The sequence below is a fragment of the Mesorhizobium sp. WSM2240 genome (assembly GCF_040438645.1).
Classification (GTDB): domain Bacteria; phylum Pseudomonadota; class Alphaproteobacteria; order Rhizobiales; family Rhizobiaceae; genus Allomesorhizobium.
On the sequence record NZ_CP159253.1, the window covers coordinates 170932 to 227976 of the forward strand.

Consider the following 57045-nt stretch of genomic DNA (forward strand, 5'->3'; position numbering starts at 1 on the left):
TATGCATGTTGAGGCAGTTGGCGCAGCCGTTGATCTGCGAGGCGCGGATCTCCACGAGCCCGACGAGGCTCGATTCCAGGCTCGAATGGATGGCGAGCGACGTCCCCATCCAGCTCTTCATCAGCGCAGGGGCGGCGGCGAAGGGATCGAGTTTGGCGGTCATGATTGGCTCCTTTTCTGTTGGTTCCGACATCATGACGAGGCAGGACCTGCCGGTGTGACATACTCGCCGATTTTTTGTTCGTTCGCGCCACAAGGCTACAGCGGTCGGCTTCGCTGTGCCCCTGGACGGGATGTTGAGCCGAGGGCTGGATCGGTGTCCGCGACAGACCATGCTGGCCCCTACAACAGCCCCCGGGCTGACCCGAACCGATGCAAGGCCAGGTTCGTCTCACTCGACATGTTCAAAGCGCGCGCGTAACGCCTGTAACAATCTGGATCGCCGGGCGCCTCAAGCCAGAACCGCCTTGAATGCTTAGCCCTGGGGTTGCAGGACCGGTGCGTAGAGACCCACATACTCGTCCCGCAACACTTTCTTTTGGACCTTGCCCATAGTGTTGCGTGGCAGCTCATCGACGAAGATCACCCGCTTGGGCTGCTTGTATCGGGCCAGCCGGCCGTCAAGCGCGGCGACAATCGCCTTCTCATCTATTGCCGCCTCGCTTTCCCTGACGACGATCGCGGTCACGCTTTCCCCGAAATCGGGGTGCGGTACGCCGATGACGGCGCTTTCCACCACTCCGGGAAGCTGATCGATCTCGACCTCCACTTCCTTCGGATAGATGTTGTAGCCGCCGGAAATCACGAGATCCTTGCCGCGGCCGACGATCGAGACATAGCCGCGATCGTCGATCTGACCGAGGTCGCCGGTGATGAAGAAGCCGTCGTCGCGGAACTCGGCCTGGGTTTTTTCGGGCATACGCCAATAGCCCTTGAATACGTTCGGTCCCTTCACCTCGATCATGCCGGTGGCGCCTCGTGGCAAGGCGCTGCCTGTATCGGGATCGACCACCCGAAGCTGCACGCCCGGTAGCGGCAAACCGACCGTGCCGGCGATCCGGTCGCCGTCATAGGGGTTCGACGTGTTCATATTGGTCTCGGTCATGCCGTAGCGTTCGAGGATGGCGTGGTCGGTGCGCTCACGAAAAGCGCGATGCGTATCGGCCAGAAGCGGGGCGGAACCAGAGATGAAAAGCCGCACGCCGGCCGCCGCCTCGCGAGTGAGACCGGGATGCTGCAGCAGGCGGACATAGAAGGTCGGCACGCCCATCATCGTCGTCGCCCGGCCCATCAGGGCCAATATCTGGTCTGGATCGAATTTTGGCAGGAACAGCATCGACGCGCCGGCAGCCAGGATCGTGTTGGTCGCAACGAACAGCCCGTGCGTATGGAAGATCGGCAAGGCGTGGATCAGCCGGTCGTCAGCGGTGAATCGCCAGTAGTTCCTTAGCGTCAAGGCGTTCGACAGGAGATTGTCGTGCGTCAGCATCGCGCCTTTTGAGCGCCCGGTGGTGCCGGAAGTGTAAAGGATCGCGGCGAGATCATCCGCACCACGCGCGACATCCGCGAATTCCGCATCTGTGACGGCGGCCTTTTCCATCACCGAGCCGCCGCCGAACTCGTCCAGCGTTTCGACTTTTCCGCCATGCGCTTTGGCGATCCCACTTATGCCGGCTTCGGCGCCTGGCGCGCAAATGACGAGGCGTGGTTCCGCGTCTCCGATGAAATAGTCGAGCTCAGCCAGCGTGTAGGCGATATTGAGCGGCAGATAGACCGCCCCGGCGCGCAGGCAGGCGAGATAGACCATCAGCGCTTCGACGCTCTTTTCAACCTGGACCGCGACGCGATCGCCCGGCTCCACGCCCAATCCGGCCAGGACGCCGGCAATGCGGCCTGAAACATCGAGCATATCGCCATAGGTCCAGACTCGCCCCTCCGGCGTTTCGATGAAGGGCGCCTTCGTTGATGCGATCGCCGTGCGGATCGCATCGAACATATGGTTGCTCACGATGTCAGCTCCCTGTTTTCGCGGCTACTTCGATTTGCTTCTCCGTCTCCGCCTCCGGCGCAGGCAATGACCGCCGCGGTGCACGTTCATTGCGCAATAGCCGTTTGACGGCGGGGGCTGCAACAACTTCGCCGCGTTCGACGAAGGCCTCGTGGTTGGCCTCGATGTCGTCGAGCTTGTAGAGGTAGTTGACCATCACCCCGTGCGACTGGCGCATGGCGCGCGGCGACTGATCGGCGAGGAAGTTAATGCGTTCGAGCCGCGCGCCATTGCCGAGATGGAAGCGGGCGACCGGGTCGATCGGCAGGCCGCGAGGGTTGCGAGTGCGCAAGAGATAATGCGCCGCCGCTGGCAGGATCGACGCTTCGACCGCGGCCCGTGTTTTCGGATCGCTGGACCATTCCGGATGCTCGAGCAACTGCAGTGATTTCCGGTCGGCGTCGCTCAATTCGCCCGAAGCCGTATCCATCTCCGATGCCAGCCAGCGGGAAAAGCCTGGCAGCGGCGACAGCGTCGCGAACGTTTCCAGCTTTGGCAGGTCGCGGCGCAATTCCTCCACCACCTGCTTGATCAGGAAATTGCCGAAGGAAATGCCGCGCAGGCCATCTTGGCAATTGGAGATCGAATAGAATACGGCCGTCGTGGCGTCCTCCGCCCGGATAGGCGCCCGCGCTTCGTTGAGCAATTCCGAAATCGAGCCGGAAATCGACTTTGTAAGTGCGACTTCGACGAAAATCAGAGGCTCGTCGACGAGTTGCGGATGAAAGAAGGCGAAGCAGCGACGGTCTTCAGGGCCGAGCCGGCGGCGCAACTCATTCCAGTCGCCTATCTCGTGCACGGCCTCATACCGTATGATCTTTTCCAGGACGTTGGCCGGCGCGGACCAGCCAATGGGCGTCAGCACCAAAAAGCCGCGGTTGAACCACGATCCGAACAGATGGCTGAAATCGGCGTCCACGGCTTCCAGATCGCGGTTGCTGGCCATCTGGTCCAGCAATGCCTCGCGCATCTGCACCAGGGTTGCAATGCCGTTGGGTGCAAGGTTCAGCCGGCGGATCAACTCCTGCCGCCGGGGCTCGGCGGCGGCATGCAATTCGCGCAGCGTCTGAGGCGAGCGCTCCTCCCGATAGGCTTCGATCGCCCTCTCAAGACGTTCGGGGTCGGGGCCGAATTTTTCGAGCAACATTGCCATGAACGCGCGGCGATCGTCCTGGTTGGAACGCCGCCAGCGCTCCAGTATGTCGTCTGCCAGCGCCATGCCGGAAGCTTCGCCTCGCCGTGAAAGCAGGTTCTGGCAGGCTCGTTCAAGGTCGCCGGCACCCTCCGCCGGCAGGGGTTGCCAGCCGAGGGACAAAAGCCTGCGCCCTCTTTCGGCTATCGTCTGCAGCATGTCGCCGAATATGGATGAGGTGTTCATATCCCGGCTCCGAGCATCTGGTTGGGCAGCCAGGTAGCAATACCGGGAAAGATGCACAGAATGGCGATGGCGAGTATCATCACAAGCACGTAAGGCAGCGCCCCCCATAAAATCTCCCGGGTCGGTATACCGGGCGCGATAGCGTTGATGACGAACAGGTTGAGCCCGATCGGCGGCGAGATCAGCCCGATCTCCATGTTGATGGTGAGCACGATTGCGAACCAGTAGGGATCAAATCCCGCCTGCACAATGATCGGGAACAGCAGCGGCGCCGACATGACAATGACCGCCACCGGCGGCAGGAACATGCCGGCCACCAGCAGGAACACGTTGATGGTCGCCATCAGCACCCACCGGTTGACCTCCATCTCGGTAATCGCGCCGGCTATCGTCTGCGTGATGAACAGCGACGACAGCGCGAAGGCGAACAGCTCGGCCGCCGCCAGGATCATCATGATCATCACGCTTTCGCGCATGGCGGTGGTGAAAATATTGGAGACGGGCCGGAACCTGAACAGCCTGTAGGCGATGACAACAACAACAACAGTGAGGAACGCGCCCGCGCCTGCCGCCTCGGACGGTGTGGCAATGCCGCCGTAGAGCACGTAAAGCACGCCTGCAATGATCAGAAGGAAAGGCAGCACGCGGGGCAGGTTCGACAATTTTTCCGCCAGCGTGTAGCGCACCGCGCGGCTGGCGAAGTCGTAGCCTTTGCGTTTGCAGTCGATCAGCGCCCAGGTCATGAACATGGCCGTCAGCATAAGGCCAGGAATTACCCCCGCCATGAAAAGTCGGCCGATCGAGGTTTCAGTCGAGATGCCATAGACGATGAGTGTGACCGAGGGCGGGATCAGAATGCCGAGCGTGCCGCCGGCTGCGATCGAGCCCGCGGCGACCGAGGACGGATAGCCGCGTTGCGTCATCTCGGGAATGCCTATCTTGCCGATCGCTGCTGCGGTCGCCGGCGAAGAGCCTGTCAGGCCGGCGAAGATGGCGCAGGCGCCGATATTGGAAAGCACCAGTCCTCCTGGAATGCGATTCAGCCAGCGGTCGAGCGCCAGATAGAGATCGCTGCCGGCCGGCGACGAGGCCACCGCAGCCCCCATCAGCACGAACATGGGGATCGCGACGAAGGCGAGATTGGCGATGCCCGAATACATCGTCTCGGACATCACGTAGAACATGCCGACGCCGCCATCGAGGAGCAGAGCGGTAACGGCCGCCAGGCCGAGCGCGAAGGCGATCGGCATGCCGGTGCCAAGCAGAACGAAAAGACCGGCGATCAATACCAGCCCGGCAGTGGTTGGGCTCATGATGGTCTTCCTTCGCTCGGCTCGAGATCGGCAAATGCCGAAATCTCCGCATCGGGTTCGAGCGCGGCTGCACCCTCGTCGGTGTGAAGTCTTAGGATTTCGGCGAAATATTGCAGGCACAGCATCGCGAAACCTATTGGCACCGCCGAGTACGGAATCCAGAGCGGAGGAGCCCACACGGTCGGCGACGTCCACTCGTTCACCCACGCTTCGTGAAAGTTTATCCAGCCGGCGACCAGCATGACCGAGCAGAAAATCAGGCCGAGCCAGCATCCCGCCAGCCTCAGCATGAGGCGTGTCGCATCGCCGACCAGATGCTCGATGACGTCGACGCCCACATGCCCTTTCTTCAGGAGCACGTAAGGCGCGCCGACGAAGATCGCGGCGGTTGCCGAATAGACGACGAAGTCGGTTTGCCAGATCGTGGCCTCGCGCAATATGTAGCGCACGAAGATCATTTGGCAGACGCCCAGCATCGCCAGCGCCAGGAGAAATGTTGCAAGTGCCCCCAACGCCCGCGAGACGTTGCTCACGGTACGGATGTAGCTTTTGATCATCGTCGTACCCGCTTTCGGGATTGACGGCGGCGCGTCAGCGGACTGGCGGCCGCCGGAAGGGTTCATTTCACCGCGAGCGCCTTCTGGATCAGTTCCTCGCCGCCTTCGACCTTCTCGGCGAAGTTCTTGTAGGACGACTCCTTGGCGATCGCGAGCCAGGCGTCGTAATCCTCTTTGGACATCTCGACGACCTCGACGCCGGCCTTCTTGAAGGTGTCGACCATGATCTGGTCGCCCTTCTTGATCTCCTCGTTGAAATAGGCTTCCGCCTTTTCCGCCGCCGCCAGTATCGCCTGCTGTTGCTCCTGCGTCAGGCCATCATAGACCTGCTTCGACATGAGGATGGGCTCGTACATGAACCAAAGCGCGTTTTCGCCCGGGGCGGTCAGACACTTGACCTGCTCATGGAGCCTGTAGGAGACGAAGCTTGCCGAGGATGTGTTGGTCGCGTCGAGCACGCCGGTCTGCATCGCCGTGTAGATTTCCGACGAGGGCATCGAGGTGATCGACGCGCCTGCAGCGGCGAGCATCTCCTCGAAGGCGGGGCCTGCCGCGCGGATGACCTGTCCCTTGACCGTATCCGGTGAGGTGATGCACCCCTTGGTCGACGCAAAGGCGCCTGACAGCCAGGCGTCGGCGATGACGACCACTCCGGCTTCCTCGATCTCCTTCTTGATCACGGCCATGAACTCGGAATCGTTCAGTCGCTCCGCGCGATCCAGGCTGCCGACCAAGCCCGGCATGAGCGTCGCCGAGAACACAGCGTGACGGCCGGAGGCGTAGTCGAGCGGGAATGATGACATGGCGAGCAGGCCGCGCGTCATCGCGTTCCACTGTTCGTTGGGCTTGTAGAGCGACGCGCCGGGATAGACCTGGATTTCGAGCCCGACATTGGCCGCCGCGACCTCCTTGGCGATGATCTGCACCATCTCGTCGCGAGGGTCGCCCTTGCCGCCGGGAAATTGATGCGAGGCCTTGAGCACGGTCTGGGCCTGTGCGGCCCCCGCGATCACGCAGCCGGCGGCGAGAGCCGTCGCCAGCCTGAGAAGGTTCGCAAAGATTTTCATTATTTCCTCCCTATTGTTCCGGCCCTCCAGCCGATTGGGATGATTGACGCCAATCTTGCGCGCAAAGTCAATACAGATGTATACAAAAACACTATTCCTGCATAATAGCGAGACATCCATTGGCCGCCAGCACCTTCCACAAATTGCGCGACGAGATCGAAAACGGCATCGTCACTGGAACTCTCGCGCCTGGATCGCGGCTTGACGAGGTGCAACTCGCCAGCCGATTTGGGGTTTCGCGCACGCCTATCCGGGAAGCGTTGATGCAATTGGGCGCGATCGGTCTGGTCGAGATAAGGCCGCGTCGCGGTGCGGTGGTGGTCAATCCTGGCCCGAACCGCATATACGAGATGTTCGAGGTGATGGCCGAACTGGAAGGAATGGCCGGCTCGCTCGCAGCCCGACGTTATACGGAAGAGGATCGGGCGAAGTTGCTTGCAGCTCATGCAGAATGCGAGCGGTCGGTAAGAAGCGGGGATACCGACGCCTACTATTATGACAATGAGATATTCCACCACGCCATTTATGGAGCCAGCCACAGCGGCTTTCTTTCCGACCAATGCGCGGCATTGCACCGCCGTCTGCGGCCGTATCGCCGTCTGCAACTGCGTGTCCTGAACCGGATGAAAGTGTCCTTCGGCGAGCATACCCGCATTGTCGAAGCAATCCTGGCCGGAGAAGCGGAAACCGCCCGTGACCTGCTGCGGGGCCACATCGCCGTCCAGGGAGATCGGTTTGGCGATCTCATCGCTTCGTTGACCAGCAGCGGTCAAAAGCTACTCTGAGGCGTTGCACCGGCGGAAGCTGCTGGCCAGCCGAGCGGTCGTAAAACCACCCGCCACAGCTTTCTGGCGGAGGTAAATGCCCATGGGAATGCGATAGGAATAGCGCCGGTTATCACCACGCTCGCGCTCTCGCCAATCCCGGTGCCAGTCGCCGCGGAGACGGAAGTTCAGCCGGGCTTAAAGACAGCTGCCAACGGAACGTCGGTTTCTCAACAGTGCCTTCTTGCATTTGCGAACGCCCCGTTGAGCATGCGAACGCCCCGTTGAGCACCAATCAAAAGACGTAGCGGTCCCAGCTTCCATAGCGTTCATTGCTCCGCGTTCCGCGCGGCAGGCTTAGCGCGATCACGAGAAGTCCGCAGATCACGTCATTCCAGGCCGCCCCGGCAGTCGCGCCGGAAAGCATCCACGGCGTCGCGATCAGCCACAGCCCGAGCAGGACGTTCAGGAACCGCAGCGGCCGGGCGACCTCTGCCATGGCGATCACCGCGACAGTTATGATCATTGCGCCGACGAGGTGATCGCTGTCGGCGACGGCGCCTTCCGCGCCGAATACAAGGCGGGAGAACATGAGCCATGCGCCGAGGACGGAACTCGCGATCAATGTCCAGGGAAGGGTGACGCCCCAGACGGCCGCTTCGGCCTGCTTGCGCAGCGGTTCGTCGAGGCTGGCGCGATCGTCGGGCTTGCCTCCGGCATCAGGTCCGCCCTGCAGGAAGGTGCGGATCAGCGGCCGTCCGGCGCGATGGCTGCGGAGCATGTATTGGCCCATGGCCACCACCTCGTCCACGGTCAGGGGGATCATCACCAGCATGGCGAAGGCGGCGATCAGGCAAAGCGTGCAGTAGGTGCCGATCATGATCGGCTGGATGATGATGAAGAAGATCGAAACTCCGCCGAGCGGCACCACGAGGATGAAGAAGAATGTCACCATCCATGGCATGGTGCGCCAGCGTTTCGAGGAGCCCATCGCCCCCATCAGCACCTCGATCATATAGCTCGTGGCTCCGAGCCCGGCGTCGGCGATCGGCCAGGCGCGCGACACGTCGGAGGTGATGATGAATTCCGTGCCGTTCTTCGTGCCGCCACCGGAGAAGAATGGCTCCCAGACGTGGCCGATATGGCCGAGCTGGTAGGCGGCGAGGTAGCGGGCGATGAAGAAACCGAAGAGGCCGAGCGCGATGATCGGCAGGCGCTGCAGCCAGGACGAAGGCGAGTAGGTCCAGCCCGGCGGAATCTCGCTTTCGTCCATCATGCCTTCATGACTCATGCCGGGCATCATGGGTACGAGCACCGAAAAGGCGATTGCAAGCGCACCGATGATGGTGTCGTTGGCATAGGCCGCCGCGCTCGGGGTCCAGAAGAAGAGCGGTGCGAAGAGCAGCCACAGGCCGACGACCGTCGTGCCCCACTGCGCCCAATTGAATTTCGGCTTGAGAGCGAGCGAGCCGAACAGGATCAGGAGAAGCCCGCACGCGATCTCGTTCCAGCCGGTGATGGCATTGCGCAGTTCCGGCGCCCACAGGCCGCGCTCCTGGGTAACATCGCGCGCTACATTGCCGGCGATCTCCGGATTGAACAGTGCGAGCTGGAATGGACTGGTTAGCAGCCAGACGCCGAGCGCGATGACAAGCAAATGCACCCACAACATGTGCAGGCGCATTTTTGCCATCCGTGCCATATGCTCCTGCATCGCCTTCTTCCCGTGGGCGTCATGCATCCCAGAGCCTCCGGTGGCCTCTTCTCGGCCTGCCACCGTGGACACGTTGAGCTTGTTCACCCGGTACCACCCGACCGGATCCGCTTTGAGCGCCTCGATCATTTTGGGCAGCGTCTCGCGCAGGGAGCGTTTCGGTTTCCAATCGAGTACCGTTCTGGCGCGGGTGATGTCGAGCGCATAGTGGTCGTCGGCTATGTCGACCATCCATGGTTTGATGAAGGAGTCCTCGTCGAGCACTTCCTCTTCGATCCAGGCGCCGGTCCTTGCGAGCGCTTTCGGAACGTACCAGGTCTCCCAAGGCTCGCCATGGATGATCTGGCCGATCTGGCGCTGCATCTCCCCGTACCCGAGTGCTTCAGGTTCTCCAAGCAGGAGCGGCAACTCGGGTGGAAGCTCCTTGCGCCGCTCGATCAGCCGCAGGATTGCATCCGCGAAGTCCTCGACATGCAGGAAGGACTGCCCCGTCTCGAGGTTGCCCGGATAGACTCGCCCTTTAGGGCTTCGCTCGTAAATCCGGGCGATCTGATTGGCCAGGAATGGGTTGCTGCTCCGATCGTCATAAACGCCGGCAGGACGAAGATACGACGGGCATGCTCCCGTGCCGTTTCGCGATCAGCCTTTCGGTTTGGACCTTGGATGCGCGGTAGGGCAGTTTCGGGTCGAGAGGCTGGTCCTCGTCGATCCTTTCGCCGGGCTTGGCGGCCCGATGCACCAGCATGGTGCTGGCGAATACGAACTGCTCGACCTCGAAGCTCCCGAGAGCCTGGAGGAGGTGTTCGGTACCGCGCAGCGTAATCTCCTCATATTTCGGGTTCGATTCTCCCGTGAGGTCGAAATAGGCGGCCAGATGAATGACGGATGCAATGCGGTCCCCGGCATGCTTGCGCACGCGTTCGAGCGCCGCCTTGACGCTTTCCTTCGAAGTGAGGTCGATCTCGACGAACAAGTTCGGCTCTGGACCGGCCTTTGCTGCCTTGAGATCGAGCGAGACGACGTCGAACCGGTCGCGAAGCTTCGCAACAAGTGCGCGGCCAAGAAATCCGCTGCCGCCCGTGATTAGTACGGTGTCTTTTTGCTTCGGCAATCGTTCCTCCTTCGGACGGAAAGCCGCGGCGCGGTGTGGGTCGGCTTTATTGTGCTCGATCAAGGCCACCAGTTCCTTTCCTGGGGCTCTCTCGTGGAGCAACTCGTATATGCCGCAGGTGTTCCGGCAGCTTGTTGGTTTGCGGATCGCGCCAAACCCACCACGGCCGCCTTACTTGTTCGTCAGCCGTTGACAGGTTGAGGGATCGGCCTCCGCAAGGGTCCAGAGCCGGATATGCGGGAGTTTGTGCATCCTTTCGTGAGTACGCGCCGATGCGATCATTCGTTCATGCCGCCGCACCATAGCACGGAGAACGCGGTAGAAAGCCGCGGTGGGCCGCTGTAGCGGCTTGAGAACAAATCTAAGGTGCGCCGGCCACCGCGCCGACACGGCTGTGGCGAGCGCCCGGTCGGGGCCGGCCCGCACCTTTCGATGGTGTTCGGCCCGGGAGTCAGACGCTTCGGTTACATATTGCTAAGAGCAGACCACGAGCTTGAGCGTCAGTTCCGATTACGCCCAGAACAAAAGGCCGATCACCAGCAACGCGATGACGATCAGAAGGCTCCAGATCTGCCATGACCTCATGCGGCGGAAGGTGAACGATTCGCGCGCGAACCTGTCAGGATCGCCTCGATTGTTTGCCATTGCATCACCTCATCGATACTTTTCTCCGGCCGTATGCAGGTAACGCCGGCGCAGCCCCGAAGGTTTCAAAGGCAAAGGTTGCCCGTTCGGTTTCCGGCATGGATGTCATGCGGCACAGGCACTGAGATTGGCTGCGGGTTGCTTGCCCCGTTAGCCTGCCTGTTCGCTTCCGGCCTTAGACCTATATCGTTCCAGATGGGTGTCCGACGACAGGGCGTGATTCTTGCCAGCGTTCAGCGCTGTGCACGGGCCTTTGCGCTGATGCTGATGGTGTTGGCCGGCCTTTTCGGCTTGGTTATTTCGCATTCTTCGGAAAACAGAGGCGTGGCTGTTGTGCTGAAGCTGGAGGGCGCCGTCAGTCCAGCGGCTGCCGATTACGTGACGCGCGGTCTCCAGCAGGCTGAGGAGAGGCGAGCGGAATTGGTCGTGCTCCAGATGGACACGCCCGGTGGTCTGGACACTTCGATGCGCCACATCATCCGCGCTATCCTTTCCTCTCCCGTTCCCGTCGCGAGCTTCGTCGCGCCGAGCGGCGCGCGGGCCGCCAGCGCCGGCGCCTATATCCTTTATGCGAGCCACATCGCCGCGATGGCTCCCGGCACGAACCTTGGCGCCGCGACTCCGATCGAGATCGGTGGCGGCGGATTGGCGTTCGGCGGCGATGAAGAGGCTGACCAGGAGCAGCCGGACGAAAGTCGCGACCGTGAGGAGGACCAACCGGCGGGGGAGCGGCAGTCCCCGCGCAACTCAGCCGAGGCAAAGGCAATCAATGACGCCGTGGCTTATATACGCAGCCTGGCGGAGTTGCGCGGGCGCAATGCCGATTGGGCGGAAAAGGCGGTGCGCAAGGCCGCCAGCCTTTCGTCGACAGCCGCGGCACGCGAGAACGTCATCGACTTTACCGCCGCCACAGTGGACGACCTTCTTGCCAAGGCGAACGGTCGCACTGTGCGGGTCGGCCAGACGACCGTCACGCTAGACACTGCCGACCTCGCCGTCGGGGAGATGGAGCCGGACTGGCGCACTCGGCTTCTCGCCGTCATCACGAACCCGAATGTGGCGCTGATCTTCCTTATGATCGGCCTCTACGGACTGATCTTCGAGTTTCTCAATCCCGGCGCAATGGTGCCCGGAACGATCGGTGGCATCAGCCTGCTGGTCGGTCTATACGCGCTCGCGGTGCTTCCGGTCAGCTTTGCCGGAGCCGGCCTGGTTGTGCTGGGCGTCGGCCTTATCGTCGCGGAAGCCTTCGCGCCATCCTTTGGCATCCTCGGCATAGGCGGCACCGTCGCGCTGGTGCTGGGAGCCACCATCCTCTTCGACACCGACATACCCGGATTACAGCTGTCCTGGCCAGTTGTCGGCGGCGTCGCGGTCTCCAGCTTGGCGCTCACGCTGTTGATCGTCCGGCTGGCGTGGATTTCGCATCGGATATCGACGAATCCATGATCAGAGCCATTGCCCGCCAGGCCGAAGCAGAGCGAGAGCGGCGCGCCAAGATCATCAATGCCGAGGGCGAACAGCAGGCTGCGCAGAAGCTGTTTGAGGCTGCCGAAATCCTGGCAAAGCAGCCGGAAGCCATGCAACTCCGCTATCTGAGTACGCTAAACGTGATAGCGGGCGAGAAGAACTCGACGATCGTCTTCCCCTTCCCGATGGAGTTTCTGAACCTCGCGCCCGGCATGGGTGACAAGCATACGAAGTAGGGATCATCGGCGCCTGGAATAGGCCTTCTAGCACTAGCCCGCATCCAAGCTCATTCAGAGAGCAATACGGGCATATCATGCCTGCTCCGACCAAGCTGCAGATCGACGGCCAAGCCCGAACGCGGAAACGTTCGCCTGATCGTATCCTATCTGAATACGGCGGCGATTGGCTCAAACATCGTCGCCGTAGCCCGGCATGTTCGGGAACATTCGGCCGCTGCCGCCATTGGGGTCGGGTAAACTGCGGGCCTTGAAGGCGGAACGCATGCGCAACATCATATTTGGAGCACTAGCGGGCATATCGGCCACTTTGGCGATGACGGCAGCCATGCGCCGGCTGTTCAGGATCCTTCCTGATGGTCACGATTACCCTCTGCCGCCGCGCGAAATCGTTCAGCGGGTGGATGTTGCCGGAACTGGCGAACGCGGGCTGCGCACCGCAACCGTCACGGCCCATTTCGGTTACGGCGCCATCGCAGGGAGTGTCTATGCTCTGCTGCCGCGGCGGATGATCAGCGGTGGCAGCTATGGCGTCCTGATCTGGGCGCTGAGCTATCTCGGATGGATTCCTCTTGCACGGATACTCTCGCCCGCCACAGAGCACCCGGCAGCGCGCAATCTCCTGATGCTTGGGGCACATCTTGTGTGGGGCGCCAGCCTCGCTGCGAGCCTCCACGAACTCCGGCGATCAACCGGGGACATCTTCAGCCGAGGACCTCTTTTCGATGCTCGGCGCCCACGGCGCTTGGCGCAAGGCATGCCTCGAATAGGAGCAGGCGAATGAAACGCCCCGAAAACAACCGGCCGTTCTGGTTTCCATCAGACGAGAATGCAAAAACCTATCCGCCGCTCGCGGACAGCATCTCAGTGGACGTCGCGATTGTCGGCGGCGGGATTGTCGGGCTGACGGCGGCGCATCTGCTGGCCGGATCGGGCAAGAGCGTAGCTGTGCTCGAGGCGCGCCAGATCGGCCGACAGGCGACCGGCAGGTCGACCGCCAAGGTCACCTCTCAGCACGGCCAGCGCTATGATCGCCTGATCCGGGACATCGGGCGGGACGACGCTCGCATTTATGCCCAAGCCAATGAGCATGCGGTTGAGAAGATCCGCACGCTGGTGGAGACCCTGCAACTCGATTGCGGACTGAAGCAGATGGCCGCATTCGTCTATGGCGAGACGGAAGACGAAGCCGCGTCGCTGAGGAAAGAAGCGGAAGCGGCTTCCAGCCTCGGCTTGCCGGCTTCGTTCGTGACCGAGGTGGATCTGCCGTTCCCGGTCACAGGCGCCGTGCGCTTCGATGGTCAGGCGCAATTCGATCCTTATCGCTATCTGCTGGGCCTTGCCGAGGTAGTGTCCCGCGAAGCAATGCTATTCGAAAAGAGTCGGGTAACGGATGTCGAACACGGCGAACCGTGCATTGTAAAGACGGACGGCGGCTCGGTCACCGCAGACCGCGTGATCGTCGCAACGCAGATGCCGATCGTTCACGACGGCCACTTCTACGCCAAGGCCTTTCCCTTCGCTCACCCGATCGTGGCGGCTCCTATGCCGGCTGGCCATGTACTGGATGGCATGTTCATCAGTGTGGGGTCGCCGACGCATTCATTGAGAAGCGCCGAAAGGGACGGGAAGAGCTACCTGATCGCTGTGGGCGGCGAGTTCAGGACCGGCGTGACCGAGGACGAGCTTGCGATGGTCAGCGACCTGCAGGCCTTCCTCAAGTCGACGTTCGGGGTTGAGAGCCTCTCCCATTCCTGGATCAACGAGGATTTCCGACCGATGGATGATCTTCCGTTCGTCGGGCGCGCAAGTTCCGCAAAACCGCATTTCTTCGTGGCGGTGGGGTTCGACGCCTGGGGCGTCACGCAGGCCACCGTGGCCGCCGGGATCATCGCCGACCTCGAACGGGCGAACGAAGCCGCCGAAATATTCGATGCCACTCGCCTGCGGCCGGTGAGCGGCGGGCCTACATTCGTCTCAGAGAACGTCAAGACCGGGATAAGGCTGGTCGGGGACCGCTTGTTCAAGCAGCGGGTGCAAGAGATCGAGAGCATAGCAGCCGGGCAGGGCGGTATCGTCGAAATCGACGGCGAACAGCTTGCCGTCGTTAAGGACGATCAAGGCGTAGTCAGCGCTCTGTCAGCCGTGTGCACCCATCTCGGTTGCATCGTCGGCTGGAATGAGGTGGACCGGACCTGGGATTGCCCCTGCCACGGATCGCGCTTCGACAGGCAAGGACAGGTCATCAGCGGGCCGGCGGTTTCGCCGCTCGAAACACGGGAACTGGGCGCTGCTTTGCGCAAAGCCGCAGGTCACCGCGGGTGAACCGCTGGTTGGAGGCGCGACCGTGAAAATCCGTCGGGCGCGACGTCTTCCGGATGGTCCGCCCAAGCTCAACGGAAGGCTGAAGAGGGCCACAAGCGATGAACACCGCAGCTATTGGCGGTTCCCTTCAGGAACCGGAATGGCTGTCTCGTTGGCGGGAATCCCCACTACCGACCGATCAGGGACTGTTCCGTTTTGACGGCCTTGGTTCTGTCGATCCTGACCAGATGACCGGCAGATGGCGTGGAACAGGCCTTCACACCGGACATCCGCTCGACGGCCTGCTTGAATGGTTGAATTGGTACGGCAAGTCTTTTGAGACGCCCGAGATCGTCCATCCGCTGCTCTTTCTCGGCAGGAGCGGTGACATATTCTCCATCGATCCGGCACGAGTTCCGCTCCATTGGGTGTTGCGCGGGCCGATGCTCGCCCGCAGCCGCGCCGCGCGAAAACTTTTCGCGGTGTCGCGTTATCTTCTGCGATCCGGTGGTCCCACCGCGCGGCTGCGAAAGATCGAGCATCGAGGAGTAACCAGCGCCGCCATCGTCTACGATCGTCAGCCTATCATCGATTACCTTCGCAGGATCGACGACGATCGCGTTCTTGGCATCATGGATCTGCGGTTCATGCCGCAGCCCTTCTTCTTTCTGCTTGCTCGCGACGGGTTTGAACGAGCCGGCTAGATTTGCCCGAAGCGACACAGCACCCAGTCGCCGATCGGCATCAGCCGCCGGGTACCCCGCCGCGGCAAGTTGAACAAAACGCCATGACATTCGTTCGGCTTTGCCGTGGCCTGACGAAACGCTCGAACTCCTGCCAGTTCGTTGGCCATTCATGGAGGCACCTGACGATGCGAGATTGGGCGCTGACAGAGGGCAGGCTCAGGGTACTGATCCTGGCGGCGGCGACGGCACTGGGGCTTTATCTGTGTTATCTGTTGGCGCTCCCCTTCCTGCCTTCACTGACTTGGGCGCTGGTTTTGAGCATAATGCTCTTGCCGATGCACCGCCGGATCGAGGCGCGCACCGGAAATGCCCATCTAGCGGCTACAATATCCGTCATCGTGGCTGCGATCGCGGTGGTCGTCCCCGTGCTCTATGTGGCGCAGAAACTCGTGGTCGAAGCGGTGGAAGGCGCCGTTTACCTGGAAAGGCAGCTTCGCGGCGCAGAATGGCGTGATGCAATCGCTGCGTATCCACGATTGGCAACAAGCGTGGAATGGCTCGAGGAGCGATTGGACTTCGCCGGAGCCGCTGCAAATCTCGCGGAATGGCTCACTGTACAGGGTACCTCGCTGGTGCGAGGCTCGGTCAATCAACTGATCAATCTACTGCTGACGTTTTATCTGCTCTTCTATTTCCTGCGCGACAGGCAGCGAGCCTGGCGGACGTTGGGCGACTTTTCTCCGCTTCCGCGTGCAGCGACTGAGTTGGTCGCGCGCCGGTTCATGGATACTGTTCACGCAACGATCTTCGGCACGCTGGGCGTTGCCGCCGTCCAGGGAACGCTGAGCGGATTGATGTTCTGGTGGTTGGGCCTACCGCTGCCGCTATTCTGGGGCGTGGTGATCGGCTTGCTTGCCATTGTGCCTGTGCTGGGTGCGTTCGTCGTCTGGGTGCCGGCGGCTGTGTTTCTGGTTTTCGAGGGCCATTGGATAAAGGCGCTGATTCTAACGGCATGGGGCGCCGTCATTGTCGGCGGCATCGACAACCTGCTCTACCCGGTCCTGGTGGGGAACCGGTTGAAACTTCACACCGTCCCGGCGCTGATAGGCCTTATTGGAGGCATAATCCTGTTCGGCGCTTCCGGGCTTGTCCTCGGACCGGCCGTGATCGTCGTCACTTTGGCGCTGGTGGAAATACTGAAGAGACATTACCGCCGTGAAATCATACAGCACGACAACTTGTCGCCACGCGCAGGGAAAGCGAAGCAAAGCGGCAAGACGAATCCCCGGGCGTGAAGCATCGGCAGCGCCGCGCTTGTTCACGACGTGAGTTGGCCTGCTCGCAACGCTCGACCGCGCGCCTGCGGTTTCATTTCGAGGCTCCGACTCCGAGTTCAGATGCCTTGGCCTCGAACTCATCCTTGATGTCGTTGAGTGTCGGCAGGTTCAGCGCCTTCAGGTAGGCATGCACTTTCTTGGCCGGATCGGAATTGAGGTCACGCTTGAAATTCTCGACGACATCCCTGGCCGAACCGTAGCGCTTAAAGCGCTCTATCTCTGCTCGCGTGGCATCCTGAACGTCCTTGAGCTTCTTCTTTTCTGAGTCGGAACGGCCTTCCGGCTTGGCCTTCATTACGGGATCGAACGCTCGGTCGATCAGGAATTCCACGAGCTGTCGTTTCGCATCTGATGCCATAGGTGCCTTCCTCCTTGACTGCAGCCCAGCTCACTGAAGCGCTCCGGCTGTAGCTGAGCTACTTTTTCTACTGCGCCGGATCTTCCTGTACAGCGCGGTCTGGCAGGACCGCTGGTGCGATTTCCGTCTGCGATGGGGTAGGCGCCTCTGCGCCGCCGGACGGGGGCGAAGTGTCGCCGGCGGGTGCGGTCGGTTGAGCGTCTGGCGACTGTGTCGCGGGCGCCTGCGTTTCGGACGGCGGCTCAACGCTCGCTCCAGCGGGTGGCGGCGAGACTCCCGGCGAAGTTCCCGCCTCACCGGCGACGCCAGTCGCGATCCGGTCCGAAGGGATAGGCTCCGGTGTGATCGAGCCGTCTGCCGCCGCCACGCGCCAGACAGTGTTGCCGGCGTCGTCGGCGATCAGAAGCGCGCCGGTTCCGTCAATGGCGACGCCGACGGGTCGGCCGCGCGCCTGGTCGCCGTCGATAAAGCCGGTCACCACGTCTTGCGCCTTGCCCGCCGGCCTGCCGTTCGCGAACGGCACATAGACCACCTTGTAGCCGTTGAAGACGTTGCGGTTCCAGCTGCCGTGCTCGCCGATGAAGGCGCCGTTCGTGAAAGGCTCCGGCAAGGCGGAGCCGTTGGAGAATGCCAGGCCAAGCGCCGCGACATGGCTGGACAGCGCGTAGTCGGGCGCGATCGCCTTCTCTACCATGTCCGGTCGCGCAGGATGCACGCGCTCGTCTACGTGGTCTGCGTAATAGCTCCAAGGCCAGCCGTAGAACGCACCCTCCTGCACTGATGTCAGATAATCCGGCACGAGGTTGGGGCCAAGCTCGTCGCGTTCGTTTACGACGGTCCACAGTACGCCGGTCTCGGGATGAATGGTCAGGCCGTTGGGGTTGCGCAGGCCCGAAGCGTAGATGCGCGCCGCACCGGTCTCGCGGTCCACCTGCCAGATCGCGGCGCGGCCCTTCTCAGCCTCCAGACCGCGTTCGGCGACATTGGAGTTTGAGCCCACCGAGGCATAGAGGAAACGGCCATCGGGGCTCATCGCGAGGTCTTTGGTCCAGTGGTGATTGATCGGCCCGCCCGGCAGCGGCGTCAGCACGGTCGGCTCGGCCGCGATTTCCGTTTGTCCAAGTTCGTAGGGATAGGCCAGGATCGCGTCGGCCGCTGCCACATAGAGCGTCCCGTCAAACCACGCGACGCCGAAAGGCGAGTGAAGGCCGGTCAGCAGGTCCCTGCGCTCGTCCACCTGTCCATCCCGGTTGGTGTCGCGCAGAAGCGTGATCAGATTACTCTCCTTCTGCTCGCCGCCGCCGCCCTGAGCTATCGACATGATCCAGCCGCGGATCAAGTCCTTCGGGCGGGAAAGCGGCTTTCCCGAGGGCCCGCGCGATTGCACGACGAGCACGTCGCCGTTCGGCAGCGTGTGCACCGTGCGCGGATGAGCGAGGTCGCTGGCATAGGCAGTGATGGTGAGGCCATCGGGTACCGCTGGCGTCTCGCCCTCCGGCCAGCCAACCACCTCGGCGATCTTCAGGTCGGGTAAGAGGTCCGTACGTGGCTCGGGCAGCACCGGATCGGGACCGATCTGGCTCGAGACGTCGAAATCCTCGCCACCGTCGGTGCAGCCGGTGAGGGCAAGCGCAACAAGACAGGCTCCGGCTAGAGTGGAGGCAGGAATTAGTCGGAAACGATCAATCATAGTTGCGCACTCCCACACCGTGGACATGAACAAGCGAAGCGCCGAGCCACGCAGTCACGAACATCACAAGTACTGTCAGTGCTGAAAGGATGAGCCCGTAGGGAACCACAGCGGTCCAGCCGTCACCGGAATGGACGAGATTGTTGACGAAAGCCAGGGCCAGCACGATGGCGTTGCCGATGGCATGCGGCCAGGCCGGCCCCTGGTCGCGGACTTCGCGGCGGGCGAGGAAATCCACGGCGCCGAACACGGCGGCAAGGACACCGAACGCGAGCCCCACCAGTAGCAGCCAGGCCGAAAATTCCTGCCACATCAGATAGGAGGTTTGCCAATAGGCAATGTCGGTCACCAGCGCCAGCGTGAAGCAGACGATAGGAAACGGAACCAGCATCGCATGGATCGGGTGCCCCGCTATGACGGCTGTCGATTGCGGGTGCGGGAAATTTGGCGACGGCATCTGAGCATCCTCACGATCGATGACTGTGGGCCATACGGATAAAGGCACGATTTGTTCCCCGCGCCCGATGCCTCTGGACGCGCCAATTGCTTGGATGCGGGAATGCACGCCGTCGCTGAATGCGGATTTCGCGGGCTTGAGTGCTGCGCAAGCAGGTCATCAGGCCGGTGCGTGTCGCTCCTGGCTCGACGCGTAGAATAGCGTCTCCTGCATCATCGTCCTCATCTTTTCAAAGGACTGAATTAGGACTTCAATGCCACCAATGCCGGTTCCTTAAATGAAATGGACCCCCAAAGCTGCCCTTTGCAAACGCGATTCTTTCGTTGGAGCCGCCGGCAGCGGCTTACTGTGCCGGGGGCCTGAGGTTCTCCGGATCTTTTGCTTGTGATTGAATGCGCAACTGTTCACCAATCTGCTGAATCCGTTGCTGCGATGCTGCCGCATCGGCCAGTGCAGATTCCAACTGCACGCTGGGATAATGGGATCGTCGCGGGGCCAGGCCCTCTGCCCGTCAGGAGCCAGACAGGTGTCACACCCAGAATTCCAGCCATCATGAAGAGACGATTGGCGCGCGGGCTGTCGCGATCGCATTCCCACGCCTTCCAGGTTGCCGTCATCACGCCCAGCTGTCGTGCAGCTTCGCTCATCTCCAGCTCCGCAATTTCGCGAGCGTACGACATGCGCCCACCAAGCGTGTCTTCGGAGCCGAGGTCGGCTCGATTTGTTTTAGGAATCATAATTGTACCTCCGATTACCACAGTCAGGATGATGAGGGGGCATGAAAGCCCTCATGCGTTTACGCGTCCAACTTAGGGTCGTGATCGGAGGCGGGCCGATAGAGCCTGCCCGCCTCCGAGGGATTTACATTGCAGCTTCGCGTGCGCTTTTAAGCCAACCGTCAACCAACTCGCTGTTTGCCTCGATCCACTCCGATGCGTGCCGCTGGATGTCTTCTGGGTCGCCTTCGCCGGCATTCATCTTTGCGTTCTGGGCAAAGATTGCGTCGAGAGGGATCTTCACTTCGTCCAACAGTGCCTTGGCGGCCGGGTTCTCCTCCAGGAACGACGAGTTCGCGACCGGGCGAATGTCGTTTGCCGGGAACCCGAGCTTGCATGGATCGGCCACGCAGCCTTTCACGCCTGCAAGCGTGGCTGCATCTTCGAGTTCAGCCATTTCTTCCGGCAGGTCGACTTTTGGAACCTCGATCCACATCACGTCCTCGCCCGGAACCAGTTCGTTGACCGTCCAGTTGGGCGTCCAGGTGTAGAACAGGATCGGCTCACCCTGTTCATGAGCGGCGATCGCATCTGCCATAGAGGCGGCATAGCCTGCCTTGATGGGATTGACGTGGTCGCGGAGTCCGTAGGCGTCGAGGTGATGCTCGATGTTGACCTCGCAACCCCAGCCGGGCGGACAGGCGACCAGGTCGGCCTTGCCGTCATCGTTACGGTCAAAGGCTTCCTTGACCTCCGGACGCTTGAAATCGTCAAGAGTCTTGATGTTGAACTTCTCCACCGAAGCCTTGTCGACGAGATAGCCTTCCAGAGCGCCGCCTTCGGCAACGTAGCCGACCTTTTCAGCGCCTTGCGAGAAGGTGCTCTCATAGGTGTTGTGGAGCGGGAACCATCCGTTGATCCACAGATCGAGATCGCCTTGCGAGACCGCCTGGTAAAAGGGCGGATTGTCGAGCGTGGTCGGTCCTTCGACTTCGTATCCAAGCTTCTGCAGAAGCTGCTTGTAGATCTCGGCATGGAACCAGCCCGTGTCCCATGTGGCTTGCGCCATATTCACGGTGGTGCCTTCGCCGGGCATTTCCTGTGCAGTGGCGAGGGAAATCGGCGCCGCCCAAAGGGCCGCGGCCGATACGCCGACCATCAGGAATTGCGAGAGATGTAATCTCTTCATTGGGAAGTCTCCTTGTTCAGTTCATGTTGCCTGCTTTGCTGCAGGATACGGGGGCCGCACGGGAAGCGGCCGCGACAAACATCAGCTTGCCCGTTCGGTTTGGCCGGAGGCGAGCGCCGTCGGCGAAAACAGGGATTTCAATGTCGCCGCCAGGGACACGGTGCGGACGGAGCGCTTCTCCCCGAGCCCTTGGGTGATGCGGTCAAGGATGATCGCCAGCAGCACGATTCCGATGCCACCGGCCGTGGCGTTACCGACATCGAGACGACCAAGACCTGTGTAGACCGTAAGGCCGAGGCCGCCGGCGCCGATCAGAGCTGCAATCACGACCATCGACAGCGCCAGCATCAGAGTCTGGTTCAGACCCGCCATCACGGTTCGAAGCGCCAGCGGGAATTGCACCTCCCACAGAGTCTGCCATGCCGTCGCCCCGAAAGCGGTCGCAGCCTCCACGAGATCGCCACGGACGTTGCGGATGCCCAGATTGGTCAAGCGTATGATGGGGGGCAGCGCGAAGATGATCGTCGCGATGATGCCCGGCACCATGCCAACTCCGAAGAGCATCACAATCGGTACCAGATAGACGAAGGAGGGGATGGTCTGCATGATGTCGAGCACGGGGCGAAGCATCGACTGGAAGCGGTCGCTGCCTGCGGCGGCGATCCCCAATGGAATGCCGATCACCGTACAGAAGAATACCGCCGTAACAACCATGGACAGCGTCGTCATGGTTTCCGGCCACAGCCCGATCATGTCGATGAAGACCAGCGCGATCAGCGTGAAGATGGCGACGCCTCGTCCGGCTGTTCGCCAGGCGATCAACGAGAGTAGGACGGTGAACAGGACCATAGGGACCGCGTTCAGGAGGCCGTCGAGCGTATTGAGCACCTGCGTGATCGGCCACTGCATGGCCCGGAACGCAGGGCGGAAATTCGGCACCAGCCAATCTTTCACAAAGAAGTTGACCCAATCGTCCAGTGGTATGGTGAGGAAGTCAGATGGGCTGACCATTGATGTCTCCTTGGCGGGGGCGGCCGGCCGATTGTCAATGCGGCGTGAAAGGCCGCTCAGGCTGCCGCAGCGGTTTCGCCAGCGAGCTTTGCGAACACGGCCTGTGGCGCGATGACGCCGTCCAGGTGGCCCTTTCGGTTCGTGACGGCGATCGGCAAACCCGATTGCGCCAAGGGATACAGCTCGAAGAGCGGCGTGCTGCGCCTTGCCGATGGAAAGTCGGTGATCAACGCACTTGCCAGTGCACCACCATTGTCACGCATCAAGGCCGTCAGATCTCGATAGGTGACTGCGCCTGCAATGCGCTCGCCGTCGAGCACGTAGATCGCGTCGCTTCCGGCAGCCTCCATGCGCTCGATGGCGATCTTTGCAGTGTCGGTTGATAGCTGCACTGCGTCGGCAGGTCCGGCGACACTGGCTGCCGTGAAGACGCGCGAACGGTCGATATCCTGAGTAAAGGCAGCGACGTAGTCGTCGGCAGGATTCGCGACAATCTCTTCGGCCGTTCCGGTCTGCACGAAACGTCCGTTCCGCATGATTGCGATCTGGTTGCCGAGGATGAGCGCCTCATTGAGATCGTGGGTGATGAAAATGATGGTCTTTTTCAGCGTCCGCTGCAGCTCGAGCAGTTCTTCTTGCATATCGCGCCGGATGAGAGGGTCGAGAGCGCTGAAAGGCTCGTCCATGAGGAGGATTTCCGGCTCCGCCGCCAGTCCGCGGGCCAGACCGACTCGCTGCTGCATGCCGCCAGACAATTCATCGGGATAGCTGTCGGCACGAGACTCCAGGCCGACCTGTGCAAGCGCTTCGATGGCGCGCCTACGACGCTCCTCAGCAGGCATGCCCTTGATCTTGAGGCCGAACGCGACGTTCTCCGCGACGGTCTTGTGCGGAAACAGTGCGAAGTGCTGAAAGACCATCGAAACCTTGTTTCGGCGGATGTCGCGAAGGCGCGCGGCCGAACAATTGGCGACATCGTCGCCATCGATGATGATTTGCCCGGCACTAGGCTCGATGAGGCCGTTGATCATCCGAACGAGCGTCGACTTGCCCGACCCGGAAAGTCCCATGACTACAAAGATCTGGCCTTCTTCGACGTCGAAACTGGCGTCCTGGACGCCGACAGTCTGCCCGGTTGCCTCGAAAATTTCTTCCTTGGAGCGGCCCTGCTTGAGCAGCTCAAGACCTCGATGAGGTTCTATTCCGAATATCTTAAAAATGTTTTTGGCTGATACTTTAACTTGCATGTCTACTTTCGATTGAGGAATCCGGAGTGGAGGTATTCGGAAAAACATGCCGACCGCAGATTCCGAACAAAAAATTCGATATCTCGCAATGGATTACGAGTGCCGCCGGCTGAGCGAAGGATGTACTGGGATTATAGGGACTCGTAGCCGCTTGCGCAACCCGCAGGCCGTGGGGTGTTCACGCATCTGAACGAATAAGCGGATGGCCGGGCGCCCTTGGCGGCGATCATCCCGGCCAGGAAATACCCTGGCACCCCGTCGTCATGCCGAAACCGATTCGAAGAAGGCAACATTCGAGTGAAGGAGACAGCAGGAACTGCTCGGGGCCGTCGTTCCCTTCAATCGGCCGCGCCTAGTCGTGAGTAAGCACCGCCGCTCACGACCAGTACATCATGCGGGCCTTGTTCGACGATGCCCGTATCGTCGACTACGACGATACGATCGCCATTGCGGATCGTCGCCAGCCGATGCGCGATCACCAGTGTCGTGCGGCCTTGCGCAAGCTCTGCCAGCGACTGCTGGATCTCGCGCTCGGTCTGCGTGTCGAGCGCCGACGTCGCCTCGTCCAGGATGAGGATCGTCGGGTTCTTCAGGAACATGCGCGCGATCGCAAGGCGCTGTTTCTGGCCGCCTGACAGTTTTACGCCACGCTCGCCTATGATCGTGTCGAGGCCTTCCGGCAGGGAAGCGATTAGGTCATGCAGGCGGGCGCGGCGCGCAGCCTCGACAATGTCGCTTTCCATCGCGTCCAGCCGGCCATAGGCGATGTTTTCGCGGATCGTGCCGCCAAACAGGAACACGTCCTGCTGCACGATGCCGATCTGGCCGCGCAATGAGGCCAGCGTCATGTCGCGGATATCCAAACCGTCGATCGTGATAGCGCCGCTGTCTACCTCGTAAAAACGCGGCAGCAGCGAGCACAGAGTCGTCTTGCCGGCGCCGGACGGTCCGACGAAGGCGATGGTCTCTCCTGCTGCGATGTCAAGATTGATGTTCTTCAAAACGGTCCGTTCGCCGCTATAGCCGAAGGTGACATCGCGGTAGCTTATGTGGCCTTCGAGTGCCGGCGCGTCGATTGCACCAGGCCGATCCGCGATGTCCGGCTCAGTGTCGAGGAGAGCCGTATAGCGGCGAAATCCGGCGATGCCTTTCGGATAGGTTTCAATCACCGAATTAATCTTGTCGATAGGTCGGAAAAACACATTGACCAGTAGCAGGAAGCCGACGAAACCGCCACTGGAAAGTTCGCCACGCAGCACGAGATAGCTTCCGGCGATCATCACCACCAGTTGGATCAACCGCATGCTCATGTAGCTCAGCGACGTGCTCGCGGCCATGATGCGATAGGCATCGAGCTTGGTCTTGCGGTAGCTGGCGTTGTCCCGCGCGAAGAGACTGCGTTCGTGGTCTTCATTGGCGAACGCCTGCACCACCCGCATGCCGCCGACGCTCTCCTCGATGCGGACATTGAAATCGCCGACCCGTCCGTAGAGCGCCTGCCAGTTGCGGGTCATGCGCGCGCCATAGCGGCTTGTCACCCAGGCGACCACCGGAACGATTGCCGCTGTTATCAGTGCAAGCTGCGCATTGACTGAGAACATCAGCGCGAATGCGCCGATGAAGGTCATGATGGCGATGAACAGGTCTTCCGGGCCATGATGGGCGACCTCGCCGATTTCCTCCAGATCCTTGGTGACCCGGGCGATCAGGTGGCCGGTCTTATGGTTGTCATAGAAGCGGAACGAGAGCTTCTGCAGGTGATCGAAGCTCTTCCGGCGCATTTCGGTCTCGATGTTGATACCGAGCATATGGCCCCAGTAAACCACGACCGCCATCAGTCCCGTGTTCAACATATAGACGGCAAGTAGGCCGGCCGACGCTGCGAGTATCAGCATCCATTGCTGCGTCGGCAGCAATTCGTCGACGAAGACCTTGACCGCCATCGGAAACCCGAGCTCCAGCATGCCGGACAGAACCGCGCAGCAGAAATCCAGGATGAACAGACCCTTCCAGGGGCGGTAGTAGGAGAAAAATCTGCGAAGCATTGGGACGTTTTTCTGGTTCGAAGGTCTGGATGCCCGGAGCATGCAATGCGACGGGCTGTCGCTTCAGCATATAGCCGGCGGTGTCATTTTGAGTGCGGCCTGGAAAAAATCGCTGCCAAGGCAACTGCTCACTAAGGCCAATCTTGCCTGAAGGGATGGCTTACGATAAGTGGAGTAGAAAGATCATATTATGAGGTCTCCATGCTGACTGCAACCACGCGCTGCGAAACGCCGAATGCGAGCAAATATCTCCAGCAGCTCTGCAAACATTTCGCACACAAGATGGAGGTCGCCTACGGTGATGGCTACGGGCAGTGCCGGTTTTCCTGCGGCACGGCTACCATGAATGCCGGTCTCGAAGCGTTGGACATAACGGTGGAAGCGTCCGACGCCGGTGCATTGACCGAGACCAAGCAGGTTATCGAATCGCATCTCGTCCGGTTTGCCTTCCGCGAAAATCTCCAGCCGCTGGCCTGGCAAGATTGAAGCGCTTGTCTTCGACACGGAGCATACCCATGAAATGGCTCAAGTCGGTCCTGGCGCTGCCGGCACTGGCTCTTTTCCTTGTTCAGGCGTTCGCAACCGAGATCGAGACCGCGAAAGGCCCGGTGACCGTCGGCAAGACGCCGCAAACGCTCGCTGTGTTCGATATTGCGGCAGTCGATACATTGAACAGCCTTGGCGTGAAGATCGCCGGCCTGCCCGAGAACCTTTATGTGCCCGAACTTGCCGGATTGAAGGATGGCTCGGAAATCGTGGGCACTATCTTCGAGCCCGATCTGGAAGCCCTGAGCGCGCTGGCGCCGGACCTGATCATTGTCGGCGGACGCTCCTCGCCGCAACTGGCCGCGACGAGCCGGATTGCGCAGAGCATCGACATGACGATGGACGGCGACGACCTGTTCGCACAGGCAAAGCAGCGCCTTGCGGCTTACGGCGCTCTCGTCGGCAGGCAGGCAGAGGCCGCCTCGCTTGCTTCGGAACTCGACGCTTTGCTCGTGTCGACACGTGCCTCCGTCAAGGACAAGGGCAAGGCGCTCATCCTGATGACGAGCGGTCCGAAAGTGACGGCCTACGGCAAGGATTCCCGCTTCGGCTGGGTGCATTCGGCGCTCCAGCTTCCACCGGCAGTCGAGGACATTGACGCCGCTACCCACGGTGAAGTGATCTCTTTCGAGTTCCTCCGTGACGCCGATCCGGACTGGCTCATCGTACTCGATCGCGCTGCGGCGATCGGTTCGGGCGAGCAGAATGCGATGGCGACGCTCGACAATGAGCTGGTTGCGGCGACCACAGCCTGGAAAAAGAAGCAGATAGTCTACATGCCGGCGGCCGATTTCTACATCGCTGCTGGCGGCGTCCGGTCGACGAAGCGCGTGCTTGAGACGATCCGGGACGCTTTTTCTCAGACCCAATGACGGTTGAATCCATTGGGCGTCCGGGCCTCGCTTATCGGGCAATCGGCATCGCAACCTTGCTGGCGCTCTTTGTGACCAGTCTGGTCGTCGGCGTCAGCGATCTTGCGATCGGCAGCCTGAGTTCCGATCCGGAAGCGTTGCAGCTGATCATGATCAGCCGCTTGCCGCGTACTTTGGCCGCGCTTCTGGCCGGCAGCGCATTGGCCATTGCAGGGCTTGTGATGCAGACACTTGCCCGCAATCGTTTCGTCGAGCCGTCGACGGCGGGAACCGCGCAATCCGCGGCACTTGGCATACTGGTCGTAACGCTCGTGTGGCCAAATGCGTCTCTTGGGTGGAAAGCGCTCGGCGCCGCCGCAACCGCTCTGGCCGGAACATCCATTTTTCTCATGTTCGCCCACAGGCTGCCACCAATGCAGCCTTTTCTCGTTCCGCTGTTCGGACTGGTTTATGGCGGCATCATTGGATCTGCCGCTACTTTTGCCGCGTGGCATCTGGATCTTCTGCAATACCTCGAAGTGTGGATCACAGGCGAGTTTTCAGGCGTCCTGCGCGGGCGCTATGAGCTGTTGTGGGTCGCGGGCGCTCTGGTCGCGCTGGCGTGGTGGACGGCCGATCGTCTGACGATCCTTTCGCTAGGTAGGGACGCCAGCATCGGGCTCGGTCTGAACTACGCCGGTATGCTGCGGCTCGGCCTGGTCATCGTCTCGGCGATCACCGCCCTGACTGTGGTCGTCGTCGGGACAATCCCTTTCGTCGGGCTGGTGGTCCCGAACCTTATGTCGCGCTTCGCCGGCGAAAACCTGCGCCACACCTTGCCGTGGGTCGCCGGCGGTGGTGCTGCGTTGGTGCTTGCCTGCGACATCCTTGGCAGGCTTATCCGTTTCCCCTACGAGGTCCCGGTCGGCACGATTCTCGGCGTCGTGGGGGCGATACTTTTCCTCGTGCTGCTGCTTGGCCGGAACAGCAATGACTGAAGCCATGACACAGCGCGGCCTGGTGCGGCCCGACCAGCGCCTCGCTGTATTGGCGGCGGTGGCGTTGCTGGTCAGCGTGGGGTTCATGACGATCAACCTGCGCGGCAATCTCGCCTTCGCGATCGAATTGCGCGCAGTGCGGCTTGCGGCGATGGTTCTGGTCGGCGTGGCGGTGGCGGTTTCGACGGTGGTGTTTCAGACCGTTTGCGCCAACCGCATCATCACTCCATCGATCATGGGGCTGGATGCGCTATACGTCTTTTGCCAGACCGCGCTTGTTTTTGCGCTGACTGGCTTCGGCTTTGCCGGCATGGATCCCCGCCTGCAATTCCTGGGGAATTTTACGGCGATGACGAGCCTCGCACTGATGCTGTTCCTGCCAATGCTTCGCCGGCGTTTCGATCTGACTCTGATGCTGCTGACCGGCGTCGTGCTGGGCGTTCTGTTCCGATCGCTGACGACGTTGCTGGCGCGGCTGATCGATCCGAACGATTTTGCGGTGCTGCAAGGTGCGGTCTTCGCGAACTTCAATACGGTGGAACCCGATCTGCTGCTGCTGGCGGGCGTGATCACGGTGGCGGGTGTCGCCATCGCCTGGCGGGCGCGAGATGTTCTCGATGTGCTCGCGCTGGGAACGGATACCGCCATCGGGCTTGGCGTGGCGTGGCGCGGCACAGCTGCAGGGCTTCTGGTTCTTGTCGCCGCACTCGTGTCAGCGTCGACGGCTCTGGTCGGCCCGATGGCGTTCCTGGGGCTGCTGGTGGTTTCGCTCGCTGAACGCATCGTGGGCACCAACCGGCATGCGATCCTTCTGCCGGCAGCCTCTTTGACAGCGATAATCGTGCTGGCCGGTGGCCAAATCGTCCTCCAGCACGGTCTCGGCGGGGAAGGCAGCCTCTCCATAGTCGTGGAATTCGTCGGCGGCATCGTATTCCTCGCCCTTCTGTTTGCCGGGAAGCGGCGATGATCGAGATTGCAGGTGTCTCTCTGGCCCTTGGTGGCAACCACATCCTGGATAATGTCAGCCTGACAGTGCCGAAGGGCGGGGTCACGGCGCTTGTCGGCCCGAATGGCGCGGGTAAGTCCAGCCTGTTGTCGCTGATCGCCCGCCTGCAGCCCCTGCAAAGCGGCCGCATCACCGTCGACGGGCTGCCGGTCGATAAGACGCCGAGCCGGCAGTTGGCCAAGGTCATGGCCATCCTGCGACAGGATCCCGGCGTCGCGAGCCGCCTGCGCGTCGTCGAACTGGTGGGCTTCGGTCGTTTCCCGCATCACCGGGGGCGGCTGACGGCGAAAGACCGCGAAATAATCGCGGCATCCCTCGAACAGTTCGATCTCAGCGATCTGGCGCTGCGCTTCACCGACACCTTGTCAGGCGGGCAACGGCAGCGCGCCCTCGTCGCCATGACCTTCTGCCAGGGGACGGATTACATCCTTCTCGATGAACCGCTGAACAACCTCGACATGTTTCATGCAAGAAACCTCATGCGGACGCTGAGACGCATCGCTGACGAGCACGACAAGACGGTGCTCATCGTACTCCACGACATCAATCATGCAGCCTCGTACGCCGACCGTATCGTTGCGATGAAGGACGGCGCCGTTGTCGCATCGGGCAACACAAGCGCCATCATACGGCCAGACATTCTGGAGGGCATTTTTGGCTTCCCGATGCGCGTCGAACAGGTTGCCGGTCGATTGGCGGTCCTGCACCACATCTGACGCGCGACGCTAGTGTGTTCTCAAGAACACAACAGTTACAGTAGCTTGTATAAACTGGATTTTTTTAATCAACTTTATTGTCGAGATCACCCCGATGCGTTAAGGCAATCTGGGCCGCGCGTTTTTCGCCGGCCGGGGCCACCGTCGTCGAGGGGAATCAGTTGATGTCATCCGATATTCTGCGAGTGCTTGCCGTCAGCACAGCAATGTCCACTTTATTGTGTGCCGGCGCGCTGGCGCAGTCCGCTGAGACCCGGGAAGCAGAAGCCGGGACGACCTCCGAGGAAAGCGAAGACACTCAAGCTCCCGACGGAGTGACGCAACTCGAGACGATTATTGTCGTAGACGTAGGTGCAGGCGCTGACGCTACGGCCGGCGCCGACGTGATCATCATCGACCAGCAGGAGATCGACCGCAAGAAACCGCAGGACTTGAGGGAAGTCTTCTCCGGTGAACCTCAGATCGCCGTCGGCGGGGCGATCCCCAGCACGCAGAAAATCTACGTCAACGGCGTCGACGAGAACAATCTGGCTGTGACTGTCGACGGGTCGCGGCAGAACAACAAGGTGTTCCACCACAACGGCACATATCTGCTCGATCCGGCACTGCTGAAAGCGGTGTCCGTGCAGGCAGGCGTTGCGCCGGCCGACGCTGGTCCGGGAGCGCTGGCCGGTTCGCTCGGCTTCGAGACCAAGGATGCTATCGACCTGCTCGAGCCAGGCCGCAACTTCGGTGGTTTCGTCACCGGTATATGGGACACCAACAGCGAGACCTACACGACCGGCGTGAGCGCCTTCGGCCAGCAGGACGGGTTCGAGTATCTCGGTTACATCAATTACAGCAATGGCGGCAACTTCACCGCCGGCAACGGCGATGAGATGCCGGGAACTGGCACGGACCTGATCAGCGGGCTGGGCAAAATCGCTTACGAAAGCGTCGAAGGCCACCGTTTCGAGCTCAGCCACGAGCAGGTGCGTGACGACGACCTTCGTCCCTACCGCGCCAACGTTTACATCAACCGGGGTGCCGAGCCGGAAGTCCGCAACTACGATCTGCGCCGCCGCAACACGGTCTTCACCTATACGGACACCTCGCCCGAAGGCTGGTGGGATCCGAAGGTGGTTATCGCCTACAGCCGCACAGAGATCGGCACGCTGGAGACGGACCGTTTCGACCCCAATGTCGTATCGCCGACCGACGGTGCCACCAGAAGCTTCAACGGCAAGGTGGAGAACAGGTTCGCGTTCGACTTGGGTAGCGTCACCGCCGGGTTCGATTTCTACAACGACAAGGCCGACCTGGACTACAGGAATGCGACGGCGCCGTACTTCACCGACGAGCGCGCCACGAATGTCGGTGGCTACGCACAGGCACGCCTGGAGCCTTTTGATCGGGCCAGGATTTCGTTCGGTGGACGCGCCGACCATCAGTGGTTCACCGGCGTCGACGATTCGGAATGGACGAACGCCGGCGTCAGCGGCAACGTTTCGGGCGAATACGACCTGCTGCCCGAGTTCCTGACCGTCAAGGCTGCGACCTCGCATGTCTGGGGCGGCGTGCCTTTGGCGGAAAACTACCTACAGAACCCAGTCTGGACTTATGGCGACGGCCCGGAACCCGTTACGTCCAACAACTACACGGCCGGCCTCGAGGCGCGATACAACGGCTTTACCTTCGAGGCGAACGCATTTCGCACCGACATCAGCGACGCGCGCCTGCCGATCTTCGGACGCGGCGTGCCGGCGCCGGAAGTGTCGTCGATCCGCACCCTCGATCTTGTTTCCAAGGGCTGGGAAATCGGCGGCCGCTATGACTGGGATGCCGGCTTTGTCAGTGTGAAATACGCCGACATCAATGCCGATGTCGACGATATGCCTGCTGATTCCGAGATCGGCCGATACCTGACGACGCCGCTCGGGCAGATCATCATGATCGGCGCCGGATACACATTCGACGATTGGGGCATTGAAGTCGGTGGCGACATCGAAATCGCCTTGAAGACCGACAGGACCCTGGTGAGACATAAGACCGATCCGGCGAGCGCAAAGAAAGAACTTCCCGGCTACGAGGTGGTGAATGCCTATCTCGAGTGGACGCCGCCTTCGAGGCCGAACTTCACGCTACGCGCCGACGCACTCAACATCTTCGACGAGAACTATACGGATCGTGCGGCCTACGGACAGGACTTCGACGGCGTGGATCCGCACTATGATCCCGGCCGCTCGTTCAGGCTGAGCGCTACGGCGCGGTTCTGACGCGTGGCATGGCGCGGGCCTGACACAAAAAAGCCGGCGTGGAAGCGACCCGCGCCGGCCTTTTAGTAAGTCTTGAAAGCTGGTGCCTTACGCCGCACCGGCGCGAATGGGCGCCTCGCGATCGGTCCACAGCAGCCGCAGGTTTCGCGCATCGTTGGCGAGCACGTTGAAGCAGTCTCCGCCGAACCATTCGAGCGAAGCGTCGACCTCCTCGCGCTCGAACAGTTCGTCCAGGAACCCCAGATAGTCTACGACACCGTCGAAAAGCGGCATCATTCCTGTCCGCTTTCCGGCCGCCGCGTAGACGTTTGCCGGCTCGAAGATGCCGAGATCGGCGCGCGAGCGAACGTTTTTGAGATGGTAATGCCGAATATGTGGCAGGAGGGCGCGATGTGCGGCCATCGGATCGTCGCCGCCTTCCCAGACGTGCAAGGTATCGAAGTTGATCCCGAGCGCCGGATGATCGATCTCCTCGATCAGGCGCTGCGTTGACGACAGCGTATCGGCCAGCGTTCCGGGATGGGTCTCGACCAGCATCTGGCAGCCCTGATCCTGCGCAATCATACAGGCGTCCTTGAGCCGGGCCGACAGCCGCCAGCGGGCTTCGGGCGAGGTGTCCCGGCTTGCCGATTTTCCGGCGAACGTGCGCACCTTGCGGGCGCCCCAGCGGCCTGCCAGACGGCAGAGGTTCGACGTGGCGTGACGCAGCGACGCCAGGTTCTCATCGAGAGGCAGGTAGTCGCTGAGCATCGGCACGGAAAGGCCGAATGCCGCCATCCACTCGGCGTTGCGGTCGGTCATATGCTGCATATTGCGCGCATGCGCGCCCCAGAGCTCGATGCCCTGGAAATCGTTCGCCGCCGCCCATCGCGCGATATCCTCCAGAGACAGCAAATGATGGCGGAACGTGATCGTGCAGAGCGACAGTCTCATGCGACGGCATCCTCCACATCGTGGCGTGGAGCGTGCAGTAGGCCGCGCGTGTCGCACCAGACTCGATAGGTCTGGGCGAGACGGCCCTTCAGGGAGCGCTCCATCGCGTCCAGCACATCGAATTTTTCGAATACACGTGCCGCCAGGGTTTCGTTGCCTGTCTGGCTGAGCTTCATGATGGCGTAGTGAAGCGTCTTGAATTCCTGAATCAGCGCCTCGATGTCGTCGCAGATCGTGTCGAACTCGGTGTTGGAGAGCTGCAGTGATCGCCAGAAGAACGCAAAACCATGCTCCAGCGCGTATTTGCGGATTGAGATGACCGGCAGTTCGCGTAGCGCCATAGACAACTCGGCTAGTTCCACGCCGTCGCGGCCTTCGACATGCGCACGGACGATCTCGCGCGTGGCGCGCGTCAAAGGATTGTCGTCCTCATGAAAGCAGGCAAGAAAGTAGTCGCGCAGATCGACAGCGGACGGTTTCCTGATATCGGCGGCGTCGAAGATGAAGCCGCCGGCGACGGTCGGCTGCATGATTGCATTGATGACTTTCTGCTTCTCGATCCTGCCTTCCCAGCGGAAATCCGGGTCTAAAACCATCCACATCGCGGGGTCGTCGGTGTTCTCCAGCATCAGGTAGTGCGGGAAGGGGTTCTGGTTGAACTTGTTCTCGCGCTCCGGCAGATGGAAGAGATCGAGCATGACCATCAGGTGCTCGCTCGCCTTCTTGCGCTCCAGAAGCTCCAGCATCGTCGCAAGATTGTCTTCCTTCGCAGCATCCGGCCGATACCATTGGCGAACCTTGGGGCCGTACAGGCGCGCGAACCAGTCGCGGAAGAAGTCGTGGTTGATTTCAGGCGTGTGATACGCCAGCCGCCAGTGGTCATCGACGGCGAAGCCCGCATCCCAGACGCCGAAGAAGAACGGCCGATGATCAAGCTGCTTTTGCTTCACTGCGTGGCAGACACTGCTCACGAAGCAATGAACCTTGATGTCGACATAGTCCTCGCCGTGCACGCCGATCCGCTCGGCCGCTTCTCTTTCGGCGCGGGTGAAGGCCAGCTCCTTGGCTGGCTTCACTTGTGTCCGGGCGGGGTCGGATGCTCCGACGAACAGCTGCGCCAGATCCTCGACAGTGTCCAGGTCCTGACGGCTGATAACCTCCTCCGGCAACTCGACGCCGTAGTCGAGTTCGAGAGCAAGCATGATTTCGAGGATGAGCACGGAGTCGAGATAAAGGTCCTCGTTCAGCCTCGCCCCGGGCGCGAACATGTCCATGTGCCGATGGTTGAGCTTCTCGCGCAGGATCGTCTCGATCGCGCCGAGTATTTGATTGTAAGTCACTACGCCGCCTCCGTCCGCACCGTTCCGAATTCGCCTGCGTCGTAGCGGGCAGCCACATCGCGCCTGCTGATCTTGCCGTTCGCTTGACGCGGGATCCGCTCCACCTGAAGAATCTCAGTCGGCATCTGGTGCGCCGCAAGCTGCTCGGCGCACCATTGCCGAAGCTGCGCACGATCGACAGCGTGTTCAGCGCTGAAGAGAAGCGCAACACGCTCGCCCACGAATGAATCCTGCTTGCGAAACACGACGGCGTCGCCGATGCCGCCGAAAGTCATGACGACGTCCTCGACTTCCTTCGGATAGACGTTGAGGCCGGACACATTGATGAGGTCGTCGAGGCGCGACAGGAAGACAAGCATGCCGTCGTCGCGGCGATAGCCGAGGTCTCGGGTTTCCACCACTATGCCTTCGCGCTCGACAGCAATCTCCTTCGGATCGCCGGTAGTGCCGGCGTCGCGCAACGAAAACCGCGGCAGCAGGTAGCCGATCTCGTTCGCTGCTTGGACGTCCGGATTGATCGCGATGCAGCCCGCTTCCGAGCAGCCATATTGCTGGAACATATGCTTGGACTTGCGCCGTATCTGCCCGAACCACGGCGCGGGCAGAAGGGTCCCCGACGTCATCGTCGCGTGGATTTGTTCATCGGCCGGCAAAAGCCGGGCAAGCGTATACAGGATGGCCGGCGACGAGATCAGATAGGGCCGTTCCGCTTCGCGCAGCTTGCGCAGCAGGAATTTAGGGTTCCCCGTGTCCAGTATGGCGGGCGTCTGGCCGCGTTTCAGCGCAACCAGCAGGCCGCAGATCAAGCCATAGGAATGGGTGGTCGGGCAGGCGATCAAGGGTGTCATGTCCCGCGGCTCGACGAAGGACGACACGTAGCTCTCGATCTCGTCGTCTATGTCCTCCCACGAACGGGCGATGCACTTCGGCTCGCCGGTCGTGCCGGAACTCATCTGCAGCAATTGCCCCGTCGCGCCTGTGCGGTCCTCGGTGATCGGTTCGCCTTCCAGCCGGTTGTAGAAGAGCCAGTTGCACTTCGCCGCCTCGGCCTGCCGGCGCGCCGCGGCGTATGGCGTCGAAGGGTGCAGCGGCAGGACGCTAACCCCGGTCGCCCGCGCCGCGAAAAAGAAGGCCAGCCAATCCTGGGTGTCGGAGAAGCAGACCGCGAAGCGGTCGCCCGCGCGTTTGACGAGCTCGGCGGCAGTGGTGATGCGGTCTGCTGCTTCGCGGAAATAGGCCTGATCAAAGACCGTGTCGTTGATTCTGATCATGTCTGCGTCTCCTTAGGCGCCTGCCAGACTGTTGGGGATTTCGTGGGAGCATTCGGCGCCCGGCAGCGAAAGCTTCCGCCGCAGCAAGGATTCCGTGCGGATGCGGGGCTGGAAAAGGCCGAGCGCGGCTTGCCGGCGTGTCAGTCCGAACTGCCGGGAATGGTTTTGCAATCGCCTGCCGACGTCCGACCAGAAGCCGGCTTCGTCGAGGCCGTAACTGTGTCGGAGGAGGTGCGAGATTTCGGCAAGATTGTAGACGAACAGGGCATCGAGGAAGAGCTCGCCAAGCAATTCGACGCTTTCCATCCAGTAGTGTTGGTTGGGCGCTGCATCGCGATAGGCGGGGTTCAAGGCGAGAAAGTCGGGAACCCGTTCGGGATCGCGCAGGAAGCCTGGGACATATTCGACGCTGTCGTGGAAGTCGCGCATAGCCAGCCGGACCGGCCAGCCTTCGCGATGAATCAGGATCAGGTTTTGGCCATGCGATTCCGTGGCGATGCCATGGCCGACGAGCAGGTGGTACACCGGCATCACCACTGCGTCCACAAGCCTGTCGAGCCAGACATTCAGCCCGTACCGCTCTATCCAGTCAGCGACGAACGGCCGTCCGTCGGTCTCCAGGACCATCAGCGCGTTGAGGGGCACCGCGGCTTCGCCCGGCTGAAGGCAGCTTATGACGTTCTCGCGCCAGATCGCGGCGATCTGTCCGGCAAGCGGACCGTCCCGATCCGCGATCGTGCCGGCATATTCGCCGAGAATGGTGAGCGGATAGCGCTCCTCGAACAGCGGATCGCTGGCGACAATATCCCTGAGCCAGAGGCTGATCGTGGGCGCGCTGCACACCGAATGTGGTTCGATGATGCGCTTGGCCGACGAGTTGACGAGATTCATCGGCAGCTTGAGATTGGCGCGTTGCGGATGATCACGATTGAACAGCGTTCGCACGGATTGGCTGGCGGTGTAGTGATCGCCGGCCTGGCCGAGAAACCCGGCTGAACCCTCCGCCAGCCAGCGCGACAATTCCGAATCCTGCAACGCTTTCCACTGCCACGGGTGTAGCGGCATCAGGCCGAACCGCCTTGCATGGCCGCCGAGCCGGGCACGCCGCTCGTCCAGGATCGAATAATTTTCAGCGCCAAGTTCGTCGGTCCAGAATGCCTGCTCGTCCGTGGGAAACGCCGAGTCCAGGCGTTCGGGCGCAACCGCCAGCCAGACCAGCTGGAACGCATTGCCTGCTTCCGGGCCGTACAAGGCATGGTCGTCATAATCGAAGCCGGTGCGCGCCTTGAAACAAGGATGATACGGATGACCCTCGTCCATCGCGCTATCCAATTGTGCAAACGGTAAATTGCGGCGCTGCCGGAGCGGGAGATTCCTGGCGTTCCAGGCGCAGAAACCAAGCGTCCGCTCCAATTCGAATGCGAGCTGCGCCCGGCGTTCGGGACAGGCGTCTATGCTCGCCAGAACATCGCCGAGGGTCGCCGGCCGCCACCGGCCGCGGTAGCCCTGCTCGAGCGTTTCGGGGGCGATCCTGACCCGGCCGAAGGCGCCGATCGAGCCCTCGCAACGTATCCCGACGCCGTCCTGACGCCATTCGAAGCGGCATTTCCCGCCGAGTCGCGTCACGTCGTAATCGACCAGGCCTTCATAGACCAGAGCTTCCGCGAGCTGGCGCATCACACGCAGCTCCGGAGTGCCATCGAGATCAAGAAGCAATGGCATGTGCCTGCTCCGCGGCTATGAACAGCCCGGCTCGGCTCAGCGGATTGGGAAAATGCGTGTAGATCGTGCTGCTGCTGTCGGCCAGTTCATCGACGTCCTGCAGCCGGATCGCCAGGTTAGCCTTTGCGGTGATGTTCGGCTTGTCCAGCAGGCTGGTCGCGAATTCCCCGCCTGCGCCGGAGAGCTCTCCCGCAAGCTTCTTGAGGCACGCGCGCAGGATGCCGAGCAATTCTGTCTCGCTTGCCAGGCTGTCATGTCCGGCACGTGCGACGACCGAGAAGATCTGGTTGACGATGAGGTAGTACGAAAACCGCTCGCGAATTTCACGATCATCGAAGACGAGGCTACGGATTTGGGCGACCTCGGGCACAAGGCCGTACCACCGTGCCCTGAAGCTGTTCGAGAGGTAGAATCCCTGGCTGTCGCGATAGAGGTATCGGCTCGGAAGCCCCTGCTGCGATAGATCCAGCAAACTGTTTTGCTGATGCGCCTCCAGCGCCACCCCGAACCTGTCGTAGAGCCGGACCAGCGGGTCGAGCGTGCAGTCCAGATAGCACACGAACCAGCGGCGACACGCCTCCCGCACGGATATGTCCTGATCGCGTGCGACATCTCGAACGACGCTTTCGAGCAACGATATGCCTCCGGGAAGCGGCTCGGCCGTCAGCGCCGAAACCGTTATCACCGGATCGTCTGCCCGATCCCGGAACGGGTTTTCGCGGAAAATGACTTCAAATCCGCTCTCGGTCTGCCCGGGTATGTCAAGCGTCACGTATGCACTGTCGTGGAGAAAGCCGAGGCGCGAATCGAAAGTGTTGATCCCGGCGCGCTCGAACAGACGCGCCATCGCGACGCCTGCTTCCAACTCATGTCGCCTGTTCACGCGCTTGGAGTTGGTGATGCGGACAGGCAGCGAGAATTTCGGCATCCACGAGGCACCCTCGCAGTAGACCGTGCGTACGGAGGAGGTCGCCGTGAACAGGGGGCCCGCCGGTCCAAGGTGCCGGATTTGTCCCGAGGCCATGAGCGTCCGTACTCGCGGGTCGAGCATCAGTGCTTCCGCCTGAAGCGGATGCATTGGCATGAGTATTTCGCTGTCTCCGGCGACCATTTTGCCGACGTCATTCCCCAGCAGCGATTCGACGATCGGCGACACAGCCATGCCGGCGGAATCCTCGCGGACAAGGTGGGCGGCGGCAGCGAAATAAGTCAGCTGGAAACCACCGCGCAATTCGGGCGCGTAGGCGTCCTGCTGCCAATTCGTCATGCCTTGCAGGCTTTTGGGTGTCGGGTGCAGTGGATGCCCGAAATACAAGGATTGTTCCGCAGCTATGAAACCTGCCTGTGGCGACTGTGTACGATCAGCAGCGTCGAGGTAACGTTTCGTCGCCTGACAGCTCTGAAGAATTCGTTCGATAAGTTCCACATCGGCCTGTCGATGCGCAGCCGACCCAGCTTCTCTGGCTCCCAGCACAAGCAGATGCACGGCCAGGATCGGCTCTATCTCGTACCAGCTTGCACCGACGTCCTGGCGCAGCCAGATTCGCCCGAAGAGGTGCATTCCGCAAAGCGACCGGGACTTGATTTCGATACGCAGGAGGGAACGCCGCGACGGCAGGGAAATCTCTACGCAATCGAAGTTCCGTTCTCCAATCCTGTGAAATACAGGAACCCCGGAGTTCAGCTCACGCAGATAGCTGTTTGTGAAGCCTCGAAACGTTGCCTGCTCTGCTGCAACCTGATTCTTGTCGATCATTCCTGCGGACGCCATTTAATGCAGAGGCCGGGGGCAGGCGCTCGTTCCAGTTTTTTCAAGGTTTCGAGAACGCCGCGCGTGAAGGCTCAGCCTTGCTGCGGCCACGGCTAAAACTTAACTAGGAATGTCATGTTATCCTAGCCGTGTGCGCGGATCAACCTCCGTCACAGGCTCAGGAAGATGAGATTCTAACAGTCCGGACTCGGAAAAATTTCCAGGTCGTTCGCTTGCTTGCATCCGGGGCAATGTCAGCTTCGGTCAGGAGGACGAAAACGCTCGGCCTTCGATATTGTCGGCAGGGCGTGGCCAACACCGGCTTTCAAAAACGCATCGCGCTGGCAAGCCGGGCGGGGCGCAATAACCAACACGTGCGAAGCTCCAGGAGATCGCGCCTCATTGATCTTGCGTATGGACGTCCGGATAGAGCCAGCCGCTTCCTGATATTGGGCGCGCCCGTTCGGCGATCATCCCGCCTCAGCCCTTCACCCCGGAACCGACGATGCTGTCGACGAAAAAGCGCTGCAGGAAAACGAACAGGACCAGCGGCGGCAGTACGGCGAGTGTGGCGCCGGCCATCACCAGATTGGTATTCATCGCGCCGCGATTGTAGCTCAGTAGCCGGCTGAGGCTGATGACGATCGGATATTGATCGCCGGCGCCCTGAAGAACCGTCAGTGGCCAGAGATAGCTGTTCCAGTGATAGACAAAGGCAAACAGTGCGAGCGCGGCGATCGCCGGTGCGACGTTCGGTGCGACGATGCCGAAGAGGATTCGCATTTCCGAGGCGCCGTCCATGCGCGCCGCATCGATCAGGTCGTCCGGTACGCCGGCAATGAACTGGTGCATGAGGAAAATGCCGAAGGCATTGGCGAGATTGGGAACGATAACGCCGGCCAGGCTCGCATTGAGGCCGAGCGAGCCGACGATTCGGTAGAGCGGGATCAGCGTGACGATGGGGGGCAGGAACATCGTCGCGATCAGGATGGAAAAGAGCAGGTTGCGGCCGCGGAACCGGTATTTCGCGAAGGCATATCCTGCCATCAGGCTGGTCAGAAGGATGCCGGCTGTCGTCACGGTGGCGATGACCATCGAATTCCATATCGACCGCCCGACATTCAGAACACCGGCCACCTTCTCGTAGGCCTCGAAGCTCGGCGATCGGGGCACCCAGACCGGCGGCACCTGCATGCTTTCGGCCGCGGTCTTGAAACTGGAAAGCACCATCCATACCAGCGGGAACGCCGAGGCGACGACCACAGCAAGCATCAGCGTGGCGATCAAGGCATCGCCCGTGGTCGGCCGTTTCCGCTTGAAGAGCAGTCCTTGCCGCGGCGTCTGGTCGACGGCGGCGCTCATTCGTCGTCCTTCCGCCTGGCAAGGGCGAACAGCGCGAAAATCACCACGATCAGCGACAACATCAGCATCACCGCCATGGCCGAGCCCAATCCGCCTTGTGCCCGTTCGATGCCGACGCGGCGGATATGATAGGTGAGCACGTTGGTCGATCCGACAGGCCCGCCCTGGGTGATCAGAGCCACCGGCTCGAACACCTGCACGGCATTGATAATGGCGATGACGGCGCTGAACAGCAGCATGCGCCGGAGCAGGGGCAAGGTGATCGCATAGAATTGCTGGAACGCGTTTGCGCCATCGATCCGGGCGGCTTCGTAGAGGCTTTGGGGTATCTGCGTCAGGCCCGCGATTGCCAGGACAGTGAAATAGCCGACCTGCTGCCAGACGTTCAGGAACACGATGGAAACCAGGGCGGTATCGGGCGACGACAGCCAGGGCTGCGGCCCGATTCCGATCCAGCCGAGCATCTGGTTGAACGGTCCCTCGGTCGGCGAATAGAGCTTCGACCAGACCAGAGCCACGGCGATCATCGGCACCATGTAGGTGGAAAACAGCACGGTCCGCAAAACATTGCCGCCGGCGACGTGGCGCTGCTGGACGAGGAGCCCCAGCCCAACCGATAGCGGCAGGATAAGTGCGATCGACAACACCGTGTAGATCGCCGTGTTTATGAATGCGCCCTTGAAATCGCGCCCAACGGAAGTCGGTCCGAAAATTTCGAAGAAGTTATCGAGACCGACGAACCGCGCTGTCTGAAAGCCGGTCTGTGTCGACCAGTGCTGCAGCGACAGCCAGAGTGTCAAGGCCATCGGCAGCAGGATGAACACGCCGATCAGGGCGACGGCGGGGGTGAGCATCGCCCACACGGAGCCGCTATAGGATCTCGTCATGAAATTGCCCTTCGGCGCAGCGGAAGCCGACAATAGGCGGCTCCCGCCACCGGCGTGTAGAAGCTACTGGGCCGCACGCTCGAGAATGGAGACGGCGTCCGCCTGGGCGTTTGCCTGCGCCTCCTTGGCCGAGACCTGCCCATACTGCAGCGCTTCGATCGTCTGCTGCAGGGATTCGCTGAACTCCTGTCCGCCGAGCACCACCGGGAACGGCTTGGCGTCGGCAAGTACGCTGACATAGCCGGAAAGGAAATCCGAGCCGAGCCTGTCCTTCAGGGCTTCGACGTCGGAACTGCGCGACGGCAAAATGCCCATCGACATCAGTATGTCGGCCATCGCCGAGGCGCCTTTCGGACCCGATTCCGGGCTGTTCAGCCATGCGAGGAAATCCCAGGCCGCCTTCTGCTCGGCTTCGCCGGCTCCGGCATTGACGACGGTCATCCATGAATAGGAGATCGAACGCGATTTGTCGCCGCTCGGCCCGACCGGGATCGGCGCGGTGGCGATGTCGGAGAATTTTTCGCCCATGCCGGCCTTCAGTGCGCTTTCCCACCAATTGGCCATGATGATCATGCCGGTCTTGCCGGATACGAAATTGTCGAGGAAAGGCCCGGTCGTGTTGGCGTCGGCTGTTCCCATGGCCGGATCCGTGACGCCAGCCTTGATCAGAGCTTCGTAGAGCTGGAAGGTTTCTCCAGCCGCCTTGCTGTCGAGTACGGGCTTGCCGTCCACGACCAGGTCGCCGCCATTGGAGACCAGCAATGAGGAGAACGGGTGCACAACGCCCGCCGCCCAGGAATTGATCATGCCGAAGCCCTGCTGGCTGGCGTCCTTCTTCGTCAGCTTGGCGGCCGCGTCCTTTAATTCGTCCCAGGTTTTCGGCGGCGCCGAAATCCCGGCCTCGGCGAACAGCGCCTTGTTGTAGTTCAGCGCATAGACGTCGATCTCGTTGGGAATGCCGTAGAGCGTGCCGCCGACGCTGGCCGCCGAGACGATGCCCGCCGGCCACGCGCCTTTTACCTCGCTTGCCACGGCCTCAGGCGCGGGAGCCACGAGCTTGTCGCGCGCCAGTTCGGGCAGCCACAGATCGTAGATGCCGGCAATCGTCGCGCCGTCCGCGCCGCCGCCCTGCGAGCGCAAGGTCGTCAGAAGGTCGCCGAACGGGACGGCGCGCACCGTCACGGCGACATCGGGATTGGTCTTGGCGTATTCCTTGGCCGCGTTCTCGAGCAGGGCGACCGTTTCAGGCGCCCAATGGGTGAGATACGAGATGTTGACCAGCTCGGCCCAGGCCGCGGTCGGCAGGGCCATGACGCCGGCCGCAAGCGCACATTTGATCGTCCACGCGAGTTTCATGAAGTCCTCCCAAGCTGACCGCGATTGCGTTCCCATGACCAATCGGCCATAAGAGGTTATAACGTCATACTCGCATCCGCAAGTGAGGCGTCTCAGAATCCGTGGTTGCCGAGGCGAGGCGCCGGGTCGCTGGCAGGTGAGGGAGGGTAGATGGCAATGTTTTCGGAAGCGGGGATGCCGGCTCAAGGAAGGCTGGACAACCAGCCATGACGCACGTGCTTGCGATCGATCTCGGTGGCACGCAATTGCGGGCGGCGGTCTATTCCGGCGACGTCGCGGCGATGCGCGACATTGCACGTGAGGCCGCACCCTCCAGCCTTGCCGAGTTCACGAGCCGCATTTCTGCGTTGTGCGCCGAGGCTGGCGGTGTGACGGGGGTGGGCCTTGCGGTACCGGGCCTGGTCGAGGGAACGACCTGCCGCTGGATTCCCAATCTTCCCTACCTCGACGGCGTCGACATTGCCGTACTCCTGCCGGAAGTGCAGATTGGCCTGGGCAATGACGCGCAGATTTCCCTGCTGGCGGAAAGCACCGCAGGCGCGGCGCAAGGCGTCTTGGACGCGCTCCTGCTGGCGATCGGAACCGGCATCGGCTCGGCCGTACTTGCCAACGGCCAGATCGTCGCCGGGTCGCGCGGCGGAGCATGCTCTTTCGGCTGGGCCTGCGCCGACATGGACGATCCCGGCGAGGAGCGCAGCGGCTGGCTGGAGCGCATGGCGGCGGGCAGGGCGCTTGACGTCATAGCCGCCCGGATCGGCAAGGCGAGCGGCGCCGATCTGATGGCGTCGGCGCGACGTGGCGACCGCGCGGCCATCGCCGCCTTGCAGATCCCGGCGCAAAGCCTCGGGACGGCGCTTGCCGGCGCGGTTGCGCTGCTCGATCCCGAGATCGTTCTGATCTCCGGCGGAATATCCGATGCGCTCGACGTGCTTGCACCGCCAATCTTGGCGACGATGCGAAGCCATCTTCCCGCGCATCTGCGCTGGATCGAGATCAGGGCCGGAACATTCGGTCCGCGCGCCGGACTTGTCGGAGCCGCTATCGCCGGAGCCGCTGGCGAGAACTGGAGACAGTTGAGATGAGCGAGGCGACATATACGCAACCTGATCGCCGCCGGCCGGAGCCACTGTGGTATCAGGTCGAACAGGCCATCCGCGCCATCATCAAAAGCGGCGAGTGGCCGACCGGCAGCCAGATTCCGGCCGAGGACCGGCTCGGCGTCATGCTCGGCGTCAGCCGCATTACGCTGCGCCACGCGCTGCGAAATCTCGAGGAGCAGGGGCTTTTGCGGCGCGAACACGGCCGCGGCACGTTCGTGCGCAGCGCCACGCTGGTCGCCGGAACGCGCGAACTGACCAGCTTTACGCAGGAGATGGGCAATCTCGGCCTCGTCGTCGGTTCGCGCATTCTCGATTTCGGCATGGGCTCGGCGGATGCCGCGACCGCCGGGGCCCTGGAAATCGAGGAAGGAGATCCGGTGGTGCGCATTCGCCGACTTCGTCTCGGCAATGATGCGCCGATCGGCATCCAGACCGCGCAACTGCCGGGCGGGCGGGTGCCGAACTTCCTTGAACCCGGCCCGCCCGAAGGCTCGCTCTACGAAACGCTGAGCAGGCGCTACGGGATCATGCCCGTGGAAGCCCGCGAGGTCTATCGCGTCGCATCGGTGGGCGTCGACGATGCGGCGCTTCTGGACCTGACGGCGGGAAGCCCGGCTTTCGTGGTGGAACGCGTCACAACGGATGAACGTGGTCCGTTTGAATTCACGGTTTCTGTCATGCGCGGCGACCGTTACGAAATCCGCTCGACATTGCGGAGCTAATCCAAATCACAACAGGAGTAGAATTGTGTCTGACCTCTATATCGGCCGTTTGGCCGCGCTGATCGAACAGGCTTCGGCCGCCAATGGCGAAGCGTTCGAAACCGCCTCCGGCCGCTTTGCCGACACGCTAGAGGCCGGCGGGCTGATCCATCTTTACGGGTCGGGCCATTCGGTGCTGCCCTGCCAGGAGGCGTTTCCGCGCTACGGCACCTATGTCGGCTTCAACCCGCTGACCGACCCGCGAGTCATGTGGCACAATGTGCTCGGCGCCGGCGGCGTGCGCGAACTGCTGTGGCTCGAGCGCACGGAAAACTACGCCGAAAAGTTCCTCGACCACCAGCCGCTCAACGAAGGCGATTCCATCATCATCTTCGGTCACAGCGGACGCAATTCGTCCGGTATAGAAACCGCGCTCTATGCCAAGGAGCGGGGCCTGTTCGTCGTCGCCATCACCAGCAAGAACAATCTCGACAAGCCGGCCACGCATTCTTCCGGCAAGCGTCTGGCCGATGCCGCAGATCTCGTCATCGATACCTGCTCGCCGATCGAGGACGCCATTGTTCCGGTGGAAGGCTGGAGCCGCCCGGTGTCCGGTTCATCGACTGTCCTGGCGATGATCATGACCCACGAGCTTATCGCGCGTACCGCGCAGAACCTGTCCAAACGCGGCATCGAACTGCCGACCTTCGCGTCGCCGACGATCGCCGGCGTGACGCTGCACGACACAGACGTGATCTATGGCGTCTACCGCGAGCGCATGATTGAGGCGCAGAAGAAGCACCTGCCCGCGTTCCAGGCAAAAATGCGCGGCGAGAAGTAGAAGCGCCGCGGCGGCGCAAGCCGTTCAGAGCTAAAACTAAGTCGCTGGCCGAAACGGGTTGGCCGGCGACGCGGGAAATGCAGCGGCAGCGTTTGGCGGTTCTGCCCGGTCATGCCAGTCATCCTGCCCGATTTGCTGTGATTTCGGAGCCGACAACATGCCGATATCCCGTTCGAGGGCGGCGAACTCCTCGATCAGCCGTGTGCCCAGCGCCCGCACCGCCGGGGACGACTGGCGGTCGCGGTGGATCAGGAGGCCGATCTCGCTGGCGGAAAGGTCGGGTTCCGCCATCGGAATATGGGCGAGTTCGCCGCTCTTCAACTCGTCCACGAAACCGGTCGGGGTGAAGAAGCCGATGCCGAGACCGGCAAGCATCACTTCCTTGGTCATCGGCAGCGAGTTGGTGAGCAGAACCGATTTGAACTGCGCGCCGCTGTGGGTAAACTCGGCCTCGGCCGTGGCGTTCAATATCCACGGATCGCTCAGCATGCAGACAGGATAGGCGGCGCAGTCGGTGAGCGTCACCTCCTTTCTCCCGACCAGGGGATGGTCGGGCCGCATGATGGCGCCGATCCGCATCCTGATCCGCGCCGCGACCTCGTAGCCGCGGTGCCGGCGGTCGATGAACAGGATTGCGATGTCCGGTCGCTGCGCGCGCATCTCCTCGGTGTGTTCTTTCGGAGCGGCGTCGATGACGCGGAAGGCGATATGCGGATGCTGTCTGGAGGTGGCCTCGATGGCGCGCGGCAGAAGGCGCACCAGCGGCGCCGGGATCGAGACGATGCGCACCTCGCCATGGATGTCGCCCGAAAGCGTGGAGATGTCGCTGCGCACATTGTTCCAGCGGGCGAGCGTCTCGCGGGCATGGCGGATGACGTAATCGCCGGCGGCGGTCGGCCGGACGCCGTTGCCCACGCGCTCGAAAAGCGGCGTGCCGATTTCCGCCTCGAGCTTGAGAATCTGGCGGTTTACGGCCGACGAGGCGACGTTGAGAACGCCGGCCGCGCGCCTTATCGAACCCAGCCGTGCGACCTGATCGATGTAACGCAGAACCACTGCATGCATCAAATGTCTCCCGGATTGGAAGGTGATGCCGTTTCGGCATCACCACTCTCGAATCTTTATGCTTCCTGCGAGCGCCTTGTCACCCCTAAAGTCCCTGAGGCTTCGGAAACAGCCGGTGCAGGAAATCGAAAAAATACCTGCGCCAAGCTCGAAGCAACCGGCCCGGGAACGGCCGACAACAAGGGGAACCACCACGATGACGAAGATGAACTTTTCGCGGCGGACCGTGCTCAAGGCGGGAGCCGGGCTGGTTGGCGCGCTTTCCACGCCGGCAATCATTTCCAGCAGAGCCTTGGCCCAGGCAGCGCCAAAGACAATCAACATGCAACTCGGCTGGCTCGGAGGCGGCAATCAACTCGGCGAGGTCGCTGCAAAGCACCTCGGCTATTTTGCGGAAGAGGGGCTGGAATTCGCCATTCAGCCGGGCGGTCCGAGCATAGACGGCGTTGCCATCGTCGCGTCCGGCCGTTTCGAGATCGGCCAGGTCTCGTCCAGCCCGTCGCTGATGCTGGCAGCCTCGCAGGACATTCCGGTCAAGGCCTTCGCCGTCAGCGCGCAGGAACATCCCTATGCTTTCTTCTCGCTGCCCTCGGCGCCGATCAACACGCCGCAGGATATGGTCGGCAAGAAAATCGGCATCCAGGCGACAGGAAAAATCCTGCTTTCGGCGCTTCTGAAGAAGCACAACATTCCCGAAAGCGAGGTCGAGGTGATCGTGATCGGCGCCGACATGACGCCGCTCGCCACGGGCCAGGTCCAGGCGGTTACCGGCTGGCTGACCAACACGACGGCGATGGCCGCACTGCCAGAGAAGCCTGTCGCGCTGAAGATGTGGGACCACGGCGTGCAGCTCTACGCAAACCCCTACTATACGACCAACGACATGCTGGAAAAGGATCCGGAAGCGCTCGCCGGTTTCCTGCGCGCCGCCGGCAAGGGTTGGCTATATGCCAAAGAGCATCGCGAAGCGGCGGTCGACCTCCTGATCAAGGAATTTCCCAACCTCGTTCGCGACGACGAACTCGCCGCCTCCGAGATCATGCTTGCCCACGTCTTCACCGACGCGACCGCCAGGAATGGCTGGGCCAGTTTCGATCCCGCCGTCTGGGAAGCGCAGATCAAACTCTATGACGAGCTGGGTCAGTTCTCGGCCGGGGCGCCTGCACTCGACGAAGTCGTCACCACAGCGATCCTTGAGGCCACCGCCGACGCACGTCCGAAGATCGGATGACCGGAACTCGACGAACGCTTCATGACGAATGCGGTCGTGAGGACCGCAACAGAGTGGCCGACAGCGTGCGGCCGCGGGACTCGATCGCGCCTGGCGAACCCAATAGGAGCAATACAATGGCAGTCGCCGTACTCAAGCCGGTCGAACGACCGGCGCCCGTACCGGAGGAAATCGCGGTCGAGCTCGAGCAGGTGTCCGTCCGGTTCACCACCGAGCGTGGCACCATCACCGCGCTTGACGGCATCGATCTCACCGTGCCGAAGGGCGGCTTCCTCACTCTGCTCGGCCCCTCCGGCTGCGGCAAGTCCACGCTGCTGCGTGTCGTCGCCGATATCCTCAAGCCGAGCTCGGGCTCGGCCAAGGTGCTCGGCAGCGATCCGTCCGCGGCGCGCTCGCGGCGCGATATCGGCTTCGTCTTTCAGGATGCGGCGCTCCTTCCATGGCGCACCGTGCTGGAAAACGTCACCCTGCCGCTCGAAGTCGGCGGCGGCGCGCCCAGGGATCGTGCCCGCGATCCGCGCGAACTCCTGGAACTGGTCGGGCTTTCGGGCTGGGAGCAGGCGTTTCCGCATGAATTGTCTGGCGGCATGCGCCAGCGCGTCTCGATCGCGCGTGCCCTGGTTTCCAGCCCGAAGCTTCTGTTCATGGACGAGCCGTTCGGCGCGCTCGACGAGATCACCCGCGACCGCCTGAACGAGGAACTGCTTTCGGTGTGGGAACGCACCGGCACGACGATCCTCTTCGTCACCCATTCGATCTACGAGGCCGCATTCCTTGGCCAGGAGGTGCTGCTGCTTGCGGCGCGTCCGGGCCGGGTGAAGGAACGCGTGCCCGTCGACCTGCCGCATCCCCGCAAGATCGCGATGCGCGAGACGCCCGAATTCGTGGCGCTGGTCTCGCATCTGCGCCGTGTCCTGGAGACCTGCTGATGTCCGTCACAACGCCAGATACCGCGCCGCTTGGCGCTTTCGCCGAAGACGACAAGGCGCAGGAAATCTATCTTGCCGCCAAGCGCCGCCTGCTCTGGCGTCGCCGTCTGCTGCCGATCGTCGCCCTTCTGAGCCTGCTGGTGCTCTGGGAGATTTCGGTGGCCGTGTTTGACATCCAGCCCTACATCGCGCCGGCGCCAAGCGCCATCTTCAACGTGCTCGTCAATCGGTTCGGCATGCTGATGTCGAACCTGCTGCCGACCGCTATCGAAGCGATTGCAGGCTTCATAATTGGCAATCTGGCCGCGATCATGATCGCCACCGCCTTCGCCTACAAGGACACGCTGGAGGAGGCGTTCTTTCCAATCGCGGTGATGGTCAACACCATCCCGGTCGTCGCCAAAGCGCCGATCCTCGTCCTGTTGCTTGGCAACGGCATGGAGCCGAAGATCGCGATCGCGGCGATCATCTGTTTCTTCCCGACACTGGTCAACATGACGCGCGGCCTGCGTGACGTGAACCCGCAGCAGCTGGAGCTGATGCACGTATTGTCCGCCTCGCCGCGCGAAGTGTTCCTGAAGGTGCGCTTCAAGAACTCGCTGCCCTATCTGTTCTCCGCGCTGAAGATCGCCGCCTCTACCGCCGTGATCGGCGCAATCGTCGGCGAATGGATCGGCGCAACCCAGGGCATCGGCGCGCTCATCATCCAGGCGACCTACAATTTCGACTCGCCGCTTCTCTACGCGACCATCGTGGTCGGCTCGGTCTTTTCAGCCACCTTCTTCGGCGTGATTTCCTGGGCCGAGCGGCGCGTCCTCACATGGAATGTCGCCCGGACTTGATCCCGCAACCCCTTCCGCCCTTTTCGAATCTGGAGTTTCCAATGACCACCAAACACATGATCGACGAGCCGGCGGGCAAGGCGCCGGTTGTGGCCGAGGCCGACCTTGTCGTCGTCGGCGGCGGGCCGGCAGGCATCGCCGCGGCTGTCGCCGGCGCCCGCAACGGGCTCAGCGTTACCCTCCTCGAACGCTATGCCTATCTCGGCGGCCTCGCCTCGGGCGGCATGGTGCTGGTGCTCGACGATATGTCCAACGGGCCGGAAGTGACGGTGCGCGGGCTCTGCTCGGAGCTCATCGACCGCATGACCCGGATGGGCCTTTGCGTCACGCCGCCGGAGGAGGACTGGATTTCCGATACCACGAAATTTCAGCAGTGGGCGCGGTGGGGCGTTTACGACTTCCATTCGCACCAGAAGCCGCAGCCGATCTGCTATGCGTCGGCCTTTGATCCCGATGGGTTCAAACGCGCGTCAAATGCGATGGTCGCCGAGGCGGGGGTCAACCTTCGCTTGCACAGTTGGTTCTCGAAGGCCATCGTCGAGGACGGCGCGGTCAAGGGGATCGTATGCGAATCGAAGAGCGGCCGGCAGGCCGTGCTCGGCAAGGTGGTGATCGACGCCACCGGCGACCTCGACGTGGCGACCTCCGCCGGGGCCGCCTTCAGCCAGGGCTCGTTCATCGTCACCACGGTTTTCCGCCTCGGCAATGTCGACACCGTCGAAGCCGAACGTTTCGAGTATGAGGAGCCGGAAGCCTTTGCGGCGATCGATCGCGAGGCCAAGCGCATCATGGGCGGTTCGTGGGAGCGCTGGTGGCTCAAGACGCCGCTGCCCGGCGTCGTGTGGTGCAATTGCCCGCATATGGCGGGCTTCGACGGGCTCTCCGTCGAGGACCTCACCCGCGCCGACTTCAAGGGCCGGGAGCGCATCGCGGATCTGGTCGCCTATGCGCGCGAAAAGGTTCCCGGCTTCGCCAACGCCGTCGTTATCGATGTCGCGCCGCAGATCGGTGTGCGAACGTCGCGGCTGCTGGAGGGCGAATACGTGATGACCAAGGAGGATGTCGCCTCGCGCCGGCATTTCGCCGACAGCGTCGCCCGCGGCCGCGACTACTACTATCCCTACCGTACTCTGCTGCCCAAGGATGTGGGGCAATTGCTCGTTGCCGGACGTCACTATTCCTCGACGGCGGCCGCCCAGCGCATCTCGCGCGAGATCCCGCCATGCATGGCGATGGGCGAGGCGACGGGCGTCGCCGCGGCGCTGGCGCTGGAATCAGGCGTGACCGTCGACCGTGTCGACGTGGCCGAACTGCAAAGGCGGCTGCGCGCGCAAGGGGCCGACCCGGGCGACCAGCCGGCCGCCAATGCTTCCATCCAGATCGCCGCGGAATGACAGGAGACCATCGCATGCAACCGACAGACACCCAGCCGCTTTCGGGCATCAAGGTCATCGACTTCACCCAGGTGATGCTCGGGCCGAGCTGCACGCAGGTGCTCGCCGATTACGGCGCCGACGTCATCAAGATCGAGCGTCCCGGCGCGGGCGACCTGTCGCGGACGTCGATCGCCGATGATCCCGACGGCTTCAACAATCCTGTCTTCCGCAGCCTCAACCGCAACAAGCGCTCGATCGCGCTCGACCTGAGGAAGGACGAGGCCAAGGCGGTGATCTACGATCTCGTCAGGAACGCCGACGTGGTGGTCAACAATTTCCGCGCCGGCGTCATGGAGCGAATGGGCTTCGGCCATGACAGGTTGGCGGAGATCAATCCGCGCATAATCTCGGCCTTCGGCTCGGGCTTCGGACCTTCGGGACCGCTGTCGCACAAGGGCGGCCAGGACATTCTCGCCCAGGCGCTTTCCGGCGTCATGGCGCGCCGCGCCGACGAGGCCACGCCGATGACCATATATCCGACGGCGCTGGCCGACTACACGGCCGGCATGCACCTCGTGCAGGCGATCCTGCTGGCGTTGATGCAGCGCGACAAGACCGGCCGCGGCCAGTCGGTTTCCGTCTCGCTGTTCGAATCCATGCTGGCCATGCAGATCCAGGAAGCGGCGATGTGGCTGCAGCGGCAAAGGCACCTGAACTGGGCGGCTTTCCCGCTGACCGGCGTGTTCGAGACGACCGACGGTGCCGTCGTGCTCGTCGGCGCGTTCAAGCAGAATCCGCTCAAGGATATCTGCGCCGCGCTCGGCCTGCCCGACCTCTCGGCAGAACCGCGCCTGTCGACCTTTGCCGGGCAGGCCGCCAACAAACCGGAACTGCAGGCGAAATTCCGCGAGCGCTTCGCCTCGAACACGACGGCGCACTGGCTGGCAAAGCTCGAGGAGCAGGATCTGCTCTGCGCGCCGGTGCTGACACTGTCGGAAGCGCTCGATCACGGACAGACGCAGTCGAATGGCTCGATAATCGAGGTTGCGGACGCACATGGATCGTTCCCGTTGCTTGGCTCGCCGCTGACCATGGACGAGAGCGCTTTTCAGGTTCGGCATGCGCCGCCCGGCCTTGGCGCGGACGGACGTGCAATCCTCGAAGAAGCGGGCTATTCGGCCGAGAGCATCGAGGCGCTGATCGCCTCGGGCATTGTTGCCGGCGAAAAGCGTGGCGAGGCGGCATGAGCGTCCATTTTTCCGTCGAGAACCACGTCGCCCGCGTCACCATCGACCGGCCGGACCGTATGAACGCGGTCGACCTCGCCACCGAGGCGGAACTGGTCCGCATCTGGGAGCAGATAGAGAAGGATCGCGACATCCGTGTCGTCGTGCTGACGGGCGCCGGCGACCGCGCCTTCTGCACTGGGGCCGACATGAAGGGCGAAAGCAGCGGCCTGTCGGGCCTCGAATACTGGGCTGCGCCTCGACCCGGCGGTTTCGGCGGCATCGCGTTGCGCGACATGCTCGACGTACCTGTCATTGCCCGCGTCAACGGCCATGCGCTTGGCGGTGGCATGGAGATGGTGCTTGGCTGCGACATCGTCGTGGCGTCGGAGAAGGCGACCTTCGGCTTGCCCGAGCCGCGCGTCGGACGGCTGGCGCTCGACGGCGGCATCGCGCTTTTGACGCGGCGCATCGGCCATGCCGACGCGATGGGGCTGCTGTTGACCGGCCGGCGCATCGCTGCGGACGAAGCGCGTCAACTCGGCCTTGTCAACGAGGTAGCCGCACCGGATGCGCTCGACGCGGCGGTCGATCGCTGGGTGAGCGACATTCTTGCATGTGCGCCGCTCTCCGTGCGCGCCATCAAGGCGATGGTGCGGGCGGGCGAAAGCATGAGCGCCAGGGAAGCGCAGATGCTGCGCTTGCCGCAACTGGTCGAGGCGCTGAAATCCGAGGACCAGGATGAGGGCGTCAAGGCGTTCCAGGAAAAGCGGCCGCCGAACTGGAAGGGTCGCTGAGGCATCCCATGGTTTATGTGATCGCTTCCACCTGCATCGACGTGAAGGACGGCGCCTGCCAAGACGTCTGCCCGGTCGAGTGCATCTATGAAGGCGGGCGGATGATGTATATCCACCCCGTGGAATGCATCAGTTGCGGGCTCTGTCTTTCCGTCTGCCCGGTGGACGCGATCTGGTCGGAGGACGATCTCCCGGAGCGTGAGCGACAGTTCCAGACGATCAACGAGGAGTTCTTCGGGCCGGAGGTTACCGGCTGGGGTGATCCCGGCGGCGCATCCGCAAAATACCGGACCGAACTGGACCACGCGGAGGTCGCAGCAGCGAAGAGCAAGGAAAAAGCCTGACCATGAGAGTGCTTCAGAATTTCATCGCCGGACGCTGTCGGACAGAGCTGAGGTCGCAGCCAGGCAGCGCGAGCATGGCCGCGACGCCGCCGGGATTTTACACCACGGTGAAAACCGCTTAAACGCTGCCGTAAATCCCAGGAGTGCCGCATGACCAAGCTTAAGGGCGTCATCGCCGCGGCGGCGACGCCGCTCGCCGCCGACTTGTCGATAGATCTCGATCGTCTTGTCAGCCATTGCCGCTGGCTGCTTGGTGAAGGCGGTTGCGACGGCATCAACCTTCTCGGCTCGACCGGTGAGGCGACATCGTTCTCGGTCGGGCAGAGGATCGAGGGGATGTGCGCGGTGGCCAATGCCGGATTGCCGCTCGACCGCTTCATGGTCGGCACGGGCGCAGCGGCTCTGGACGATGCCGCGCGCCTGACCGCGGAGGCCAAGGCGTTAGGCTTTGCCGGGGCGCTGCTCTTGCCGCCCTTCTACTACAAGGGCATCGCCGAGGATGGCCTCGTCGCCTATGTCGAGACGCTCGTCCGCCGCGTCGGCGCCGATGGGCTGAACCTCTATCTCTACCATTTCCCGGCCAATTCCGGCGTACCCTATTCGGCCGATGTGGTGGCTCGATTGCGCGACATGATGCCGGAAACGGTGAAGGGACTGAAGGACAGTTCCGGCGATCTCGACTATTCCGCCGGTCTCGTCAGGCGCCTTCCGGGCTTCGATGTGTTTCCGAGCGCGGAGGCCTCGCTGGGCCGCGCCGCCGAACTCGGCTTCGCCGGGTGCATTTCGGCTACCGCCAATGTCACCGGCCGGTTTGCCCAGCTTTGCTGGAGCGGCGAGGGGGCTTCGAAATCGCAGGGGCTCGCGGCCGCCGTCGAAATCCGCGCCGCCGTCGCCAGATTTCCGCTGGTCGCCTCGGTCAAGGCTGCGCTGGGGCTGCTCACCGGCGATTCCGGCTGGAACCGCGTGATGCCGCCGCTCAGCAGCCTTTCGTCCAGCCAGGTCGAGGCGTTGCGCGAAAGCCTGCGATCGACCGAATTGCTTGCGTCGGCCGCAGCCTGATTCATCTTCGCGGAAGCGCGCCCGGCGGTTCGACGCCGACACGCCCGGAACAAGGCCAACAGGTCGGTTTCAGGGCGGGAAATTCATTGATCGGATGGCCCTCCGCGGCGCTTGACAGTGCATCGGGCGGGTTAACATTGCGCTCGGCAGCCTGTATTGAGGTCCTGCTGCCCCCGCTGCATCAAACCAGTCGAGGAATACCCTATGAAACTCAGCATCTTCGGGACAGGCTATGTCGGCCTGGTTACGGGAGCCTGCTTCGCCGATGTCGGCCATGAGGTGCTCTGTATCGATGTCGATGCCGGGCGGATCGCGATGTTGAAGGAAGGCAGGGTGCCCATCTTCGAGCCCGGACTCCGCGAGATGGTCCTTAAGAACGCCGAAGCGGGGCGGCTGAAATTCTCGATCGATGCGCCGGCCGGGGTGCGCTTCGCCGATTTGATCTTCATCGCCGTCGGCACGCCGCCGCAGCATAGTGGCTCCGCCGATTTGAGCCACGTTCTGGCGGTGGCCGAGACGATCGGCGAGCACATTGACGGCTACAAGATTGTGGTCGGGAAGTCGACGGTGCCGGTCGGCACCGCGGACCGGGTTGAGGCGGTGATCGCCGCCGCGCTCGCCAAGCGAGGCGCGACACACGGGTTCGATGTGTGCTCCAACCCCGAATTCCTGAAGGAAGGCAGCGCCATCGAGGATTTCACAAAGCCGTCCCGCATCATCATCGGTTCGGAAAAGGAAGCCGTCCGCAAGACGCTTCAGGAGTGCTACGCCCCCTATAACCGCAACCACGACAAGCTGATCAGCATGGATGTCCGCTCGGCGGAACTGACCAAATATGCCGCCAACGCCATGTTGGCGACCAAGATCAGCTTCATGAACGAGATGGCCAACATCGCCGAGCGGCTGGGCGCCGATATCGAGGAGGTGCGCCAGGGCATCGGTTCCGATCCGCGCATCGGCTACCAGTTCATCTATCCCGGCTGCGGTTACGGCGGCTCATGCTTCCCCAAGGACGTGCGCGCTTTGGCCCACACGGCGGAAGAAGCGGGATTCAGGGCGGAACTCATGGAGGCTGTGGAGCGCGTCAACAATGCGCAGAAGGGGGTGCTCTTCCGTAAGCTGGAGCAGGCTTTCGACGGCGACCTGAAAGGCCGCACCATCGCGTTGTGGGGACTGGCCTTCAAGCCCAACACAGACGACATGCGCGACGCACCCAGCAGGACGCTGATGGAAGCGCTGTGGGAGGCGGGCGCCAGCGTCCGCGCCTTCGATCCGGAAGCGATGAAGGAGGCGCGACGGCATTATGGCGAGCATCCCGACCTGTTCCTTACGGCCGGTCATCTGGAGGCCGCCGACGGCGCCGATGCGCTGGTGATCTGCACCGAATGGAAGCAGTTTCGGGTCGTCGATTTCGCCTGGCTCAAGGCCAATCTCAAGAGCCCGGTCATCGTCGACGGGCGCAATCTCTACGAGCCGGACGAGGTGCGCCGCCACGGCCTGCTCTACTACGCGGTCGGCCGCGGCGATTCCGTGCGCCGCGACGGCGCAATGTCGGAATCGGCACCCCGCCGCGCGGTAGCGTAGATTTTCAGCCGCCTACCGATACGGATCCGCCGCGTCGCGCAGGCCGTCGCCCAGAAAGTTGAAGGCGAGGATCACCAGGATCACCGGGATCATCGGGTAGAGTAGCCACGGATAGAAAGCGATCACGCTGACGCTGCGCGCTTCGGTCAGGAGGATGCCCCAGCTGGTGATCGGCGGCCGGAGCCCCAGCCCAAGGAAGCTGAGCGCGGTTTCGCCGAGGATCATGCCCGGTATGGAGATGGTGGCAGTCGCGATGAGATGCGACATGAAGCCTGGAATAAGGTGCCGCCCTATGATGCGGCTGCTCTTGGCGCCCATCAGTTGCGCCGCCAGCACATAGTCCTCCTCGCGCAGCGACAGGAGTTTCGAGCGCACGGCCCTCGCTAGTCCGGTCCAGTCGAACAGGCCGAGGATGATGGTGATGCCGAAATAGATCAGGATCGGGCTCCACGTCACCGGCATTATCGCCGCCAGCGCCATCCATAGCGGGATGCTCGGGATGGATTGCAGCACCTCGATGATGCGCTGCACGACTAGGTCGAGGGCGCCGCCGTGGTAGCCGGCAATTCCGCCGATGATGATGCCGAGGACGAAGCTGAAGGTGATGCCGATGAGCCCGATCGTCAGCGAGATGCGCGCGCCGTAGATGATGCGCGAAAGTACGTCCCGACCGAGCCTGTCGGTGCCGAGCAGGAACATCTGGCCGTCCTTTGCGGGGCAGACGAGATGAAGGTCGCCTTCGAAGAGCCCCCAGAATTCGTAGCCGTCGCCGCGGCAGAAGAAGCGCAGCGGCTGAACATCGGCGCGGTCGTCCGTATATTCCCGCTTCAGCGTGTCCATGTTGAGGTTCATCTGCCGTCCATAGACGAACGGCCCGACGAACTGTCCGTCATGGAACAGATGCACCGGCTGCGGCGGCGTATGGATGAAATCGACATTGCGCGTGTGCAGATTGTAAGGCGCGAGGAATTCGCAGATCAGGATCATGAAGTAGAGCGCGGCAAGGAAGATGCCCGACGCCAGCGCCAGCCGGTGCCGCTTGAACTTCCACCACATCAGCCGCATTTGCGACGCCTGGTAGACGCGCAACTGCTCCTCGGTCATGACCTCCACCGACTGCGGATCGAAAGGCGCTGTGGAGACGTAGTGCTCGAGCGGAGCGCCGGGCGGGGGGAGGGGTGCGTTCATTTGGTGCTGCCGCCCTGTAGTCTTATGCGCGGATCGAGAAGCGCCAGCGCCAGATCGGAGATGAGAACGCCGATGACCGTAAGGAACGCCAGGAACATCAGGAACGATCCGGCGAGGTACATGTCCTGGCTCTGCAACGCCTTGATAAGCATCGGGCCGGTCGTCTCGAGCGAAAGCACAATTGCAGTGATCTCAGCGCCGGAAATGATCGCGGGCAGGATCGAGCCGATATCCGACATGAAGAAGTTCAGCGCCATGCGCATCGGATATTTGACCAGCGTCTTGAACGGATGCAGGCCCTTGGCGCGGGCCGTCATCACATATTGCTTCTGAAGTTCGTCGAGCAGGTTGGCGCGCAGCCGCCGGATCATTCCGGCCGTGCCGGCCGTTCCGATGATGATGACCGGGATCCAGATGTGTTCGAGGA

Annotated in this window: 52 protein-coding genes and 2 pseudogenes (2 of these 54 cut by a window edge); 25 read left to right on the forward strand and 29 right to left on the reverse strand. The window is 62.1% G+C overall.

The window, feature by feature from the left end:
• From ABVK50_RS00850 to dctP, 6 genes are all read right to left on the reverse strand, one after another.
• Positions 1-163: the beginning of a carboxymuconolactone decarboxylase family protein gene (locus ABVK50_RS00850; RefSeq protein ID WP_353643243.1), read on the reverse strand. Its footprint begins 311 nt before the window's first position; 163 of the gene's 474 nt are visible here — the first part of the coding sequence; the start codon lies at positions 161-163; its stop codon lies off the left edge, out of view.
• Between the two features lie 312 nt (positions 164-475).
• Positions 476-2008 (reverse strand): malonyl-CoA synthase, encoded by a 1533-nt coding sequence (locus tag ABVK50_RS00855; RefSeq protein ID WP_353643242.1) that lies wholly within the window; start codon positions 2006-2008, stop codon positions 476-478.
• 4 nt (positions 2009-2012) lie between these two features.
• Entirely contained in the window at positions 2013-3425 is a 1413-nt protein-coding gene (locus ABVK50_RS00860; protein WP_353643241.1) for a malonyl-CoA decarboxylase, read from the reverse strand.
• Positions 3422-4738 carry a TRAP transporter large permease gene (locus tag ABVK50_RS00865; RefSeq protein WP_353643240.1) on the reverse strand — a complete coding sequence of 439 codons (1317 nt, stop codon included), beginning with the start codon at positions 4736-4738 and terminating at the stop codon, positions 3422-3424. The genes ABVK50_RS00860 and ABVK50_RS00865 overlap by 4 nt, the downstream gene beginning before the upstream one ends.
• Positions 4735-5295, reverse strand: a complete 561-nt coding sequence (locus ABVK50_RS00870; RefSeq protein WP_353646056.1) for a TRAP transporter small permease — start codon at positions 5293-5295, stop codon at positions 4735-4737. Before ABVK50_RS00870 ends, ABVK50_RS00865 begins: the two co-directional genes overlap by 4 nt.
• Positions 5296-5357: 62 nt before the next feature.
• A complete protein-coding gene (dctP, locus tag ABVK50_RS00875) occupies positions 5358-6362 on the reverse strand; it encodes a TRAP transporter substrate-binding protein DctP (protein WP_353643239.1) in 1005 nt (334 codons plus the stop codon).
• A gap of 119 nt (positions 6363-6481) precedes the next feature.
• Here dctP and ABVK50_RS00880 point away from each other — a divergent pair, with 119 nt between their 5' ends.
• On the forward strand, positions 6482-7147 hold the full coding sequence (locus tag ABVK50_RS00880) for a GntR family transcriptional regulator (protein WP_353643238.1): 666 nt from the start codon (positions 6482-6484) through the stop codon (positions 7145-7147).
• A 274-nt stretch (positions 7148-7421) separates the two neighbouring features.
• Here ABVK50_RS00880 and ABVK50_RS00885 read toward each other — a convergent pair whose 3' ends face one another.
• The 3 genes from ABVK50_RS00885 to ABVK50_RS00895 form a co-directional block, all read right to left on the reverse strand.
• Positions 7422-9248 (reverse strand): vitamin K epoxide reductase family protein, encoded by a 1827-nt coding sequence (locus ABVK50_RS00885; RefSeq protein WP_353646989.1) that lies wholly within the window; start codon positions 9246-9248, stop codon positions 7422-7424.
• Positions 9249-9423: 175 nt separating this feature from the next.
• Positions 9424-9951 carry an NAD(P)-dependent oxidoreductase gene (locus ABVK50_RS00890; protein ID WP_353643236.1) on the reverse strand — a complete coding sequence of 176 codons (528 nt, stop codon included), beginning with the start codon at positions 9949-9951 and terminating at the stop codon, positions 9424-9426.
• Between the two features lie 510 nt (positions 9952-10461).
• Entirely contained in the window at positions 10462-10596 is a 135-nt protein-coding gene (locus tag ABVK50_RS00895) for a hypothetical protein (protein ID WP_353643235.1), read from the reverse strand.
• A gap of 267 nt (positions 10597-10863) precedes the next feature.
• On the opposite strand from ABVK50_RS00895, the pseudogene ABVK50_RS00900 reads away from it, so the two are divergent.
• Positions 10864-12027 (forward strand): annotated as a pseudogene (locus ABVK50_RS00900) (nodulation protein NfeD); the annotation flags it as partial.
• Positions 12027-12302, forward strand: a pseudogene (locus ABVK50_RS00905) (slipin family protein); the annotation flags it as partial. The pseudogenes ABVK50_RS00900 and ABVK50_RS00905, both read left to right, overlap by 1 nt.
• Before the next feature lie 171 nt (positions 12303-12473).
• Here ABVK50_RS00905 and ABVK50_RS00910 read toward each other — a convergent pair.
• Complete coding sequence (locus ABVK50_RS00910) at positions 12474-12632, reverse strand: hypothetical protein (RefSeq protein ID WP_353643234.1); 159 nt, start codon at positions 12630-12632, stop codon at positions 12474-12476.
• Between ABVK50_RS00910 and ABVK50_RS00915 the strand changes: the two genes are divergently transcribed.
• The 3 genes from ABVK50_RS00915 to ABVK50_RS00925 all read left to right on the forward strand — a co-directional run bounded on the left by ABVK50_RS00915 (position 12631) and on the right by ABVK50_RS00925 (position 15310).
• Entirely contained in the window at positions 12631-13086 is a 456-nt protein-coding gene (locus ABVK50_RS00915) for a hypothetical protein (RefSeq protein WP_353643233.1), read from the forward strand. The genes ABVK50_RS00910 and ABVK50_RS00915 overlap by 2 nt on opposite strands.
• Positions 13083-14627 (forward strand): FAD-dependent oxidoreductase, encoded by a 1545-nt coding sequence (locus ABVK50_RS00920; protein WP_353643232.1) that lies wholly within the window; start codon positions 13083-13085, stop codon positions 14625-14627. Before ABVK50_RS00915 ends, ABVK50_RS00920 begins: the two co-directional genes overlap by 4 nt.
• A gap of 227 nt (positions 14628-14854) precedes the next feature.
• Positions 14855-15310, forward strand: coding sequence for a DUF4334 domain-containing protein (locus ABVK50_RS00925; protein WP_353646990.1), 456 nt, complete (start codon positions 14855-14857; stop codon positions 15308-15310).
• Here ABVK50_RS00925 and ABVK50_RS00930 read toward each other — a convergent pair.
• Positions 15307-15459, reverse strand: coding sequence for a hypothetical protein (locus tag ABVK50_RS00930; RefSeq protein WP_353643230.1), 153 nt, complete (start codon positions 15457-15459; stop codon positions 15307-15309). The two genes, ABVK50_RS00925 and ABVK50_RS00930, sit on opposite strands and share 4 nt — an antisense overlap.
• An 18-nt stretch (positions 15460-15477) precedes the next feature.
• On the opposite strand from ABVK50_RS00930, the gene ABVK50_RS00935 reads away from it, so the two are divergent.
• Positions 15478-16587, forward strand: coding sequence for an AI-2E family transporter (locus tag ABVK50_RS00935; RefSeq protein WP_353643229.1), 1110 nt, complete (start codon positions 15478-15480; stop codon positions 16585-16587).
• Between the two features lie 73 nt (positions 16588-16660).
• Here ABVK50_RS00935 and ABVK50_RS00940 read toward each other — a convergent pair whose 3' ends face one another.
• The 7 genes from ABVK50_RS00940 to ABVK50_RS00970 form a co-directional block, all read right to left on the reverse strand.
• Positions 16661-16987, reverse strand: a complete 327-nt coding sequence (locus ABVK50_RS00940; RefSeq protein WP_353643228.1) for a hypothetical protein — start codon at positions 16985-16987, stop codon at positions 16661-16663.
• A gap of 67 nt (positions 16988-17054) precedes the next feature.
• Positions 17055-18677 (reverse strand): PQQ-dependent sugar dehydrogenase, encoded by a 1623-nt coding sequence (locus ABVK50_RS00945; protein WP_353643227.1) that lies wholly within the window; start codon positions 18675-18677, stop codon positions 17055-17057.
• Positions 18670-19134 (reverse strand): DUF2231 domain-containing protein, encoded by a 465-nt coding sequence (locus tag ABVK50_RS00950; protein ID WP_353643226.1) that lies wholly within the window; start codon positions 19132-19134, stop codon positions 18670-18672. The genes ABVK50_RS00945 and ABVK50_RS00950 overlap by 8 nt, the downstream gene beginning before the upstream one ends.
• 861 nt (positions 19135-19995) lie before the next feature.
• Entirely contained in the window at positions 19996-21039 is a 1044-nt protein-coding gene (gene proX, locus ABVK50_RS00955; RefSeq protein WP_353643225.1) for a glycine betaine/L-proline ABC transporter substrate-binding protein ProX, read from the reverse strand.
• An 81-nt stretch (positions 21040-21120) separates the two neighbouring features.
• On the reverse strand, positions 21121-22050 hold the full coding sequence (locus ABVK50_RS00960) for a proline/glycine betaine ABC transporter permease (protein ID WP_353643224.1): 930 nt from the start codon (positions 22048-22050) through the stop codon (positions 21121-21123).
• A 56-nt stretch (positions 22051-22106) separates the two neighbouring features.
• Positions 22107-23345 (reverse strand): glycine betaine/L-proline ABC transporter ATP-binding protein, encoded by a 1239-nt coding sequence (locus ABVK50_RS00965; RefSeq protein ID WP_353646991.1) that lies wholly within the window; start codon positions 23343-23345, stop codon positions 22107-22109.
• Between the two features lie 290 nt (positions 23346-23635).
• Entirely contained in the window at positions 23636-25342 is a 1707-nt protein-coding gene (locus tag ABVK50_RS00970; protein WP_353643222.1) for an ABC transporter ATP-binding protein, read from the reverse strand.
• Positions 25343-25543: 201 nt separating this feature from the next.
• On the opposite strand from ABVK50_RS00970, the gene ABVK50_RS00975 reads away from it, so the two are divergent.
• From ABVK50_RS00975 to ABVK50_RS01000, 6 genes are all read left to right on the forward strand, one after another.
• Positions 25544-25828: a DUF2218 domain-containing protein gene (locus ABVK50_RS00975; RefSeq protein ID WP_353643221.1), complete on the forward strand. Its 285-nt coding sequence runs from the start codon at positions 25544-25546 to the stop codon at positions 25826-25828.
• Between the two features lie 29 nt (positions 25829-25857).
• Positions 25858-26760 (forward strand): siderophore ABC transporter substrate-binding protein, encoded by a 903-nt coding sequence (locus ABVK50_RS00980; protein ID WP_353643220.1) that lies wholly within the window; start codon positions 25858-25860, stop codon positions 26758-26760.
• On the forward strand, positions 26757-27737 hold the full coding sequence (locus tag ABVK50_RS00985) for an iron chelate uptake ABC transporter family permease subunit (protein ID WP_353643219.1): 981 nt from the start codon (positions 26757-26759) through the stop codon (positions 27735-27737). Before ABVK50_RS00980 ends, ABVK50_RS00985 begins: the two co-directional genes overlap by 4 nt.
• Positions 27730-28704, forward strand: coding sequence for an iron chelate uptake ABC transporter family permease subunit (locus ABVK50_RS00990; protein WP_353643218.1), 975 nt, complete (start codon positions 27730-27732; stop codon positions 28702-28704). Before ABVK50_RS00985 ends, ABVK50_RS00990 begins: the two co-directional genes overlap by 8 nt.
• The gene (locus ABVK50_RS00995) at positions 28701-29459 is read left to right on the forward strand and encodes an ATP-binding cassette domain-containing protein (protein WP_353643217.1); all 759 of its coding nucleotides are present in this window, start codon (positions 28701-28703) and stop codon (positions 29457-29459) included. The genes ABVK50_RS00990 and ABVK50_RS00995 overlap by 4 nt, the downstream gene beginning before the upstream one ends.
• Positions 29460-29623: 164 nt before the next feature.
• Positions 29624-31714: a TonB-dependent receptor gene (locus ABVK50_RS01000; RefSeq protein ID WP_353643216.1), complete on the forward strand. Its 2091-nt coding sequence runs from the start codon at positions 29624-29626 to the stop codon at positions 31712-31714.
• An 87-nt stretch (positions 31715-31801) separates the two neighbouring features.
• On the opposite strand, the gene ABVK50_RS01005 is transcribed toward ABVK50_RS01000, so the two are convergent.
• From ABVK50_RS01005 to ABVK50_RS01040, 8 genes are all read right to left on the reverse strand, one after another.
• Positions 31802-32647, reverse strand: coding sequence for a sugar phosphate isomerase/epimerase (locus ABVK50_RS01005; RefSeq protein WP_353643215.1), 846 nt, complete (start codon positions 32645-32647; stop codon positions 31802-31804).
• Positions 32644-33987 carry a DUF6005 family protein gene (locus tag ABVK50_RS01010; protein WP_353643214.1) on the reverse strand — a complete coding sequence of 448 codons (1344 nt, stop codon included), beginning with the start codon at positions 33985-33987 and terminating at the stop codon, positions 32644-32646. Before ABVK50_RS01010 ends, ABVK50_RS01005 begins: the two co-directional genes overlap by 4 nt.
• Positions 33987-35258: an AMP-binding protein gene (locus ABVK50_RS01015; RefSeq protein WP_353643213.1), complete on the reverse strand. Its 1272-nt coding sequence runs from the start codon at positions 35256-35258 to the stop codon at positions 33987-33989. Before ABVK50_RS01015 ends, ABVK50_RS01010 begins: the two co-directional genes overlap by 1 nt.
• A gap of 12 nt (positions 35259-35270) precedes the next feature.
• A complete protein-coding gene (locus ABVK50_RS01020; protein ID WP_353643212.1) occupies positions 35271-36980 on the reverse strand; it encodes an IucA/IucC family protein in 1710 nt (569 codons plus the stop codon).
• Positions 36964-38736: an IucA/IucC family protein gene (locus tag ABVK50_RS01025; protein ID WP_353643211.1), complete on the reverse strand. Its 1773-nt coding sequence runs from the start codon at positions 38734-38736 to the stop codon at positions 36964-36966. Before ABVK50_RS01025 ends, ABVK50_RS01020 begins: the two co-directional genes overlap by 17 nt.
• 474 nt (positions 38737-39210) lie before the next feature.
• Positions 39211-40092 (reverse strand): carbohydrate ABC transporter permease, encoded by an 882-nt coding sequence (locus ABVK50_RS01030; RefSeq protein WP_353643210.1) that lies wholly within the window; start codon positions 40090-40092, stop codon positions 39211-39213.
• The gene (locus tag ABVK50_RS01035; protein ID WP_353643209.1) at positions 40089-40979 is read right to left on the reverse strand and encodes a sugar ABC transporter permease; all 891 of its coding nucleotides are present in this window, start codon (positions 40977-40979) and stop codon (positions 40089-40091) included. The genes ABVK50_RS01030 and ABVK50_RS01035 overlap by 4 nt, the downstream gene beginning before the upstream one ends.
• A 63-nt stretch (positions 40980-41042) precedes the next feature.
• Positions 41043-42335, reverse strand: a complete 1293-nt coding sequence (locus ABVK50_RS01040; protein ID WP_353643208.1) for an extracellular solute-binding protein — start codon at positions 42333-42335, stop codon at positions 41043-41045.
• Positions 42336-42541: 206 nt separating this feature from the next.
• On the opposite strand from ABVK50_RS01040, the gene ABVK50_RS01045 reads away from it, so the two are divergent.
• Genes ABVK50_RS01045 through ABVK50_RS01055 form a run of 3 tightly spaced genes read left to right on the forward strand, consistent with a single transcriptional unit; the run spans position 42542 to position 44977 of the window.
• A complete protein-coding gene (locus ABVK50_RS01045; RefSeq protein WP_353643207.1) occupies positions 42542-43417 on the forward strand; it encodes an ROK family protein in 876 nt (291 codons plus the stop codon).
• Complete coding sequence (locus ABVK50_RS01050; RefSeq protein ID WP_353643206.1) at positions 43414-44157, forward strand: GntR family transcriptional regulator; 744 nt, start codon at positions 43414-43416, stop codon at positions 44155-44157. Before ABVK50_RS01045 ends, ABVK50_RS01050 begins: the two co-directional genes overlap by 4 nt.
• Positions 44158-44182: 25 nt before the next feature.
• The gene (locus ABVK50_RS01055; RefSeq protein ID WP_353643205.1) at positions 44183-44977 is read left to right on the forward strand and encodes a sugar isomerase domain-containing protein; all 795 of its coding nucleotides are present in this window, start codon (positions 44183-44185) and stop codon (positions 44975-44977) included.
• A gap of 36 nt (positions 44978-45013) precedes the next feature.
• On the opposite strand, the gene ABVK50_RS01060 is transcribed toward ABVK50_RS01055, so the two are convergent.
• The gene (locus tag ABVK50_RS01060; protein WP_353643204.1) at positions 45014-46042 is read right to left on the reverse strand and encodes a LysR family transcriptional regulator; all 1029 of its coding nucleotides are present in this window, start codon (positions 46040-46042) and stop codon (positions 45014-45016) included.
• A 196-nt stretch (positions 46043-46238) separates the two neighbouring features.
• Between ABVK50_RS01060 and ABVK50_RS01065 the strand changes: the two genes are divergently transcribed.
• The 9 genes from ABVK50_RS01065 (at position 46239) to ABVK50_RS01105 (ending at position 55430) form a co-directional block, all read left to right on the forward strand.
• Complete coding sequence (locus ABVK50_RS01065; RefSeq protein ID WP_353643203.1) at positions 46239-47273, forward strand: ABC transporter substrate-binding protein; 1035 nt, start codon at positions 46239-46241, stop codon at positions 47271-47273.
• 116 nt (positions 47274-47389) lie between these two features.
• Entirely contained in the window at positions 47390-48202 is an 813-nt protein-coding gene (locus tag ABVK50_RS01070) for an ABC transporter ATP-binding protein (protein ID WP_353643202.1), read from the forward strand.
• A complete protein-coding gene (locus tag ABVK50_RS01075) occupies positions 48202-49044 on the forward strand; it encodes an ABC transporter permease (RefSeq protein WP_353643201.1) in 843 nt (280 codons plus the stop codon). The genes ABVK50_RS01070 and ABVK50_RS01075 overlap by 1 nt, the downstream gene beginning before the upstream one ends.
• A 41-nt stretch (positions 49045-49085) precedes the next feature.
• Positions 49086-50438 (forward strand): FAD-dependent oxidoreductase, encoded by a 1353-nt coding sequence (locus ABVK50_RS01080; RefSeq protein ID WP_353643200.1) that lies wholly within the window; start codon positions 49086-49088, stop codon positions 50436-50438.
• A 14-nt stretch (positions 50439-50452) separates the two neighbouring features.
• Complete coding sequence (locus tag ABVK50_RS01085) at positions 50453-51667, forward strand: CaiB/BaiF CoA-transferase family protein (protein WP_353643199.1); 1215 nt, start codon at positions 50453-50455, stop codon at positions 51665-51667.
• Positions 51664-52443 (forward strand): enoyl-CoA hydratase-related protein, encoded by a 780-nt coding sequence (locus ABVK50_RS01090; protein WP_353643198.1) that lies wholly within the window; start codon positions 51664-51666, stop codon positions 52441-52443. The genes ABVK50_RS01085 and ABVK50_RS01090 overlap by 4 nt, the downstream gene beginning before the upstream one ends.
• A gap of 8 nt (positions 52444-52451) precedes the next feature.
• The gene (fdxA, locus tag ABVK50_RS01095) at positions 52452-52787 is read left to right on the forward strand and encodes a ferredoxin (RefSeq protein ID WP_353643197.1); all 336 of its coding nucleotides are present in this window, start codon (positions 52452-52454) and stop codon (positions 52785-52787) included.
• 150 nt (positions 52788-52937) lie between these two features.
• On the forward strand, positions 52938-53846 hold the full coding sequence (locus ABVK50_RS01100) for a dihydrodipicolinate synthase family protein (RefSeq protein ID WP_353643196.1): 909 nt from the start codon (positions 52938-52940) through the stop codon (positions 53844-53846).
• A gap of 204 nt (positions 53847-54050) precedes the next feature.
• Positions 54051-55430: a UDP-glucose/GDP-mannose dehydrogenase family protein gene (locus ABVK50_RS01105; RefSeq protein ID WP_353643195.1), complete on the forward strand. Its 1380-nt coding sequence runs from the start codon at positions 54051-54053 to the stop codon at positions 55428-55430.
• Between the two features lie 12 nt (positions 55431-55442).
• Here the strand turns inward: ABVK50_RS01105 and ABVK50_RS01110 are convergent, their stop codons facing one another.
• Positions 55443-56618, reverse strand: coding sequence for an ABC transporter permease (locus ABVK50_RS01110; RefSeq protein ID WP_353643194.1), 1176 nt, complete (start codon positions 56616-56618; stop codon positions 55443-55445).
• On the reverse strand, positions 56615-57045 hold the final stretch of the coding sequence (locus ABVK50_RS01115; RefSeq protein ID WP_353643193.1) for an ABC transporter permease. 568 nt of this gene lie beyond the right edge of the window; only the last 431 of its 999 coding nucleotides appear in the window; its start codon lies off the right edge, out of view; its stop codon occupies positions 56615-56617. Before ABVK50_RS01115 ends, ABVK50_RS01110 begins: the two co-directional genes overlap by 4 nt.

Coding starts and splice junctions, on each gene's coding strand:
- proX (WP_353643225.1), bottom strand. CDS start 21,039: ATGAAGAGATTACATCTCTCGCAATTCCTGATGGTCGGCGTATCGGCC.
- ABVK50_RS00940 (WP_353643228.1), bottom strand. CDS start 16,987: ATGGCATCAGATGCGAAACGACAGCTCGTGGAATTCCTGATCGACCGA.
- ABVK50_RS01100 (WP_353643196.1), top strand. CDS start 52,938: ATGACCAAGCTTAAGGGCGTCATCGCCGCGGCGGCGACGCCGCTCGCC.
- dctP (WP_353643239.1), bottom strand. CDS start 6,362: ATGAAAATCTTTGCGAACCTTCTCAGGCTGGCGACGGCTCTCGCCGCC.
- ABVK50_RS01105 (WP_353643195.1), top strand. CDS start 54,051: ATGAAACTCAGCATCTTCGGGACAGGCTATGTCGGCCTGGTTACGGGA.
- ABVK50_RS00865 (WP_353643240.1), bottom strand. CDS start 4,738: ATGAGCCCAACCACTGCCGGGCTGGTATTGATCGCCGGTCTTTTCGTT.
- ABVK50_RS00965 (WP_353646991.1), bottom strand. CDS start 23,345: ATGTTTTTCCGAATACCTCCACTCCGGATTCCTCAATCGAAAGTAGAC.
- ABVK50_RS00870 (WP_353646056.1), bottom strand. CDS start 5,295: ATGATCAAAAGCTACATCCGTACCGTGAGCAACGTCTCGCGGGCGTTG.
- ABVK50_RS01050 (WP_353643206.1), top strand. CDS start 43,414: ATGAGCGAGGCGACATATACGCAACCTGATCGCCGCCGGCCGGAGCCA.
- ABVK50_RS00960 (WP_353643224.1), bottom strand. CDS start 22,050: ATGGTCAGCCCATCTGACTTCCTCACCATACCACTGGACGATTGGGTC.
- ABVK50_RS01110 (WP_353643194.1), bottom strand. CDS start 56,618: ATGAACGCACCCCTCCCCCCGCCCGGCGCTCCGCTCGAGCACTACGTC.
- ABVK50_RS00970 (WP_353643222.1), bottom strand. CDS start 25,342: ATGCTTCGCAGATTTTTCTCCTACTACCGCCCCTGGAAGGGTCTGTTC.
- ABVK50_RS00895 (WP_353643235.1), bottom strand. CDS start 10,596: ATGGCAAACAATCGAGGCGATCCTGACAGGTTCGCGCGCGAATCGTTC.
- ABVK50_RS01060 (WP_353643204.1), bottom strand. CDS start 46,042: ATGCATGCAGTGGTTCTGCGTTACATCGATCAGGTCGCACGGCTGGGT.
- ABVK50_RS00935 (WP_353643229.1), top strand. CDS start 15,478: ATGCGAGATTGGGCGCTGACAGAGGGCAGGCTCAGGGTACTGATCCTG.
- ABVK50_RS01045 (WP_353643207.1), top strand. CDS start 42,542: ATGACGCACGTGCTTGCGATCGATCTCGGTGGCACGCAATTGCGGGCG.
- ABVK50_RS00925 (WP_353646990.1), top strand. CDS start 14,855: ATGACCGGCAGATGGCGTGGAACAGGCCTTCACACCGGACATCCGCTC.
- ABVK50_RS01065 (WP_353643203.1), top strand. CDS start 46,239: ATGACGAAGATGAACTTTTCGCGGCGGACCGTGCTCAAGGCGGGAGCC.
- ABVK50_RS01070 (WP_353643202.1), top strand. CDS start 47,390: ATGGCAGTCGCCGTACTCAAGCCGGTCGAACGACCGGCGCCCGTACCG.
- ABVK50_RS01075 (WP_353643201.1), top strand. CDS start 48,202: ATGTCCGTCACAACGCCAGATACCGCGCCGCTTGGCGCTTTCGCCGAA.
- ABVK50_RS01040 (WP_353643208.1), bottom strand. CDS start 42,335: ATGAAACTCGCGTGGACGATCAAATGTGCGCTTGCGGCCGGCGTCATG.
- ABVK50_RS00930 (WP_353643230.1), bottom strand. CDS start 15,459: ATGGCCAACGAACTGGCAGGAGTTCGAGCGTTTCGTCAGGCCACGGCA.
- ABVK50_RS00910 (WP_353643234.1), bottom strand. CDS start 12,632: ATGGCTGCCGTCATCGCCAAAGTGGCCGATATGCCCGCTAGTGCTCCA.
- ABVK50_RS01020 (WP_353643212.1), bottom strand. CDS start 36,980: ATGCCATTGCTTCTTGATCTCGATGGCACTCCGGAGCTGCGTGTGATG.
- ABVK50_RS00990 (WP_353643218.1), top strand. CDS start 27,730: ATGACTGAAGCCATGACACAGCGCGGCCTGGTGCGGCCCGACCAGCGC.
- ABVK50_RS01015 (WP_353643213.1), bottom strand. CDS start 35,258: ATGATCAGAATCAACGACACGGTCTTTGATCAGGCCTATTTCCGCGAA.
- ABVK50_RS01035 (WP_353643209.1), bottom strand. CDS start 40,979: ATGACGAGATCCTATAGCGGCTCCGTGTGGGCGATGCTCACCCCCGCC.
- ABVK50_RS00975 (WP_353643221.1), top strand. CDS start 25,544: ATGCTGACTGCAACCACGCGCTGCGAAACGCCGAATGCGAGCAAATAT.
- ABVK50_RS01000 (WP_353643216.1), top strand. CDS start 29,624: ATGTCATCCGATATTCTGCGAGTGCTTGCCGTCAGCACAGCAATGTCC.
- ABVK50_RS00950 (WP_353643226.1), bottom strand. CDS start 19,134: ATGCCGTCGCCAAATTTCCCGCACCCGCAATCGACAGCCGTCATAGCG.
- ABVK50_RS01080 (WP_353643200.1), top strand. CDS start 49,086: ATGACCACCAAACACATGATCGACGAGCCGGCGGGCAAGGCGCCGGTT.
- ABVK50_RS00860 (WP_353643241.1), bottom strand. CDS start 3,425: ATGAACACCTCATCCATATTCGGCGACATGCTGCAGACGATAGCCGAA.
- ABVK50_RS00920 (WP_353643232.1), top strand. CDS start 13,083: ATGAAACGCCCCGAAAACAACCGGCCGTTCTGGTTTCCATCAGACGAG.
- ABVK50_RS01085 (WP_353643199.1), top strand. CDS start 50,453: ATGCAACCGACAGACACCCAGCCGCTTTCGGGCATCAAGGTCATCGAC.
- ABVK50_RS00915 (WP_353643233.1), top strand. CDS start 12,631: ATGCGCCGGCTGTTCAGGATCCTTCCTGATGGTCACGATTACCCTCTG.
- ABVK50_RS00985 (WP_353643219.1), top strand. CDS start 26,757: ATGACGGTTGAATCCATTGGGCGTCCGGGCCTCGCTTATCGGGCAATC.
- ABVK50_RS00995 (WP_353643217.1), top strand. CDS start 28,701: ATGATCGAGATTGCAGGTGTCTCTCTGGCCCTTGGTGGCAACCACATC.
- ABVK50_RS00980 (WP_353643220.1), top strand. CDS start 25,858: ATGAAATGGCTCAAGTCGGTCCTGGCGCTGCCGGCACTGGCTCTTTTC.
- ABVK50_RS01025 (WP_353643211.1), bottom strand. CDS start 38,736: ATGATCGACAAGAATCAGGTTGCAGCAGAGCAGGCAACGTTTCGAGGC.
- fdxA (WP_353643197.1), top strand. CDS start 52,452: ATGGTTTATGTGATCGCTTCCACCTGCATCGACGTGAAGGACGGCGCC.
- ABVK50_RS00945 (WP_353643227.1), bottom strand. CDS start 18,677: ATGATTGATCGTTTCCGACTAATTCCTGCCTCCACTCTAGCCGGAGCC.
- ABVK50_RS01030 (WP_353643210.1), bottom strand. CDS start 40,092: ATGAGCGCCGCCGTCGACCAGACGCCGCGGCAAGGACTGCTCTTCAAG.
- ABVK50_RS01090 (WP_353643198.1), top strand. CDS start 51,664: ATGAGCGTCCATTTTTCCGTCGAGAACCACGTCGCCCGCGTCACCATC.
- ABVK50_RS01005 (WP_353643215.1), bottom strand. CDS start 32,647: ATGAGACTGTCGCTCTGCACGATCACGTTCCGCCATCATTTGCTGTCT.